Source organism: Actinomycetota bacterium (genome assembly GCA_018333515.1).
Classification (GTDB): domain Bacteria; phylum Actinomycetota; class Aquicultoria; order Aquicultorales; family Aquicultoraceae; genus Aquicultor.
Genome location: JAGXSZ010000022.1, coordinates 115,071 through 165,207 on the forward strand (window position 1 = coordinate 115,071; position 50,137 = coordinate 165,207).

Annotated in this window: 47 protein-coding genes and 1 other RNA gene (1 of these 48 running past the window's edge); 8 read left to right on the forward strand and 40 right to left on the reverse strand. The window is 52.6% G+C overall.

Going from position 1 to position 50,137, the window contains the following annotated elements; all coding sequences use genetic code 11:
• Positions 1-55, reverse strand: partial view of a DUF4013 domain-containing protein gene (locus tag KGZ93_05240; protein ID MBS3909015.1) — the 5' portion only. 569 nt of this gene lie to the left of the window's left edge; only the first 55 of its 624 coding nucleotides appear in the window; its start codon is at positions 53-55; its stop codon lies off the left edge, out of view.
• A 367-nt stretch (positions 56-422) separates the two neighbouring features.
• Between KGZ93_05240 and KGZ93_05245 the strand changes: the two genes are divergently transcribed.
• The gene (locus KGZ93_05245) at positions 423-938 is read left to right on the forward strand and encodes a flavin reductase family protein (GenBank protein ID MBS3909016.1); all 516 of its coding nucleotides are present in this window, start codon (positions 423-425) and stop codon (positions 936-938) included.
• 7 nt (positions 939-945) lie between these two features.
• Here KGZ93_05245 and mltG read toward each other — a convergent pair whose 3' ends face one another.
• The 19 genes from mltG to KGZ93_05340 all read right to left on the reverse strand — a co-directional run bounded on the left by mltG (position 946) and on the right by KGZ93_05340 (position 26,902).
• Positions 946-2,046, reverse strand: coding sequence for an endolytic transglycosylase MltG (gene mltG, locus KGZ93_05250; protein ID MBS3909017.1), 1,101 nt, complete (start codon positions 2,044-2,046; stop codon positions 946-948).
• Positions 1,989-2,435, reverse strand: coding sequence for a Holliday junction resolvase RuvX (gene ruvX / locus KGZ93_05255; GenBank protein MBS3909018.1), 447 nt, complete (start codon positions 2,433-2,435; stop codon positions 1,989-1,991). The genes mltG and ruvX overlap by 58 nt, the downstream gene beginning before the upstream one ends.
• Positions 2,435-5,065 carry an alanine--tRNA ligase gene (alaS, locus tag KGZ93_05260; protein MBS3909019.1) on the reverse strand — a complete coding sequence of 877 codons (2,631 nt, stop codon included), beginning with the start codon at positions 5,063-5,065 and terminating at the stop codon, positions 2,435-2,437. The genes ruvX and alaS overlap by 1 nt, the downstream gene beginning before the upstream one ends.
• A gap of 89 nt (positions 5,066-5,154) precedes the next feature.
• On the reverse strand, positions 5,155-6,255 hold the full coding sequence (locus KGZ93_05265; protein MBS3909020.1) for an AI-2E family transporter: 1,101 nt from the start codon (positions 6,253-6,255) through the stop codon (positions 5,155-5,157).
• A complete protein-coding gene (locus KGZ93_05270; protein ID MBS3909021.1) occupies positions 6,256-7,116 on the reverse strand; it encodes a SigB/SigF/SigG family RNA polymerase sigma factor in 861 nt (286 codons plus the stop codon).
• A gap of 37 nt (positions 7,117-7,153) precedes the next feature.
• Complete coding sequence (locus KGZ93_05275) at positions 7,154-7,531, reverse strand: hypothetical protein (protein MBS3909022.1); 378 nt, start codon at positions 7,529-7,531, stop codon at positions 7,154-7,156.
• Between the two features lie 779 nt (positions 7,532-8,310).
• On the reverse strand, positions 8,311-10,278 hold the full coding sequence (locus KGZ93_05280; protein ID MBS3909023.1) for a thioredoxin fold domain-containing protein: 1,968 nt from the start codon (positions 10,276-10,278) through the stop codon (positions 8,311-8,313).
• A gap of 324 nt (positions 10,279-10,602) precedes the next feature.
• Positions 10,603-12,114: a catalase gene (locus KGZ93_05285; protein MBS3909024.1), complete on the reverse strand. Its 1,512-nt coding sequence runs from the start codon at positions 12,112-12,114 to the stop codon at positions 10,603-10,605.
• 193 nt (positions 12,115-12,307) lie between these two features.
• Entirely contained in the window at positions 12,308-13,180 is an 873-nt protein-coding gene (locus KGZ93_05290; protein ID MBS3909025.1) for a hypothetical protein, read from the reverse strand.
• A gap of 287 nt (positions 13,181-13,467) precedes the next feature.
• Positions 13,468-14,835, reverse strand: coding sequence for a cobalamin-dependent protein (locus KGZ93_05295; protein MBS3909026.1), 1,368 nt, complete (start codon positions 14,833-14,835; stop codon positions 13,468-13,470).
• Positions 14,836-14,963: 128 nt separating this feature from the next.
• Positions 14,964-15,671, reverse strand: a complete 708-nt coding sequence (locus tag KGZ93_05300; protein MBS3909027.1) for a hypothetical protein — start codon at positions 15,669-15,671, stop codon at positions 14,964-14,966.
• A 647-nt stretch (positions 15,672-16,318) separates the two neighbouring features.
• Positions 16,319-17,092 carry a ThiF family adenylyltransferase gene (locus tag KGZ93_05305; protein MBS3909028.1) on the reverse strand — a complete coding sequence of 258 codons (774 nt, stop codon included), beginning with the start codon at positions 17,090-17,092 and terminating at the stop codon, positions 16,319-16,321.
• A gap of 180 nt (positions 17,093-17,272) precedes the next feature.
• Positions 17,273-17,497, reverse strand: coding sequence for a hypothetical protein (locus KGZ93_05310; protein ID MBS3909029.1), 225 nt, complete (start codon positions 17,495-17,497; stop codon positions 17,273-17,275).
• A gap of 574 nt (positions 17,498-18,071) precedes the next feature.
• Complete coding sequence (locus KGZ93_05315; GenBank protein MBS3909030.1) at positions 18,072-20,273, reverse strand: diguanylate cyclase; 2,202 nt, start codon at positions 20,271-20,273, stop codon at positions 18,072-18,074.
• Positions 20,274-20,495: 222 nt separating this feature from the next.
• A non-coding RNA gene (gene ssrS / locus KGZ93_05320) (6S RNA) lies at positions 20,496-20,680 on the reverse strand.
• Positions 20,681-20,734: 54 nt separating this feature from the next.
• Positions 20,735-22,507, reverse strand: a complete 1,773-nt coding sequence (aspS, locus tag KGZ93_05325) for an aspartate--tRNA ligase (protein ID MBS3909031.1) — start codon at positions 22,505-22,507, stop codon at positions 20,735-20,737.
• Positions 22,508-22,583: 76 nt separating this feature from the next.
• Positions 22,584-23,897 carry a histidine--tRNA ligase gene (locus tag KGZ93_05330; GenBank protein ID MBS3909032.1) on the reverse strand — a complete coding sequence of 438 codons (1,314 nt, stop codon included), beginning with the start codon at positions 23,895-23,897 and terminating at the stop codon, positions 22,584-22,586.
• Between the two features lie 57 nt (positions 23,898-23,954).
• Entirely contained in the window at positions 23,955-24,578 is a 624-nt protein-coding gene (locus KGZ93_05335) for an MBL fold metallo-hydrolase (protein MBS3909033.1), read from the reverse strand.
• Positions 24,579-24,658: 80 nt separating this feature from the next.
• Positions 24,659-26,902, reverse strand: a complete 2,244-nt coding sequence (locus KGZ93_05340) for a bifunctional (p)ppGpp synthetase/guanosine-3',5'-bis(diphosphate) 3'-pyrophosphohydrolase (GenBank protein MBS3909034.1) — start codon at positions 26,900-26,902, stop codon at positions 24,659-24,661.
• Positions 26,903-27,125: 223 nt separating this feature from the next.
• On the opposite strand from KGZ93_05340, the gene KGZ93_05345 reads away from it, so the two are divergent.
• The gene (locus KGZ93_05345; protein MBS3909035.1) at positions 27,126-29,105 is read left to right on the forward strand and encodes a cation:proton antiporter; all 1,980 of its coding nucleotides are present in this window, start codon (positions 27,126-27,128) and stop codon (positions 29,103-29,105) included.
• A gap of 119 nt (positions 29,106-29,224) precedes the next feature.
• Here KGZ93_05345 and secF read toward each other — a convergent pair whose 3' ends face one another.
• From secF to KGZ93_05375, 6 genes are all read right to left on the reverse strand, one after another.
• Positions 29,225-30,181, reverse strand: coding sequence for a protein translocase subunit SecF (gene secF, locus KGZ93_05350; GenBank protein ID MBS3909036.1), 957 nt, complete (start codon positions 30,179-30,181; stop codon positions 29,225-29,227).
• On the reverse strand, positions 30,174-31,493 hold the full coding sequence (secD, locus tag KGZ93_05355) for a protein translocase subunit SecD (protein ID MBS3909037.1): 1,320 nt from the start codon (positions 31,491-31,493) through the stop codon (positions 30,174-30,176). The genes secF and secD overlap by 8 nt, the downstream gene beginning before the upstream one ends.
• Before the next feature lie 12 nt (positions 31,494-31,505).
• On the reverse strand, positions 31,506-32,168 hold the full coding sequence (locus tag KGZ93_05360; protein ID MBS3909038.1) for an HD domain-containing protein: 663 nt from the start codon (positions 32,166-32,168) through the stop codon (positions 31,506-31,508).
• Positions 32,169-32,515: 347 nt separating this feature from the next.
• On the reverse strand, positions 32,516-33,622 hold the full coding sequence (gene dprA, locus KGZ93_05365; GenBank protein MBS3909039.1) for a DNA-processing protein DprA: 1,107 nt from the start codon (positions 33,620-33,622) through the stop codon (positions 32,516-32,518).
• A gap of 61 nt (positions 33,623-33,683) precedes the next feature.
• Complete coding sequence (locus KGZ93_05370; GenBank protein MBS3909040.1) at positions 33,684-35,222, reverse strand: YifB family Mg chelatase-like AAA ATPase; 1,539 nt, start codon at positions 35,220-35,222, stop codon at positions 33,684-33,686.
• 195 nt (positions 35,223-35,417) lie between these two features.
• Positions 35,418-36,032, reverse strand: a complete 615-nt coding sequence (locus tag KGZ93_05375) for a sortase (GenBank protein MBS3909041.1) — start codon at positions 36,030-36,032, stop codon at positions 35,418-35,420.
• 222 nt (positions 36,033-36,254) lie between these two features.
• On the opposite strand from KGZ93_05375, the gene KGZ93_05380 reads away from it, so the two are divergent.
• From KGZ93_05380 to KGZ93_05390, 3 genes are all read left to right on the forward strand, one after another.
• Positions 36,255-36,515: a hypothetical protein gene (locus KGZ93_05380; GenBank protein MBS3909042.1), complete on the forward strand. Its 261-nt coding sequence runs from the start codon at positions 36,255-36,257 to the stop codon at positions 36,513-36,515.
• A 339-nt stretch (positions 36,516-36,854) separates the two neighbouring features.
• Complete coding sequence (locus KGZ93_05385; protein ID MBS3909043.1) at positions 36,855-37,280, forward strand: universal stress protein; 426 nt, start codon at positions 36,855-36,857, stop codon at positions 37,278-37,280.
• 151 nt (positions 37,281-37,431) lie between these two features.
• Positions 37,432-37,929 carry a universal stress protein gene (locus tag KGZ93_05390; protein ID MBS3909044.1) on the forward strand — a complete coding sequence of 166 codons (498 nt, stop codon included), beginning with the start codon at positions 37,432-37,434 and terminating at the stop codon, positions 37,927-37,929.
• 153 nt (positions 37,930-38,082) lie between these two features.
• On the opposite strand, the gene KGZ93_05395 is transcribed toward KGZ93_05390, so the two are convergent.
• From KGZ93_05395 to KGZ93_05440, 10 genes are all read right to left on the reverse strand, one after another.
• Entirely contained in the window at positions 38,083-38,430 is a 348-nt protein-coding gene (locus tag KGZ93_05395) for a YraN family protein (protein MBS3909045.1), read from the reverse strand.
• A gap of 102 nt (positions 38,431-38,532) precedes the next feature.
• Positions 38,533-39,240: a MerR family transcriptional regulator gene (locus KGZ93_05400; protein ID MBS3909046.1), complete on the reverse strand. Its 708-nt coding sequence runs from the start codon at positions 39,238-39,240 to the stop codon at positions 38,533-38,535.
• A 107-nt stretch (positions 39,241-39,347) separates the two neighbouring features.
• Positions 39,348-39,800: an FHA domain-containing protein gene (locus KGZ93_05405; protein MBS3909047.1), complete on the reverse strand. Its 453-nt coding sequence runs from the start codon at positions 39,798-39,800 to the stop codon at positions 39,348-39,350.
• 39 nt (positions 39,801-39,839) lie between these two features.
• Positions 39,840-40,082 (reverse strand): hypothetical protein, encoded by a 243-nt coding sequence (locus tag KGZ93_05410; GenBank protein MBS3909048.1) that lies wholly within the window; start codon positions 40,080-40,082, stop codon positions 39,840-39,842.
• Between the two features lie 90 nt (positions 40,083-40,172).
• Positions 40,173-40,475 carry a hypothetical protein gene (locus KGZ93_05415; protein ID MBS3909049.1) on the reverse strand — a complete coding sequence of 101 codons (303 nt, stop codon included), beginning with the start codon at positions 40,473-40,475 and terminating at the stop codon, positions 40,173-40,175.
• A gap of 259 nt (positions 40,476-40,734) precedes the next feature.
• Positions 40,735-41,115 carry a glycine cleavage system protein GcvH gene (gene gcvH / locus KGZ93_05420; protein ID MBS3909050.1) on the reverse strand — a complete coding sequence of 127 codons (381 nt, stop codon included), beginning with the start codon at positions 41,113-41,115 and terminating at the stop codon, positions 40,735-40,737.
• Positions 41,116-41,172: 57 nt separating this feature from the next.
• Positions 41,173-41,499 (reverse strand): TusE/DsrC/DsvC family sulfur relay protein, encoded by a 327-nt coding sequence (locus KGZ93_05425; protein ID MBS3909051.1) that lies wholly within the window; start codon positions 41,497-41,499, stop codon positions 41,173-41,175.
• 292 nt (positions 41,500-41,791) lie between these two features.
• Positions 41,792-42,844 carry a ribosome small subunit-dependent GTPase A gene (rsgA, locus tag KGZ93_05430; protein MBS3909052.1) on the reverse strand — a complete coding sequence of 351 codons (1,053 nt, stop codon included), beginning with the start codon at positions 42,842-42,844 and terminating at the stop codon, positions 41,792-41,794.
• Positions 42,845-42,957: 113 nt separating this feature from the next.
• A complete protein-coding gene (locus KGZ93_05435) occupies positions 42,958-43,509 on the reverse strand; it encodes a hypothetical protein (GenBank protein MBS3909053.1) in 552 nt (183 codons plus the stop codon).
• 37 nt (positions 43,510-43,546) lie between these two features.
• On the reverse strand, positions 43,547-44,686 hold the full coding sequence (locus KGZ93_05440; protein ID MBS3909054.1) for an alcohol dehydrogenase catalytic domain-containing protein: 1,140 nt from the start codon (positions 44,684-44,686) through the stop codon (positions 43,547-43,549).
• Between the two features lie 604 nt (positions 44,687-45,290).
• Between KGZ93_05440 and KGZ93_05445 the strand changes: the two genes are divergently transcribed.
• The 3 genes from KGZ93_05445 (at position 45,291) to KGZ93_05455 (ending at position 46,987) form a co-directional block, all read left to right on the forward strand.
• Positions 45,291-45,485 carry a YHS domain-containing protein gene (locus KGZ93_05445; GenBank protein ID MBS3909055.1) on the forward strand — a complete coding sequence of 65 codons (195 nt, stop codon included), beginning with the start codon at positions 45,291-45,293 and terminating at the stop codon, positions 45,483-45,485.
• Positions 45,486-45,589: 104 nt separating this feature from the next.
• Entirely contained in the window at positions 45,590-45,709 is a 120-nt protein-coding gene (locus KGZ93_05450; protein ID MBS3909056.1) for an FAD-dependent oxidoreductase, read from the forward strand.
• Positions 45,710-45,724: 15 nt separating this feature from the next.
• On the forward strand, positions 45,725-46,987 hold the full coding sequence (locus KGZ93_05455; GenBank protein MBS3909057.1) for an NAD(P)/FAD-dependent oxidoreductase: 1,263 nt from the start codon (positions 45,725-45,727) through the stop codon (positions 46,985-46,987).
• Positions 46,988-47,042: 55 nt separating this feature from the next.
• Here the strand turns inward: KGZ93_05455 and KGZ93_05460 are convergent, their stop codons facing one another.
• From KGZ93_05460 to KGZ93_05475, 4 genes are all read right to left on the reverse strand, one after another.
• On the reverse strand, positions 47,043-49,136 hold the full coding sequence (locus tag KGZ93_05460; protein ID MBS3909058.1) for an amylo-alpha-1,6-glucosidase: 2,094 nt from the start codon (positions 49,134-49,136) through the stop codon (positions 47,043-47,045).
• A 119-nt stretch (positions 49,137-49,255) separates the two neighbouring features.
• A complete protein-coding gene (locus tag KGZ93_05465) occupies positions 49,256-49,666 on the reverse strand; it encodes a PIN domain-containing protein (protein MBS3909059.1) in 411 nt (136 codons plus the stop codon).
• Positions 49,611-49,841 (reverse strand): type II toxin-antitoxin system VapB family antitoxin, encoded by a 231-nt coding sequence (locus KGZ93_05470; GenBank protein ID MBS3909060.1) that lies wholly within the window; start codon positions 49,839-49,841, stop codon positions 49,611-49,613. Before KGZ93_05470 ends, KGZ93_05465 begins: the two co-directional genes overlap by 56 nt.
• 112 nt (positions 49,842-49,953) lie before the next feature.
• On the reverse strand, positions 49,954-50,137 hold a 184-nt coding region (locus tag KGZ93_05475; protein MBS3909061.1), incomplete at its 5' end, for an AAA family ATPase.

The window sequence follows — 50,137 nt, forward strand, 5'->3', positions numbered from 1 at the left end:
TCTTCAGCCAGTTCGGGTCTTGCAAGACGTAAGAAAATGCCTGCGAATAATTCATGAAATACTCCTTTCTCGTCAGGGTCGCGCCTTTCGCTTGAATCGTGCTTCGGTGCCTGCTTTAAATAGGTAGCGCCGGTACTTAGAGCAAGCCTTCTTATTGCGCGACACCCCCCTATATGCCCTAAATTATGGATAATTACACGCCATGCCGCCAAAAACGACGATATCTCATCAAGATATCGCTAAATCATCGCACTATCATATTAACATGCCCTCTTGAGAATGAATTAGCGATTGCTTACGATATTCCTGCCTGGAGCGGGTCAAATATTACATCTTATATATTATTTAAGCGATTCCTCTCCAAGTCGTCTTAATTTCAAGGGATAATGGGGATAGGGAGATTGATCGAAATGGAGCGTGTTATGACCCAAATTTTTTCCGGCCGAAAAGCGATGGGCGCCATCGGGAGCCCGGTCTTTCTCGTTACAGCAGCGCACGAGGGTGAGCGCGGCATCATGACCGCGAACATGGTCGCGGGCATCTCGTTTAAGCCGCCGCTCGTTAGCGTCTCACTCAGCAATCACTCCCAGACCGGCAAACTCGCCGGCGCCAGCCGTGAATTGGCTCTAAATATCATCCCCGCAAGTTTGATGGAGTTGGCCAAGAATGTTGGCCGGAGCAGCGGGTACAAGCTAGACAAGTTCGAAGAGTTCGCTATCGAGACCATCACGGGCGAAACCACTTCTTGCCCGCTGGTAAAAGACGCAGTGACCGCCCTCGAATGCAAAATCGAGAGCGCGACCGATATCGGGTTGCACAGCCTGTATGTCGCGCGGGTCACGGCCTATCACGACCTCAACCCCGGAACCCCGCTCTACCTCTTTCATGGGCGGTATTTCGCCCTCGGCGAGGAGTTGGGCTTCGATACTCGCTCCTGACGGCCGATTATTCCTGGCTTGCTTTATACTGATTCTTCGCGTTCAAAAACTCGTCGTAGGTCTTTGTAAAGACATGCCTACCCGAGTTGTCCGGCGCGAGAACATAATACAGGTATGGGTCGCCGGTGGGATTGAGAGCCGCTTCAATCGACGCGACGCTCGGGTTGCAGATAGGGCCGGGCGGCAAACCTTTGTTTTGGTAGGTGTTATAGGGTGAGTCTATCTTTAAATCATCCAGAGTCAACCGGTCTTTCCAAACCGGCAGCGCATACTGGACCGTAGCATCGATTTGGAGAGGCATCCCCTTTGTTATGCGGTTATAAATTACAGAAGCTACCAACCCCCGCTCATCGTCGACCCTCGTCTCGCGCTCTATCATCGACGCGATGACCAGAATCTCGTATCGCGTTCTGCCGTATGTCTGCGCATTATCCCAGTTGAGGTTAGATGTCATCTCTTCGAACCGGCCCAGCTGGATATTGACAAGCTCTTGCACGGTAATATCTTCCCTGATGTTGAAGGTATCGGGGTAAAGATATCCCTCCAGGCTGCTCGTCGGAGCCCCGCTCTCACGCAGGAACTCATACTCCACCAAGATGAGCCGCTCATTTACGGCTGAGAGATACTCTTCTTTCATTAATTTGGTGCGCGCCGCTACACGATCCGCAATCTGAACAGCGGTCCATCCTTCGGGGATGGTCAACTTTACGTACCTTATAGACGGGCCTTTGATGAGCCGGCCTATTACGACCTCGTTATCCATGCCCGTCTTAAACTCGTATTCGCCGGGTTTGAAATCGCCGCCGACGCCCCGCTGCCTTACTAAAAGCCTAAAGACGAGCGCGTTGTTGACGACCTTCTTATCCTCAAGGAGGTCGGCTATCGCGGTCGCCGTCATACCCTCTCGTATCTCGACGGTGACGGCTTTTTGCGCCGCCTTCCCGCTCTTGTTTCCCGCGCTCAACGAATACGTCGCCGCCAACGCGACGACCGCTATTACGAGTACTAGCGATATTATCGCTATGATTTTCTTAAGTATTCCTGCTTTAGCTACGTGTTTTCCTGTTCCCAGTTTCTTTGAGCCCCCGTTTCCTTTGAGTCTAAATATGCTTGAAGTATGAGTGTGGCCGCGACCTTATCTACTACTTCTTTTCTTTTCTTACGGCTGACATCGGCTTCCGCCAACGCCCGCGACGCCGAAAGTGTCGTCATCCGCTCGTCCCAGGTGCGAACCGGCACCCCCACAAATTCTTTGAGCTTCCCCGCAAAGACCAGGGTCGCCTCGGCCTGCGGTCCGACCTCTCCCCTCAAGGAAAGCGGCAAACCGATTACTACCTCGTCGACACCGTGCTTCTCGCACAGCTCCCGAATGTGCGCCAGGTGGGCGTCGTCCGCCCCCCTTACAACAGTCTCCAGCGGCAACGCCGTTCGCCCCGTAGGGTCGGACATCGCCAGGCCGATTCGCCGTTCCCCGAAATCTACGCCCAAGACGCGCATTATTTCGACAACATTCCCTCTATCTCCTTAAGGCCTTCCGCGAGCGCCTTCTCGATACCCTCCGGGTCTTTCCCGCCGGCCTGGGCGAGGTCCGGCCTTCCGCCGCCCCCTCCGCCTACCAGCGGCGCAATCTTCTTTATCAGATTGCCGGCGCTAAAGCCGCCTTTGACCTTGTCGGGCGTCGCAGCCGCGAGCAGCAGCGCCTTACCATCAACGGCGCTAGCGAGAAGCAGCACCGACGAACCGGCCTTTTCGCGCACCAGGTCGGCGTAGACGCGAAGGCTGTCCATATCCGATGCCTCGACCCTTTCGACGATTACCCTCGTAGCCTCGATTAGTCTGGCCCGCGAGATAATCTCAGTTATCCGCTCTCCCGCCGAGCGCATCTTAGCCGACTCCAACTGCTGGGCTTGCTCTCTAATCGTCTTGACAAGCATGCCGACCTTCTCCGCTACGTTGCCGGGGTCGGTCTTGAGGATGCTCGCGACCTCATAGAGTTCGTTCTCCTCATTGTGAAGGTAACGTAGGGCGGCGCCGTTGGTTACCGCCTCGATACGGCGCGTGTTGGCGCCGACGCTTCCCTCGCTCGTTATCTTAAATAAACCTATCTCGCTCGTGTTGCCGACATGGGTTCCGCCGCAAAGTTCCCGGCTGAAATTACCGACCTCCAGCAAGCGGACAAAATCGCCGTATTCCTTGTCGAAGAGCGCCGTTGCGCCGCTCTCGCGCGCGAAGTCGTACGATGTGACAAACGCCCGCACCGGGTGGTTCTCAAAAATCTTGGCGTTCACCAGTTCTTCTACTTTGCGAAGCTGCTCCCTGGTGATCGCGGAGAAATGCGTCAGGTCGAAGCGGAGCCGTTCCGGCTCGACGAGTGAGCCCGCTTGCTTGACATGCTCCCCCAGCACCAGGCGAAGAGCCCACTGGAGCAAGTGCGTCGCGGTATGGTTTCTCTTTATCGATAGGCGCCGTTCGAGTCCGACCTCGAGCCGGACCGCCTCGTCTATGCTTATCTTTCCCCTGGTCACTTTCCCGACGTGGACAACGACGCCCTCTACGGGTTCCCGCGCATCGGTGATGGTCACTTCGCCCGTACCGGTGTCTATAAACCCTTCGTCGCCGACCTGGCCGCCCTTCTCGGCATAGAACGGCGTTCGGTCAAGGACTATCTCTACTTCGTCGCCTTCGGACGCCTCGGTGACGACCACATTGCGCTTGATTATCGCTTTAATCACAGCCCGCGCCTCGTCGACCTCGTACCCGAGAAACTCGGTCTTGCCGAATTCCTCTTTGACCTCTTCGTAGACTTCGCGGTCGACCGCCTCTTTTTCTCCCGCCCAGGACGCCCTGGCACGCTCCCGCTGCTCTTTCATCAACCGGACAAAGGTCTCCTTGTCGACCGATATGTTATGCTCTTCCGCTATCTCTACCGTCAACTCGAGCGGGAAACCGAAAGTGTCGTAAAGCCTGAAAACAAAATCTCCGCTAAGCGCCGCGTTTGAGCGTTGCGCCGGCTCGATCGCTTGTTCGAGCATGTTTAGCCCCTGCTTCAGCGTCTCCATAAACCGCACTTCTTCATGGCCGGCGATGCGGCGTATGAAAGCGGCGTTATCCGACAGCTCGGGGTAGGCGTTCTTCATCGTCTCCACCACCGTATCGACTACCCGCTCGATAAAGGGAGCCTCTAATCCGAGCAAGCGCGCATGCAAGATTGCCCTTCTAAGAAGCCTTCGCAAGACATAACCGCGCCCCTCGTTCGAGGGCAACACCCCGTCGTTTACCATAAAGGTCAACGCCCTGCCATGGTCGACGATTACCTTGAGAGAGATGTCCGTTTGCGGGGATGCCCCGTAAGCGACACCGGTCAGCTTGACGACCTTGTCGACAATCGCCTTGAGCAGATCGGTCTCGAAATTGGTCTTCGTATTTTGGAGGACTCGCGCGATGCGTTCGAGCCCGGCTCCGGTATCGATATTCTTCTTCGGAAGCGGATGGAGGTTCCCCTCGCCATCCCGGTTATACTCCATGAAGACAAGATTCCATATCTCCAGGTAACGGTCGCAGTCACAACCGACACTGCAGCACCCGTCCGCGCACCCGCAATCCGGGCCGAGGTCATACATAATCTCCGAGCAAGGCCCGCACGGGCCGGTCGCCCCGGCCGACCAGAAATTGTCCTCATCGCCCATCCTGAAAATGCGCTCCTCGGCGAGGCCCATTTCGTCGCGCCATATCATGAAAGCCTCGTCGTCGTCCTGGTAGACTGTGACGTACAAGTTCTCCACCGGCAGCTTCAATTGCTCGGTGACAAATTCCCATCCCCACCTTATGGCTTCCTTCTTGAAGTAGTCCCCGAACGAGAAGTTGCCGAGCATCTCAAAGAAGGTCAGGTGGCGCGCCGTTTTACCGACGTTTTCGATATCGGTCGTGCGCAGGCATTTCTGGACCGTCGCGGCCCGGGTATAGTCGACCTTCTTCTCGTCGAGAAAGACCGGTTTGAACTGGACCATCCCCGCCGCCGTAAGCAGCAGGGTGGGGTCATCGGGGACCAACGACGAACTCGGCAAGACCTTGTGTCCCTTACTCTCGAAAAAGGCTAAAAACTTCTTTCTTATTTCGTCCGACTTCATAATTTATGTCACCCTTCAAAGGCAATGTAACGATTGCGGGATTTTTTCTCCATATCATTATAGGCTATTTAGCGCCGCTTTTGCCAAACTTATGTCTTAGAATCCACCGGACACGCGGCCGACTCCTCGGCGCCCGGTGCGCTGTCGCGTTCCCGGAAGTGGAGGTAGAGCGCTTTGCCGACTGCGGCAATCGGTATGGCAATCAGCATCCCGATGAACCCGAAGAGCGTGCCTCCGGCCAAAATCGCGAAAATTACGACCACCGGATGAAGATTTACCTGCCGGCTCATTATCCTGGGGGATATGACGGTGCTGTCGAACTGCTGGATCGCGATGAGGACGAGAACCGTGATAAGCGCCAGTTGCCAGGAGGTTCCCAGAGCGATGAGCACCGCCGGGGCACCCCCTATGATCGGACCCAAATACGGGAGAATATTGAAGAAACCGATGATGAACCCGAGAAGTATCGCGTAATCGACGCCGATTACCCACAAACCGACACCGGACAAGAGACCGACGATAAGCGCGACCATCGCCTGCCCTTTGAGAAAACCGCCGACGATACAATCGATTTTCCTTATTATCTCCATCCCCTCGGCGCGGTGTCTTTCGGGGATCATCTCGTTTATCGTCGTACGCAAGACGCTGAAGTCTTTGAGAACATAGAATGCGATTATCGGGGCGAGGATAAGGTTGAGCACGCCTCCGAACAGGCTGACTGTAAAAGTCGGCACATATAGCGCCGCACGCCGCGCGAACGATGTTATCGAATCCTGCACGCCGATGATGAAACGAGTCACCCCCGAGCCCTTAAAGTAGTGATGGCTCGCTATAAAATCGTTTATATAGAGGCCGACGTTGGCTATATATTCGGGGATTTTCGAGATAAGGCTATTGCTCTCCCTGTAGAGAATGGGTCCGACATACATGCTCGAAAGCGTGAGCGCGACGAGGATTCCAAGATATGTGAGAAGAAGAGCGATGATTCGGGGCATACCCTTGTCGTCGAGGTAGTTGACGACCGGGCGCAATATATAGACGATTGCCATGGCGTACAAAAACGGCATTATTACCGCACGCAGACTGCTCAATACGTAGAGCGCGACCCCTATCGTGATTATCACGCCGACACATGCCCACGCGACTATTCCCACGCTCTTAACACGTTCAAGCCCGTTTTCGGTTTTCAACTACGCCTCCCGGTCACGCAGCATTTTCTCCCTTAAGACCTCAAGCGTGCGCCTGAGAAGTCTAGAAACGTGCATCTGTGATATACCGAGCTGTTGCGCTATCTCCGTCTGGGTCAAACCGCGAAAGAAACGCAGGTAGAGTATTCTTTGCTCTTGCCTGCTCAATTCCTTGAGCGCGTCAGCCAGGCACGTTCTATCCTCGATGCCGATGAGTTCTTTATCGTCTTCACCAATATACTCTAAAAGCGAAAAACTATCATCGGTATCAGAAGACAAATCCCGGTCGAGAGAGACAAAACTATAGACCTCGCTCGTTTCCATCGCTTCGATTACTTGCTCGGAGGTGACGTTGAGGTGCGCCGCGATTTCGGCTACCGTCGGCGACCTCCTTAAATCTTGGGTCAGCGCGTTTACGGCATGTGTGACCAGAAGATTTAGTTCTTGAAGGCGCCGGGGTACCTTGACCGCCCATCCCTTATCTCTAAAGTAGCGCTTGATCTCCCCTACGATGGTCGGTGTAGCATACGTCGTAAACTCGACCGCCCGTTCCACATCGAACCTGTCGATCGCCTTTATCAGGCCGATAGTACCGACCTGTATCAAATCCTCTACCGGCTCACCCCGGTTTTTGAAACGCCTCGCCAAATACTCGACGAGATTTATATACATCGACACGAGTTCATCCCTGACCTCGGGTGATTTGCTCTTTCCATACTCAATGAACAGCTCTAACGTATGGGTTTTATCCCAGGCTAAAGCTTTATTGTTTTTACGTGTTCTTCTCTCCTGCGGGCTGGCCAAAACTACCGCGCCTCCTCGATAAAATAGACGTATGCGCCGCCTAAGCCGAGCTTTAGCCATCCACGCGAGACCTCTTGGATCGCTTCGCACCCTTAGCCTAAACTACGTACTTAACCATAAGTAAATTTCTCGATCTCTCGTCCACACGCGTCCATTCGACTTTGTCCATGACCGAGTTAAGAATCGAAAACCCGAATTTCTGTAAGAGTTCATCCCCGAGGGCCTCGGCGCTGCCCAGGCCGGGTACGAGTATCTCCAAACGGTCCGGGTGAATATTGAATGCGACGTTGAAGACCTCTTGCACAGGGTCGTCCAACGCGATAACGTACGCTTCGTCGATGGCCATCTTAAGGTCCTCCAGCGAATCGACCGTGAAATTCATGCGGCTTGCGATTCCGGCTACGGCTAACCGTATGAGTCGCGCGTATTCCCTGCGCGCCGGGACATTCATCTCTACCCTGTCGATAATCGTCATCTTCGCTTATCACCTCAAATAATAGAATGCGCCCCGATTTTGAGCGACATTCGCCTTTCATCAAAACCCAGACCGCACTCTAACCTTGGCATGCGGCATTCATGCGTATTCGTTAAGTCATCGCGAACGGCTTAGGTCTGATTGGCTTGCTGACGAGCCGGGCTCGTACGGGTGGTTTAGCGCCCTCTAAAAGGATGAGCGCTTTTAGGCTTACATCAATACTTATATCCACAGCGCCGATAATCTAACACTTTTCCCGGATTTATATGCCCCAGGGATTTAAATTGATCGTAGCTTAAGCCCTTTATAGCTGATAGCGGTCACGCATATTCGATTATCAGGGCTAAAGCCCTGAGCTGCTACGAGCGCGGGGCTACGCGAAATAAATCATGCGTTTCAAAATCCCTGTGCCCGATTGCCGATATGACATTAACGGGCGGCACCAAGCTAACGCACGACGCATGTACCACCTTCGAATGAAATTCTATCATATGCAGGCTTTTCATTCCACAAAACTTATGGCATAAAAACAGAACCGACCCTGTGGACTTTTTAGTCCGCAGCGCCGGTCATTACCCATGTGCCGTAGTCGACAACGTCAACTCAACGACCTCGAAGGCCAACTGTAACGGCACGGCCCGAATTCGCAAAGCCGGAAGTCTACCGGGCAGATGATACATTTTTCCCGGTTTGTCACAAGCGTCGACTGTCTAGACGAAGCGTTTCGCCGCACTATGACAGTTTCATGGTACTGGCTACTGTTTGATACGTGCACGTTGTTATTGCCTGGGAATAGCATTTTTAATCCACTGCTCCAATACTTTAGTATCGATGTAACCGTCGTGCTCGTGAAGCCTCTGCCCGGACGCGCTCATCATAAACAGCGCCGGTGTGACCTGGAACTTATAGGTCGCCAAGAGCCGAGTGATGTCGGCTTCGCCGCTATCTATGTCGACGGCGATAAACTCGATATCGCTCGCGTACCGGTCTTTTATGGCATTTATGTCATCGGCGATCTCCCGCGAAACAGCGCAGTCGTCGCTGAAGAACATCAATAATATCGGCCTGCCCTGGTCGGCAAGCGCCGTGTCCAATCGTTGAACGCTCGATGAACTCGCCAAGCCCCGTAGAATATCCTCTGGAGTCTCTGGTATCTTGCCCTCGCTGATATGCCTAAACAAAGCCTTGGCGACCTCTTCGTATCGTCCATCGACATCCGCGTACGCGGCCTTCTTAATAAGACGCGCGCCCTTAACGGGATTCGCTCGCGCATAGTACATAAGACCGCGCATAAAATCGGATTCTGTGAGTGCCGGCTTGATCTCAATCGCTCTTTCGAATGAATCCGCGGCGCTTGCCTCGTTGCCAAGCTCCAAGTACGCGCAGCCGAGCGAAATCCGGGCATCGGCCGAGAGCGGGTTCAACCTTGTCGCTTTGAGAGCGTGTCTAAGGGCCTCCCAGAACATCGGGTTGAGAGAGTCGAGTTCTTCCCGGTAGTCCTCTGATAATAAGGCGACGGCATCCTGATAGGTCGCTTCGCTTAAGACCGTCGGCCGCTCGAAGGCTACCTCGTCGGTCCAGTCGACATCGGGTCTTGCGACAAATGTAGCCGTGGATTCGACCTCCGAGACGGCCCTGCGCACTATATCGCTCTTCAGCGCGTTCGCTTCCCTCAAGCGTAAGTCGCTCTTGACCCGGTAGGCGTCGGAGGAATTGGTGTTGTAGCTCAACACTTTTTCGATATATAGCGCGGCCTCGCGCGCATCGCGCGCGCCAAGGTACGCTATCGCCATAAGCTCTAAAACACGGACGTTGTTCGGCTCGTTCCGCTCGAGCCGTGTCAACGTTGTAAGCGCCTTGCCATAAGCGCGGTGCTCGACGTTGCGCTCGGCGTCGGCGAGGTCTCGCGCGAAGTCACTGAACCGCGCAAATTCTTCCTCGGTAAAGACCTGATCCGCGGGGGGCGCCGTAATCTGATGGTTCTGATTGAAGCCCGTGTAGTCCATTGTAAAGACGCAGGATACGTTTTGCGCCTTGGTTATCGTCAGCTTGACCTCGGTCTTGACCGGAAGCGAAGTAGCCGGGTCTATCCAGACCAGTGATTCGACTGCGGCGTCTTCGAGTCCGTATTCGGAATCGTTCAAGGTTTTAGACGCGAGCGCCGCGAGCCATTCTTTGCGTTTAAGCCCCAGGCGCACCTGGGTCAGCTTTCGCTCGTCGACGGTGACCCTCGTCAGCTCCTTGGCGTCTTTGTAATCCTCAAGATAGTCGGTGGCCTTTAAGAGCGCGTTGGCGTAGCGCCACCCCGGAAACTCGGTAGCCGCTTCGATGACCTCGTTTTGCGGATACTTTATCCACTTCTCACCCGAATTCGCGTCTTTTAAATAGACCGTATCGCCGATTTGCGTTTTGAGCACCGTTCTCTGCCGCTCGGGTGTTTTTACCGTGACGTCGAAGAAGGCCCGGTCGTCCGGCCCTAACGTGTCGTTCGATTTGGCGTCGATAAAACCGGCGACATCTTCGGGCTTGCCGGACCACTTAGCCGAGCCGGATTCGTCTAAAACGCGAATACCGTCGGCGTAAACGACGAGCGAGAAATTCGCCTCGCCGCTCCGTACGGCTCCCACGGCTTCGCCGATTTCGGCCAGCACTCGAGCCGGACGTTGTATAAACATAAATTGGTAGACTAAGAATGTTGCTACGGTGACGACTAGAGCGATTGCGGTGATGGAAAGAATCTTTTTCACCGATATCTCCTTGTAATTTTGTCGGCTTTCGTTCGTGACTTCCTTTTATATCGGCGAGCATGTGGGATACTTTAGCGCTTAGCGGGGTTTATTCGCGCAGGTAATGGCTGGTAATATATGGTATACGCCCAGTTCCGAGAGTAATTCGAGCGCTTTGGACTTGTGGGCATTAGCGGCTACCAAACAAGGGCGCATACAACCGGTGCCGGCTGTATGCGCCCTCTACGTTTCACCTATTACGCCGCCGGCCCGTTTTGCGGGTCGGCCCGACCATGATGGTCATTCAGTTACGGCTCTCATCAAAACGCTTTTCGATAGAGTGCGTTAGCCGGCAGTCGCTTTCGCCCTCTCTTCGAGCGACATCGCGGCTAACTCTTCCACCTCTTTGGCATCCAAGCCTAATCCTTCGGCCACACGGCTGCCGTATTCCGGGTCGGCCTTGTAGAAGACGGCGCTCTGGCGCAACTGGATACGTTTTTCCGCATTGACCAGGTGCGTCGTGATATTGCCGACCAGGTTCGTCCGGTCTTCGTCGGTCATAACGCGCCTGTAAAGCTCTCCGGCCTGGAAGAAATCGTCGTTGGGATGCGTATATGGGTGACGGTCGGCGGTCCCCTCGACCTCGAACGGCGGCTCGGCCGCGCTCGGCTGCGGTTCCGGCCCGCCGAAGCTGTTGGGGTAGTAATTCGGCGCCCCGCCGCCGTTATCGCTGAAGTTCATAGCCCCGTCCCGCTGGTAATAGTTGACCTTCGTCGCTTTGGGGCTGTTTATCGGCAACAGATGATAGTTCGGCCCGAGTCGATGAAGGTGCGTATCATGATACGCGAACAACCTTCCCTGGAGCATCTTATCGGGAGATGCCGCGATCCCCGGAACGAAGTTGGCTGGTGAAAAAGCCGACTGCTCCACTTCGGCGAAGTAGTTTCGCGGGTTTTTGTCGAGCACCATGCGCCCTATCGTTATCGGAGGAAAGTCCGCGTGAAACCAGACCTTCGTCACATCGAACGGGTCGAAGCGGTACTCCTTCGCCTGCTCCGGCGTCATAATCTGCATCTCCAGCCTCCAAGACGGAAAGTCACCGCGCGCAATCGCATCGAAGAGGTCGCGGGTCGCGTGGTCGGGGTCTTCACCCTTCATTCTGGTGGCGTCGTCGCGGGCGAAGTTCTTGATGTGTTGCTCGGTCTTGAAGTGGTACTTCACCCAATAGTGCTCCCCCTTTTCGTTGTACCACTTATAGGTGTGGCTGCTGTAGCCGTTCATATTTCGATATGTCCGCGGAGTTCCCCGGTCGGAAAAGAGAATCGTTACTTGGTGTATCGACTCGGGCGTAAGCGACAGAAAATCCCAAAACATGTCGGCGTCTTTTAGGTTTGTTTCAGGATTGCGTTTTTGCGTGTGTATGAAGTCGGGAAACTTCAGCGGGTCGCGGATGAAGAATACCGGTGTGTTGTTGCCGGTCATGTCGTAGTTGCCCTCTTCGGTATAGAACTTGAGCGCGAAGCCGCGCGGGTCGCGTTCGGCGTCGGCCGAACCCTTCTCCCCGCCGACTGTGGAGAAACGGATGAAGACATCGGTCTTCTTGCCGACCTCGGAGAGAAATTTCGCCTTAGTATACTTGGTGACGTCCGCGGTCACCTCGAAATATCCGTGCGCGCCCGCCCCTTTGGCGTGGACGACTCGCTCGGGGATGCGCTCCCGGTTGAAGTGCCCCAGTTTTTCGAGCAGGTGGACATCGTGCATAAGCACCGGTCCCGGGCTCCCCGCGGTTCTGCTGTTCTGGTCATCGTCGACAGGCGCGCCAAATCCGGTAGTGTAGACATCTTTGTTTTCCGACATACAAAACCTCCAGTTCATGCCTATGGTTATTTCAAACGAAATCAAACGGCTCCATTAGCGCTACGATTTCTCAATCGCATCCCGAGTGGACTCAACGGAGCTTGGTTTTTGTGGGTAAAGTTAGAGACAAAACCTCTATCTATATATCCATGAGCAAGCGTGCTTAAACCACAAAAGCTTTGGCTGGGATGTGCTAATCAAAGAAAGCGCCTCGCTCATCGTCATCGGTCGATTCGCCGGGGCGTTCCCCTTCCCTGTCCTGCGCCGGCTTTTTGCGCGCGGACGGCCTCTGTGGTTGTGGCCCGTCTTCCGTGACCGGTTGCCCATTGTGCATCTTATACACGGTAAGCATAGCGACCGCGATCGCGGCGAAAACAATGACGGCTATCGCGGCGCTCGTCGTCGTCGATGTCTTTCCCGAAACCCCCGGCTGCTGCTGAGCGGGTAGCTCGGATACCGACGGCACATTGGAACTCCGCTGATACTTAATTTCAAAATTCTGCTTTTGACCTACCGCGAGGATCATCGGGGCTACGGAGATAAACTCGCCGCCTTTGGTCGACTCTGTGGGCGTGCTTGCGGGAGGCGACATTTTGAGATCCGACATCTGTGTGGGAACCCTTAAGTTAAAAGAAACGCGCTGTGCCTCATATCGCTGAATCCATTCAAAATTGAGTTCTCTTGCATTGCCGTCGAACTTCAAGCCCACCCATTGCGCTTCGAGTTGGCCAATGCGGCTCTTGGTCAGCGTAAAGACGACCTCATCGTAGTCGTCCTTAGGATTGGTCTTGTGCATTGCCTGGATATCATCGGAGGCCTCGCCGCCTAAAAGCTCACCGACCCAAAGCACCTTCATGTCTTTTGGAACGGCCATCTTGACTTCGATGGGCAGTGGGGTGTTTTCGGGAAATCGAATCCCCTGCAAAAAGAGGACCTGGTTAGTGTCATACTCGGGCCAAAGTGATAAGTGCAGTTCCTCGGGAACAGGTGCCGCCAAGGCAACCGTAGGGACAGCAGTTAAAACGGCCGTCATCACAATGAGAATCAGCAGAAACTTCTTGTTCACGTACATCCTCCTAAAACCGGACATGCGACCACTTTCGCCGCATTGACGTATGCTTATCGCCTACAGAAAGAACTATTCATTGACGTATGCTTATTGCCTACAGAAAGAGCCATATGAATAAAATATAACACAGCCGATCACTAATTACTATGGGATGTAGTAATAGCGAACCTCGGGCTGCCACGTTTGGCTTGTCTATAGAGCAGCGCATTAAACATGGTTTTGACGAAATGCAATTAGAGTTATCCCGATGCTAGTCTCAGGACGAGTCCGTCCGAGGTCCGAGGTTAATCCATGTAGTCCCTGTGAACATTTCTTACCTGGTTTATGAGACTCGCGTTTCTTTTGAAGTAAGGACGAAGGTTGCGCAGTGGATACTTTCTCAGCAACCTAAGTTTATCTGGAAGTAATACGGTCTTTGTGTAAAGCGCTACAAACTCTTGATAGAACTCATCTACCGGCAATTTTGTGGGTAGCAGAGTATGGATAAAATCGTAATAATCATAGTTCTCAATTACAAGCTGCTCTTTCACTTCCTCATAAAAATCCGTACCAGGCAGAGGAGTCAAGACAGTAAACGTGAAAAGGTTAAGCTTGAGACCAAGGCAGTAGTTTCTGAATTCTCCAAAATCAGCCTTGTCGAAATCCTGTCTAACTATAAAGCATGGGTTGATTTCCACATCCAGAGATTTAAGTACATTTATTGCATCAACGTTTGTCTTTATTGACGCGCCCTTTCGCATAGATTTAAGGTCTTTGTCACGGAAGAATTCTAGGCCCACACACACTCGCTCTAGCCCAATATCTTTCCATGTTTCGATTAAATCCGGATGTTTTGTAATAGTATCGCTTCTTCCGTAAAGACAATAGCGTTTCTTAAGTCCCTCTTTCTTAATAAGGTCGGCCAGTATCATCATTCTGTCTACATCAAGCAGGGATTCATCATCGGCAAAGAAGATACAATCCTCTTCTATTTTACTAAGCTCTTCTACAATACACTCCGGTTTCCTTGTCAGGTACTGACCGTTCGCTATTTTCCATTGCGCACAATATTTGCATCTGAACTTGCACCCTTTTGAGGTTCGAATAGAGGCAAGCGGCCTCAACCATTCAGTGAAATAGCTGCTTCTGTATGCTCTCGTAAGGCTTCTATCAGGGAAAGGAAAGGAGTCTAGGTCATCAAAGCCATCCTTCCTGTTTATAATAATCTTGCCGTCAGCACTATATGCTGTTCCTGGAATTCCTTCAACGTTTTTTCCCTGCTCTAGTCGCGATACCAATTCTCTAAATGCAAAAACGCCTTCACCTATGACGACCATATCTACAGATGGCACCATAAAGTCTTCCGGCAGAATGGTTGCATGATGGCCTCCCACCACTGTAAAGATTTTGTGGTTAAAAGCTTTAATCTTTTTAAAAAGCTCTTTAACAGTATTAACATGGACTGTTAAAGAAGTTATTCCTATAATATCCGGCTGAAAACTGTTAAGAGTTGTGTCAAAATTATCATCGATGCGCATGTCGAGGATTTTGACGTCGTGATCGTCCATAACGCCGGCAGCAACATACCCGAGTTCAATGGGCTCAAAAACTGCAGCTTCTTCACCACCGATAGCTTCAGCGGGTTTCTTGGGTTGAATTAAGAGAATTTTCACAGGAACACTCCTATAATTAACGCTGCGCTAAATGTGATTCGGCATCACAGTTACATCTTATAGAAAAGATGCCCAGGCATGGAAGCGATTAAGACAAACTTTGCTTATAATTCTCGTCAAAATATGATTTAGAGTATCTTCGGCGGGTCGCCCTTCCCTCTGAAATCAAGGCCTTCCAAGAACCACTTATAAACATCGCCTTCGCGCTTCATAAGATTCGCGTAAGCTTGTTCGAGGTCTAATACGGCTGGATATGTTAACGCACCCTTATAGTGCTTGCCTTCGCCGATTATCTTAAAGGGAAAGCCTTGGAATCCTAATGCCCGTAGAAATCTCTTTTCAGCAACAGCATACCAATACCTAACCCTGTTCGAAATGCTCCACTGCCCCATAGCCTTATATAGCCACTGAGCGACAGGATAGCTGTTTCTATGCGGATGCCTAAAACTATCACTCACGAGGAGCGACGATACCTCGGCACTGCTAGCCGATTTCCATGCGGGGATAAAATCCGGATATAGGTCATCCCTAAATTCATTAAATATCTGCAAACCAGCTTTGTCGGATGGCAGAATCAGCCGACTGCAGGCTTGAAGCTCGCCGTCTTCCGTAAAAACACCGAAGGGTATGGAGAATGGGTCATACTTATCATACTCCAGTTTCTTACCCGATTCTGGAGCCTCCGCCCATTGATATTTCTCCACTCGCAACCGATAACGTAGTTCCTGATACCTCAGTACATCAATGGGGTTTTCAGTATTGATCATCCTAACGATGAAGGCTGACTCATTAAACATAAGCGGCCTGCTTGCCCGTCTTTTGGTTTTCTTGATCATAATGTCACTCTTTGTCATTTCACACTCGGATATGTGGCCTATATGTTTTTTCACTTCATAAACTAGAACGACCACATAAAGCCATGACGCTATGAAAACGTCGAAGCTTCTCTTTATGGCTAACCTATGTCTTATTCAGTCATCCCTTCTGGTTCAAACAAGAATTTCTTGTCGACCGAATTGAGTTCAAGTTAAGAATATTTGTTTTATAATCGTACGATGTTCTGGTTCAAAAGCAGCGGTGAATTTCATCGACCAATACGATGCAAAGTTGGATTTATAGTGAGCTGTTCGCATTTTAATATAGTTATTATGACCATAGTATGCGTAAGTCCTGCATGTTGGCGCTTAAAAAACTAGTCTATACTAATTTATCACATATGAATATGCAGATTAATAGTTCTTTGGTATGATTAATAATTTCAACAATCGCAGGACAAAATCATCACATAGCAGAATGCATATATACGCAGTCGAATGTCTGCCAAACAAAGAAAACAGAATCGGGCGAGCGGAAAGAAGGCTCCCTGTGAGATAAATCGGCAGAACTTTTAGCACTAAAACGAATGCCTGCTTGCGCTTATAGGATTTTCTGTCCGGCGTCAATTATTTCAATAAAAAACACTCATCTTTAGCATGCTTGCAGTTTAGAAGAGTTCGAAAAAATCGACGGTCAGGTACGCCGGCACCGCAGGTAATTCCTTTATCTTAAGGATTTTCGATATTACGGCCATGAGCAATAATGATGCGGCAGCCATACAACCAAGACTTATTGCAGGTATGTGAACTTCTTGTTTGACGATTTTATCGACGAGTTGAGCCTCCACATATTGGGGAATTTGTGGACAGAACTTATCGGCAGGCACGACGAAATCCTTTATTTCAGTTTCACTGGCATTTATCGGCAGACCGATATACTCGTGAAAAGTGACGCCATCGGGTTCAAAAACGAAGACTGTGGCACCATATCCCAGAGCTTGGCCAGCCAACACAGTCTTCCCTGCATCTCGTGCAGCACTATGTAAATCAACCGAGTATTGCAACAGATTATACTCTATAGCGTTTATCGCTATATCGACATCGACAAAAGACATGACGTTGTTCTTGGTCACGCCTTCAGACCATGTCTCAATATTTAGCTGCGGGTTAATTTTCAAGAGTTCTACTTCGAAGATCTCCGCTTTATTCTTACCGTATGTTTCAATATTACTTAAGGCTTGCCGGTTTGAATTGCTAGGCTCAAAATGGTCAGGGTCGCTTATGTGCAACGTGCCGATTCCTAACCTTGCAAGCCTCTCAGCAGTTATGCCGCCGACACCGCCGAGACCCGCTATTGCGACGCTCGAGTTTTTCAACTTCATCTGCTGTTCGGCTGTGAACATGCCGATATTTCTGCGAAATAATTCATTGCCCCAATCCATAATTACTCCAATCGTTTACTAGGGGAATCCACTCCATCGAAAATCATAAAGCTTTTGTGTGTAGGCGGTTTCTTGAGTCGAATGTTCTTGTTGTCACCATCAATGCACTCTATGACTTATACTAACATGCCGATTGACCGTTCAATAATAATACAGTAGCTTTCTTAGTGAAAACTGTAGTTAAATATGGGAAATAATTCGCTCCAAGCCGAACAGGATACCACTGTAAACCGACACCCACACCGCCACAAAGAGTACGCTGCTTAGTGTTGCAACAAGATAGTTAAACGGCCGCTTGTAGCCGAGCGCATGTATAAGAAAGGCTGTCGGCAACGCGCCTAAGATGACTGCAGACGTCAGGATGCCTGTTGTTTTGCTAATTCGAATCACCTTTTGCACCGGCATACTAAGACGCTCCTGCCTATATAGCACTGTTTCCCGAAGTCTTTCGACAAAACGAAACTTTGTCTTAGTGTCGAGCGTAAAGATAATCGTATTCGCGAGCAGCGTAATTGTTGCAGCCAGTATTATAAATGACCAAAAGGGGTCTAGCAGTATCACTGAGGCTATAATCAACGCTTCTCCGTGAATAAATCCCAGTATAGCTAGCCCTAAAGTCCCAATGCTCGCGGTTACCGTACTATTTTTAAAACTTTTAATCTCTTGCTTGCCTGCCTATCCTAAATCACACTAAAACTACTTCCAATGCAATGCGGCTTGCGTGATCAGAAAATCGCTTTCCGCATATCGGGCTATCCTATTTCAACATAGAATGCGGCTTGTCTGTGCAACCCAGAGTTATTGGCTTATCCATGGTCTTCCTTAGCCTCACCGAGCCTGACATAGACGCAACGGCATTAAGGTCGACATTATAAGCTTAGAATTTTTGAGTCTATTTTAGGTGCATCTGCGAGTATCGCCATCGGAAGCCTGCAATCGAGAAATTTGTCGGCGTGTTGTGACGGCACATAAAATACGATTAGGAACTCACGGCTTTTGCTACCGCATATTTACTCTCAGAGGCTTGACTCTTTTTGTCTGGAAATAACTGCAGGAATACTTTAGCGATATTGGGGTCGAACTGAGTTCCAGAACATCTAGCGATTTCCGCTAGAGCATCCTCAATAGAGAGCGCTTTCCTGTACGGTCTGTCTGTGGTCATCGCGTCAAATGTATCCGCAACTGCGAGAATTCTTGCTTCTAATGGAATCTCCTCGGCCTTCAGGCCATCTGGATACCCTTGACCATCCCAGCGCTCATGATGGGCTCTGACGATTCCAACCATCTCTGTCAGGCTTGTCGACTGAATTATCTGGGCACTCATAATAGGGTGGCTCTCGATAGTATACATCTCTTCGTCGGTTAATCTACTAGGCTTGTTTAAGATGGAATCCGGTATCCCTATTTTACCTACGTCATGCAACAAGCCGGCCATTCGAATTCTGTTGACAGTATCCTTACCGAGCCTCATATTCCTTGCTAGCCGAGTTGCCAACTTGCTCACACCTATCGAGTGCTGACGGGTATAAGGGTCTCTTGCATCGACTGCTCTCGCTAGACTCGAAACCATATCGACTAAAGCAACCTCTTCAGCTTTTTTCGCCCGCTCTCCCGGACTCAAAGCCTTAACCGTTCTGGCATCATATGCCGTTATCTTGTTTTTTCCATGCAGCTTACACCAATAGAGAGCACCCTCTGCGGTTTGTAACAGTTCTTTTTTGTTTTTGGCAAACTTCGGATAAGTGCTCAAGCCAATCGAAACAGTTATTTCGGCTATATCGAAGTCCGTGCTAAGTTTTTTATAGACCGCTTCTCGAGTAGCTTCCGCTATAATCATGGCCTCGACCCCACTTGTGTTCGGCAATATTACCCCAAATTCATCCCCATTAAGCCTACACGCTTCGTCGTCTTCGCGTGTGTTTGCTAAAATTGTCTTTCCAATCAACGTTAATAACGCATCCCCACGAGCATGCCCATAAGCGTTGTTGATTTTTGAAAACTCGTCTATATCGATGATCAATAGTGATACATTTTGATTCAATCTCTTGGCTTTGGCCACAGCACGGTCGAGCGCTTCATGGAAGTACCTATGGTTGTTGAGGCCGGTTAAGCGGTCTCTCATACTCTTGGCGAAGAGCGCGGCATTATCGAGAGCAAGCTTATGATTGCGATAGACCGCCATAAGAATGATTATGGTAGAAACGGCAAACAATAACGGCAGCCCACCCGCGTAGCCATTTTTAAAATGGAGAAGCCATGCTATCGGAATTGTCATAGTCGCAATGAACGGCAGGATAGTCGTGAATACAGGCTGTGCGCGCCGCGCTTGTTCACTAACAATGTCGCTCTTTTTTTTCATACAGCGCTCTTTCTTCCCAATGAAAGCCCCGGTTACCTCGTCAATCGCCGCAAAGGCAATGAGTATTGCCGTTATTCTAATGATTATCATTGATATTAGATTGGTCTGGTAGCCTAATATGAAAGCCGGGATATCGGCTAAAATGCTCACGCCGAATGCGGCTATTAGGAGCACGGCAAATCCTTCAATATGATTCTCTAAGAGTTTGTGAGACGCGAATACTAGTGCTGCCAGAATCATAAAGTCGAGCGTAGGGTATGCAATAATAAATAAGCGCTCCATGAAGCTCGTGTTCGTTACCTCGTACCATAACCGCAATATTATAAGCTCATAGCCCAACATGAACATTGCCAACAGAGCCAGGGTCGTATTCGCGAAGAATTGCTTTTTTGCACGATCGAATGGTCGTCGTATTCTTGCCATACTCAGTATTACGCCGAACATTATCGGCACATAAGCAACACCGAACAAGTCTGCCAATGAAGGTGAGGGTATCCCCGAATAGCCGGGGGCTAGCATATACGCTTGCATGCAAACGATTCCAGAGAGCCAGAGAAACATACCGATTGACATCAAACGCCACAACTTTTTATAGGAATCGCTGTTTTTTGCGGCCCACAGACAGGCCAAAAGCGTCATTGTAATCGGTATAGAGTAGATAATATTGACGACCGTATCGGTCAGCGGATTCCCGGTAGTAAACGAAAGTCGTGGTGAAACAAGAATAACGTGAGTTGCTAGCGCACCAAGATAAACCAGACCGGCTATACCTGCGATTAACCGTATCTTCTTTCTTGCATCTTGCGTGAACTCTTTAGCCATAATAAATACCTTAGACGCCTAAGACTCGTTTCCGCAGCATAATAGTACAGTGTAGAAGTTATCGGCGTATGGTAGAAATACTTTATATTCGTAAATCAGCGTCTCTCCAAATACAACCGGGCAAAAATATTAAACAGCAACGACTTCGCGGACTATTGTGGAATTGCGGACCAAAACAAAAACACCAGGCCTAAACCCGGTGTTTAATAAGTTATCGTTATTAGGAGCTCCGCCTTGCCGCTTCCCGAAATACATATTGAAGCCCGCGCGCACGCAGGTGGGTGATTGCCTGTCCGCTTTACAAGTCCCTAATCAAGAGGGCGTTTGTGCCGCCGGCAGAGTTAATCTCCCTATGTAATAGTGTTGGCTCAAATATACACTACGTTCCACGTACAAGGCAGAGCCAGATTCTCTATATCTATTTTATCACAGCGCTCGCGCATTGTGTCAATAAATATCGTCTAATTTAGCTTGATGTGCAATTCCCTGAGCTGCGGGTCGGTAACGGTGTCGGGCGCGCCCGTCATGAGGCACGAGCCCGTCTGCGTCTTCGGGAAAGCGATGACCTCTCGAATGGTCTTCTTCTTCATCAGCGTCGCCACCAGCCTATCGAGGCCTATCGCCAGGCCGCCATGGGGCGGCGCGCCGTATTGGAACGCCTCCAGCAAGAACCCGAACTTCTCGCGCGCGTCTTCGATATCTAGTCCGAGCAGGCCGAATATCTTCTCCTGCAACTCCTCGTCGTAGATTCTAAGGCTTCCTCCTCCCACCTCGACGCCGTTGATAATAATATCATAAGCGTAAGAGTGGACCTTTAGCGGCTCGGAATCGAGGAGCGGAATGTGCTCTTTTTTCGGCATCGTAAACGGGTGGTGGTTCGAGCTTAGTCGCCCGTTCGTCTCGTCCCACTCGAAGAGCGGACAATCGACCAGCCACATGAATTTGAAATCATCGGGGTCGATCAAACCGAGTTCGCTGCCTAAGCGCAGCCTGAGCGCCCCGAGGACCGTCGAGGCTTTGACCGGCGTGTCCGCGGCGAACATGCAGAGGTCGCCGGGCTTGGCGTGGAGGCGCGTTAGAATCGATTCGAGCTGCTCTTCGGAGAAGAACTTCGCAATCGGTGAGCGGATGTTCCCCTCGGCCTCGATAGCGACCCAGGCCAAGCCTTTCGCCCCGTGCTCGACCGCGTATTCGGTCAATTCCTCGATTTGGCCGCGTGAATAAGTCGCGCAGCCCGGCGCGCAGATGCCGCGCACCGCCCCGCCGTTCTTGACCGCGTCGGCGAAGACCTTGAAATCGACGCCGCCCGCTATATCGCTGACATCCCGTATCTCCATCCCGAAGCGCAAGTCGGGCTTGTCGCTGCCGTATTTGGCGATGGCCTCGTCGAAGGGCATCCGCATGATGGGCTCGCCGATATCGACGCCGATCAGCGAGAAGACCTCTTTTAGCATGCCCTCGATTAGCGCGATGACGCCTTCGACGTCCATAAACGACATCTCCATATCGATTTGGGTGTGCTCGGGCTGCCTATCGGCGCGCAGATCCTCGTCGCGAAAAGCGCGGGCGAACTGGAAGTAGCGCTCGATACCGGCTACCATGAGCACCTGTTTGAAGAGCTGCGGCGACTGCGGCAACGCGTAGAAATGGTGCGGTTGCATACGGCTCGGCACAAGGAAGTCGCGTGCGCCCTCCGGTGTGCTCTTGGTGAGCATGGGTGTCTCCACCTCGATAAAGCCGTTCTCATCGAGGTAATTGCGGACGGTTTTGACTATGTTGTGGCGCATGATGAGGTTGTCCTGCATCTCCGAGCGGCGCAAATCCACGTAGCGATAGCGTAGGCGCAAGCTTTCATCGCTCGGCGCGTCGCTGTCGATTTCAAACGGAGGCGTCTTCGATTTATTGAGGATTTCGATATTGTCGGCCTCGACCTCAACCTCTCCGGTCGCGAGCCCCGGGTTTATCGTCCCCTCGGGTCTCACCCGCACCTTGCCGTTGACCGACACGACATACTCGCTCCGTACCTTCCGCGCTTCTTCAAACGCGCATGCCATGCTCGGGTCGATGACGACCTGGACAACCCCCGAGCGGTCGCGTATGTCGAGAAATATCAGCCCTCCGTGGTCGCGCCTCGTCTGTGCCCAACCGGCCAGCACGACAGCCGCCCCGACATCGTCTTTCTTAAGAACGCCGCACGCGTGCGTCCTCGTCGCATACTTTGCCAGACTCTCCATTAATATCGCTCCAGTTTAAAGTGACTTACCTTACTCGCGTTCTTGAATATTCGACAACGGCTCGATTGCCGGTGCGTTAATTGGCTGCGCCGACGAGGCCGGTGAGGTGTTCGACCAGTTCGTTTAGTTTTACCTCTACCTGCGCGCCGTCCTCCATATCCTTTACCACAACGGCGCCCGCCTCAAGCTCGCGCGAGCCTAGAAAAACAAAATACCTGACGCCCCGGCGATTTGCCGCCTTGAGCTGGGCTTTGAGGCTTCTGTCCATATAGTCGATATCCGCGCTTATATCGTTTGCCCGGAGTTCATATAGTATGTTGACCGCGGCGTGTTTCGCCGCCGGGTCGGCCACCGCTATAAAGACCTCGGTCGTATTTTCGTCAACATCGAAGGCGCCCTCTTTTTCGACGGCGAGCGCGAGCCGCTCGGTGCCGAGCGCGAAACCGATTCCCGGTGTCGACGGACCGCCGAACTCCTCGACGAGCTTGTTATATCTGCCGCCCCCGCCTATCGCGTTCTGCGCTCCGAGCAGCGGGCTAACGATTTCGAAGGTCGTTTTGGTGTAATAATCTAGGCCGCGCACCAGCTCGGGTTTGATTACGTAGTTGACGCATTGCATCTCAAGATAGTGTTTTACCTCGTCGAAGTGGTTGCGGCAGCTTTCGCAGAGATGGTCGATTAATTTCGGCGCATCCGACATAACTGCTTGGCATGTCTCGTTCTTGCAATCGAAGAGGCGCAACGGGTTGAGGTCGACGCGTTTTACACAGTCGTTGCAGAGACTTTCGCGCTTCGCTTCAGCGTATGCCTTGAGCGTCTCGATATATTGCGGGCGGTCGTTTTCGCAGCCCATGCTATTGATATAGAGTGTCAGCTCTTTCAGCCCTACCGCTTTGAAGTAGTTTACAAGAAGCAGAATCGACTCGGCATCGAGTGCCGGGTCGTCGGAGCCGATAGCTTCGACGCCTATCTGCCAAAACTGGCGAAACCGCCCTGCTTGCGGGCGTTCATAGCGAAACATCGGTCCGGTGTAATAGAGCTTGACCGGCTGCGGGAGCTGGTTCATATTTTGCTCGACATACGACCGTATGACCGGGGCCGTCCCCTCGGGGCGCAGCGTGAGACTCCGTTTGCCCTTGTCCTCGAAGGTATACATCTCTTTTTGAACGATATCGGTCGACGAGCCTATGCCGCGCGTAAAGACTTCGGTATGCTCAAAAATCGGCGTGATTATTGGTTTGTATCCGTACTTCTCGAACAACTCGACCGCTTTGCGCTCAAGATATTGCCATTTTACGGCTACATCGGGAACGATGTCGGTTGTCCCTTTCGGTACTTTAAATTGCAAGCTCTTTGCCTCCTTAAAAGACAATGTCGGGCGCGCGTCCATCCACCTTGTCGATTGGATAATACGAGTCGTTTACGCGCGTCACATTATGCGTGTGCCTCAATCGAAATACGGGTTCTCTCGTTTTTCGGCGCCGACACTCGTCGCCGGGCCGTGTCCGGGATAGACCTTGACTTGGTCGGGATAGATAAAAATCCGCTCCCTCACAGATTTTAACAGTCCTTCATGCGAACCGCCAGGAAAGTCCGTCCTGCCGATTGAGCGCTGAAACAAGAGGTCCCCGGTGAAAAGGTGGTCGTCGACGCGTATGGTGATGCTCCCCGGGCTGTGACCCGGTGTGTGCAACACTTCGGCCTCGTGGTCTCCGAATTTGATGCGTTGACCGTCATCGAGTTCGATCACGGTCGCCGGGTCGACATTTACGACGTCTCCGAAGATATAAGCAAGGCTAAGTTTCGGGTCGGTTATCGCGTCCCGGTCGAGCGCGTGTATTCCAATCCGCGCACCGGTCTCGCGGGCTAGTTCCGCGGCCGCCGCATAGTGGTCCCAGTGGGCATGGGTGAGGATGATATATTTTACGGTCAGGTCCTGCGCGGCAATCGTGTCGAGAATCATCTGGGCGTTGCCGCCGGGGTCTATGACAATCGTCTCTCCTCCCGATTCCGCCGCCACTATATAGCAATTCGCGTCGATATCGCCTACAACAAGTGTCTCAAGATACATTTTGTCTCCCTTATCTATCTTTTGAAGCGCGGCTCTCTCCGCGCCGCCGTTTTTCGCGCCCCGGGCGCAGCCGCCGCAGGCTAGCGCTTCCCGCCGCCCTCATCGCCCGACTTCGCTACGATTTTCTGGCGGCGCGGCGTATTCGGCTCTACACGATAGACCTCATAGACCGCCGGCACCTTTCGCACATTACCGATTATCGTCTGGAGGTGGCTGATGTCGCCAATCTCGAAGACGAACCGCAGAACCGCGATGTGTTCCCTGTTAGTCGTGACCGCCGCCGAAAGAATGTTGACTCCCGCGTCGCCCAAGACCGTGCTGACGTCGCGTAAGAGTTTCGGCCTGTCGAGCGCCTCGATTTCCACCTCTACCTGGAACGCGGATGGCCTGCGCTCATCCCAGGAGACCTCTATCAGCCTATCCGGCGCGGTCTGTTTTAACTGTTTGGCGTTGGAGCAATCGCTTCTGTGAACCGAGACACCCCTGCCCCTGGTCACAAAGCCCATGATGTCGTCGCCGGGTACCGGGTTGCAGCAGTGCGCGACCCGCACGAGGACGTCGTCGAGGCCTTTGACGATGACACCCGAACGGCTTACCCGACGCGGTTTGCGTTTCTGGGTAATTTCGAGTTGAAGCTCTTCAATCCCGTAATCGGCCTCCGCCCTTTCGCCGTCTTTGCTTTTGGCGATTGCGTCGGCAATCCGACCCACGACCTGCTTGGCAGAGGTTTTACCAGCCCCGATGCTCGCGTAGACATCTTCAATCCTCGTGAAGTTGAGTTCTTTGACGACCGCTTCGAGCACCTTAACGGTCATCGGCGATTTCATCCCTGTCTCTATTTTGCGCAGCTCTTTCTGGAGCATATCGCGACCCGCATCTTCGCTCTCCTCGCGGTTCTCTTTGGTGAACCATTGGCGAATCTTGTTCCTGGCGCGCGAGCTTTTTACTATCTTGAGCCAGTCTTTGCTCGGGCCCGAGGTCGTCTTGGAGGTCAAGATTTCGACGAAGTCCCCTGTCTTCAGCTTATATTCGAGCGTGACTATCTGGTTGTTTACTTTAGCCCCGATACACCTATGCCCCACGTCGGTGTGGATGGTGTACGCGAAATCCAGCGGGGTCGAGCCGGCCGGCAGGTTTATGACGTCGCCTTTTGGCGTAAAGACATAGACCTCGTCCTGGAAGAGGTCTATCTTGAGCGACTCCATAAAATCGCGCGGGTCGTTCAGCTCACTTTGCCATTCAAGCATCTGGCGCAACCAGATGAGGCGCTCGTCGAACTTATCCTCTTTTCCGCCTTCTTTATAATGCCAGTGCGCCGCGATTCCGTATTCGGCGGTGCGGTGCATCTGGTAGGTGCGTATCTGTATTTCGAGAGGCTTTCCCATCGGGCCGACGACAGTCGTGTGGAGCGACTGGTACATGTTGAACTTGGGCATCGCCACAAAATCTTTAAAACGCCCCGGCACCGGCTTCCACATCGCGTGGATTATACCGAGCGCGCCGTAGCAGTCTTTTATCGAATCGACGAGTACGCGAACGGCCGAAAGGTCGTAAATCTCGCTGAAATCTCGCCCCTTCTTGACCATCTTCTCGTAGATGCTGTAAAAATGCTTGGGGCGCCCGCTTATCTCCGCTTCGATATGGACGGCTTTGAGTTCGCGGTCGAGCGCCTTTATGACATTTCTAAGGTACTCTTCGCGCTCGGAACGGCGCTCGGCGACCATGTTCTGTATTTTATCGTACATCTTTGTCTCTAACGCCTGAAAAGAGAGGTCTTCGAGTTCCCATTTGAGGGACATGATGCCGAGCCGGTGCGCGAGCGGCGCGTAAATTTCGAGGGTCTCCTCCGCTTTCAGCTGCTGTTTGGGCAAATCCAGGTGGCGGATGGTGCGCATATTATGGAGCCGGTCGGCCAGCTTGATGATGATTACCCTTATGTCTTTGGCCATGGCGATGAACATTTTTCGTAAGTTCTCCGCCTGCTCTTCCTCGCGGCTTCGAAATTCGATTTTGCCGAGCTTGGTGACGCCGTCGATGAGGGCGACGACGTCCTCGCTTACCTCGTCTCGCAGGTCGTCCAGGGAGATGCTCGTATCCTCGACGACATCGTGGAGGAGCGCCGCCAAAATAGTCGTAGTATCCATACCTAAATCGGCGAGGATATCGGCGACCTCGACCGGGTGCGAGACAAAGTCCTCACCCGACTTCCTGTATTGGTCTACATGGAGTTTGCGGGCAAGATTGTATGCCTTGCGTATCGCATCGATATCGGCGCCCGGATTATATCGTTTTACTTTGTTTATGAGACTTCGGATTCTCGCCAAAATATCGCCCCCAGTATACAAGATTTTAGCAGATAACCGGGGCCCTTAATAGACAACGCGCATGATGTTATGAGGGCCTGCCCGCCATACCGGGGCTTATCTTTTTATGCTATTCCCAGGCAAATATGGTAGATTATAAACGTCGGCCCTACGCGTAACCATGATTTATAATCCCGCGTCGCCTTTTGTTTCAATGTTTTAGACCATTTGGAGGATAGCGCTTGTGGAACTAGCATTCTTGCAGGACATCGTCGCTGTATTCGCGCTGGCTATAATTATAATCTTCTTCTGCCATCGGCTTCGCATCCCGACGATAGTCGGCTTTCTGGTCACCGGCATACTCGCCGGCCCCCATGTATTCGGAATCATCAGCGCCGATCATGACGTCGAGAGTCTGGCTGAAATCGGCGTCGTCCTTCTGCTCTTCACTATCGGCTTGGAATTCTCGTTCAAGCATCTGCTCCAAATCAAGAAATCGGTGCTCTTGGGCGGCTCGCTCCAGGTAGTCCTAACGTTCTTGGCCGGTTTCGGGATTGCCGCGCAATTGGGGCGGCCCTTCGGCCAATCGGTCTTCATCGGCTTTCTGCTCTCGCTCAGCAGTACCGCTATCGTTATGAAGCTCATCCAAGAGAGGGCCGAGATAGACAGCCCGCATGGGCGAACCGCGCTCGGAATTCTTATCTTCCAGGATATAATCATCGTGCCGATGATTCTCTTTACACCGCTACTCGCCGGCGCCCAGGATGATGTCTGGGCGTCGCTCTTAATACTTCTGGGTAAGGGTATAGCGATAATCGCGCTGGTTATAGTGAGCGCCCGGTGGCTCGCGCCGTATCTCTTATACCAAATCGCGCGCACCCGCGACCGCGAACTCTTTCTCTTCGGCATCATGGTTCTCGGCCTCGCGGTGGCGTGGCTTACATCGAGCGTGGGGCTTTCGCTCGCTCTCGGAGCGTTCCTGGCGGGCCTTATCATATCCGAATCCGAATATAGCCATCAGGCACTCGGCAACATCCTGCCGTTTAAGGATATCTTTACGAGCTTCTTCTTTATTTCTATCGGCATGCTCCTCGATGCCGAGGTCATCCTCGCTCAACCGCTCTTCATCGCTTTCATCACGTTAGGCGTACTGCTGCTCAAGGCCGTTATCGCAAGCTTTTCGGTCGCGCTATTGGGGCTACCCATAAGAACCGCGATTCTCTCCGGATTCGCGCTCGGCCAGGTCGGCGAGTTCGCGTTTGTGCTGGCGGGTACCGGCACAACCTACGGCTTGCTCGCGGGCGATACCTATCAGCTCTTTCTCGCCGTATCTATCATGACGATGGCGCTGACACCGGTTATGATAGCGGTATCACCGCGTGCAGCGGATTTTGTGGCGGCGCTGCCTATGCCCGATAGAATCAAGTTCGGCTTCAGCCCGACCGTCTACAAAAAAGCCGAGTCCAAGGCGGAACATCTCGTTATTGTCGGCTTCGGTTTTAACGGCAGAAACGTAGCGCGCGCGGCCGCCGCCGCGAATATCCCCTACTACATAATCGAAATGAACGCCGAGGCGGTAAGGGCCGAGCGAAAGCAAGGTGAGCCTATTATTTATGGCGACGCTACACACGAGGCGGTCCTGGAGCAAGTCGATATACAAGACGCGCGCGTCGTAGTCATCGCAATCTCCGACCCGGCGGCTACCAGGCGCATTACCGAGATTGTCCGGCGCCTTAGCCCGAAAGCTTATATTATCGTGAGAACGAGGTATGTGCTCGAACTCGAGCCGCTCCATGAAATCGGCGCCGACGAGGTGATTCCGGAAGAGTTTGAGACCTCGGTCGAGATTTTCACGCGCGTTCTTAAGAAATATCTGGTACCCGCCGACGAGATAGAGGAGTTCGTCGACGATGTTCGCGCCGGCAGTTATGAGATGTTTAGAAGCCTCTCTAAGCGGACGACGTCGTTCTCCGATTTCAAACTCCACCTGCCCGATATTCAGATAAGGACCTTTCGCATAGGCGAAAACTCCATCGTCAATGGGAAGACTCTCGGCGATATCGCGATGAGAAAGAGCTACGGGGTCTCTGTTCTCGCCATCCGCAGAGATGGCGAGATGATATCGAACCCGCATGGAGACACCGATGTTCATGCGGGAGACCTGGTCGTAGTGGTAGGGACGCGCGATAAAATAGTCACGGTCGCTCCGATGCTCAGAGGTTAGCTGTAGGCCTGGTTTTCCGCAATTCACGGAATCGTTAAAGGCCCGCGATGTGCTCGCGGGCCTTCTATTTTAGTATTAGACGGCGTATTTTACGCTTGCGCTTCCAGGGCGTTTCGTACCTACGACGTTGAAGCCCGTGCTATGGCGTCCTTGCCGTATTTGTTTTTCAAGTTGCGGTAATACGGCTCCGCCTCCTTCCAGACGACGAAGATCGGCGCGGCGAAGAATATCGATGAGTACGCACCGACGATTGTCCCCACCATCAGCGCGAACGCGAAATCTTTCAAAGTCTCGCCACCGAAGAGCATGATCGCTACAATCGGCAGAAGCGTCGTCAACGAGGTGTTTACCGACCTCATGAAGACCTGATTGATCGACTTGTTCGCCATCGCCTCATAGGTCGTGCGAACTATGCCGGGGGAGTTCTCCTTGATTCTATGGAAGACGACAATCGTGTCATAGAGCGAGTAGCCCAGGATAGTTATGAGCGCCGCTATCATGTTCGGGTTCACCTCACGCCCGACAAGCGCGTATACTCCGGCCGTTATGATTATGTCGTGGAAGAGCGCGAGAATCGCCGCTACCGACATCTTGAACTCGTAGCGCACCGTGATAAAGACCAAGAGCAGGATTAACGCGGCGACAAACGCGTACACCGCGCGCTCGGTAATTAGCGCTCCCCAACTCGCGTCGACCGTCTTCGTTTGCCGGTCGACAACACCGAATTTCGCGTCGAGCGCCTTGAAAAGCTCGGCCTCCTGCTCGGTCGATAGTTCCGTCGTGCGTAAGAGCATCATCGAACCCTTCGTTGTCGAGGTAAGCGCGCCCGCGTCGGTGCCGACGATGTTCTCTATAGGCTGAATCTTGCTCTCACCCAGTCCCTGCTCTTTAAGTACCGAGCGGATCTCCTCGACCGACGCGGCCTTTTCGAACTTGACATCCGAGGAGCTTCCGCCTTTGAAATCGATACTATAGTTGAACCCTATTACCAGCATTCCGATGAGGCTCAACGCAAGCACTACTCCGGATATCGCAAACCACACATTCTTCTTGCCTAAGATATCGAGATTAAGCATTTTGCCTCACCTTCCCGACTCTGACAAGGAGGTTCGGACTCTTGATCGGCCATATCTGAGCCAGCAAACCAAGCGTCGGCCTCGTAAATAAGAGCATCAAAACGATATCTAGGGCCAAGCCGATGATGAGCGCGAGCGCGAAGCCGCGAATCTGGCTCACACCCACTAAGAAGACCACGAACATTACGAGCATCGTCACCAAATCGGCGTCGAGACTCGTCTTGAAGCCGTGCCAGAACCCGCTGTCCGCCGCCGTCCTAAAGGTCTTTCCTTCGCGCACCTCTTCCTTTATGCGCTCGAAGATGATTATTTTAGAGTCGGCCGCTATGCCCAGGCTTAAGATAAGGCCGGCGATACCGGGGAGCGTTAGCGTCCAACCATAAAACTGCCCCATCGCGGCGACGACTCCCCAGAATAATATCGCGTAGGTCGTAATGCCCAACCACGTAATAAGACCGAGGCCCTGATAGTAGAAGAGCAGATATAACGCGACAAACAAATAGCCCGCGATGCCGGCGATAACACCCGCCCGCAGCGCTTCGGCACCGAGCGTGGCGCCGACCCGGCGATACTCGAGGATTTCGAGGGTCACTGGGATGGAGCCGCTATTTAAGACGATAGCGATCTCTTTCGCCTCATCTATCGAGCCGATACCCTCGATGACGGCTTTTCCGTCCGGGATGGCGCCCCTAATATTGGGAGCCGTGATTATCTGGTCATCGAGGACTATGGCGAGTCGCTTGTCGACATTGTTCGCGGTGATTTGGCCGAACTTCACAGCGCCCTCGTTGTTGAAGGTCATATTGACTATCGGCTGGGCGCCGATTTCCCCACCGAAAGTCGCTTGCGCGCTGCTGATTGTGTCGCCGGTCAATTCTACCGGACCCAGCACGGGCTTGCCTTCAAGCTTCTGCTTGTTCAACTCGGCCATGTCGTTGATTGCGGCATACGCGTCCTGAACGATTGCGAACTCGAGAACGGCGGCTTTTCCAAGAATCTCTTTCGCCCGCTCCGGGTCTTTTACTCCCGGGAGCTGAACGACGATGTTGCGCGCGCCTTCCCGCTGAATCTCGGGTTCGGCGACACCGAGCGCGTTGACGCGCTGGTTGAGTACGAATTCCGCCTGCTCCATCCGTTCTTCCGTTACCTTGACTTCAGGCGAGTCCTTCGCCTCGTAAGTAACTTGCAGGCCGCCCCTCAGGTCAAGGCCGAGTTTAGCCGATTTTTCGATCGGAAATATCATTACGATAGAAAGCCCAATCATGATCAGCACTAGACCGAGGGATAACAGGTGCTTTTGCTTGTCAGTCAATTCCTTTCCCCCCTACAGAAGTTTTACTCCGTTTATAACCAGACCGAACTCGCATCCTAGAAATTCGGCCGCCCTACGGCATATTACCATACGCGATAGGAATATCTCAAAATACTCCATCACCTGGCTGATAGTGGTATCGATATCTATTTCCAGCTCGATCAGCTTGCGGTCGTTATCGACCCGCAAAAACGAGCGCTGAGCGGCGAGGTTGACCCGGTCGTGGATGTCGCGCGTCAACGGGTCCGGTGTGCGAACCCTGCTGCGATGAACATCGGTCTTATCGCCAAGAATAATCGCCGCGCTTATCGTGCTCGTCGCCATTCCATAATCTTCCTCGTGGTTGCCGATAGCGTTCATGACAACCATCATCTCCTCGGGAGACATGCCGAGACGTATCAGTACCGACTGCGCGAGCATCGCGGCCGAGACCGCGTGGAAGCTACGCCCTATCGCGTTCCCGATATCGTGCAAATAACCGGCCATCCCGGCCAGTTCGGCTTCACGGTCCGGGAAATGCAGCCTGCGCAAGACATTCATGGAGATATTGGAGACGAGTTCGGCGTGGCGGAATCCGTGTTCCGTGAAGCCGATGGCTTCCATGTGTTTGTCCGCCTGCGTGATATACGCTTTCACATAAGAGTCTTCTTTGATTTCAGCTAGAGTTACGGGCATCCCCTGCAGCCACCTTCTTCAATTTTGTCATTATATTCATCGTTACACATGCCAACTTCGATCTTACATCATTGCGACATAACATCGCCATTATACTATTTAGCGAGGCCATTGTCAGTGAATTCATGCGTATATTAGCTATAAACCCGTACCCGGCAAACGAGTAAGCTATTTCCGCGCGCTCAGTCGCATGCGGCGGCGGTGTTTTGGCAGGGTTTACGCGTTGACTCGTTCAAAGTAGCGGCCTTTCGCGCGGAGCGTAAAGATATCCGATAGGGCTGCCGCTCAACATCGTCGCCGAATTGTTTATCGTGTTGGCGACAGAGAGCGGTCGCGGCGGGCGAAAACTATTTTATGCGCAGATAGCAACCGTCGATATCGCGCCTGATAAACCCGGATATCTCCAGCGTTAAAAGTAGAACCGAAGCCGTAGCGTTATCGACCGGAATACCGCGCGTGACCTCATCGAAGCGCTTGGGCTCCCAGCCGAGCTGTGTAAGAAAGTCTTTTTCGGGACCGGAGAGCCTTTCGAGGGGTTCACCCCGGTCGAGCGTTATGCCCGTTAAACTCAGCGCATCCAACACATCCTGCGCGGACTCTATCAGGTGCGCCCCTTGCTTGATTAGCGCGTTAGTCCCTTTACTCATCGGGCTCTTACTGTAACCGGGCGCCGCGAAGACATCGCGCCCGTACTCGAGAGCAAAGTCGGCGGTAATAAGGGCGCCGCTTTTCAGGCCCGCCTCGACCACAACGACGCCGTTGCACATGCCTGCGACAATACGGTTTCGCGCCGGAAAATTGCGCGGAAACGGCTCCGTCCCCAGCGGGTATTCTGAGATTAGAGCGGCGCGCTCCCCTATCCGCGCAAAGAGGTTCCGGTTCTCCGGCGGATAGACGAGGTCGAGCCCGCACCCGAGCACCGCCGCCGTAAGCCCGCCCGCCTCGAGCGCGCCGGTATGCGCGGCCGTATCGATGCCGCGCGCCCCGCCGGAGACGACGAGCACGCCGGCGGCGGCTAGCGCCGAAGCCAACTCCATGGCGAAAGCCTTCCCCCGAAGGGTCGCATGCCTCGAGCCGACGATAGCTATCGAGGCATCGCAGGCGGGCAGCGCGCCTTTGATGAAAAACGCCTTCGGGCGCCAAGGCGCATCGAGAAGAAGTCGCGGAAAACCTTCGTCTTCGTCGGTCATGACGGCGATACCTAGAGCACGAAGTTTCTCTAATTCCGCGTCTAAGTCGATAGCCGCGCGCAAAGCGACCGTCTCGGCTACATCTTTATCGGCGAGTCCGAGAGCGCTCAGTGCCATATGGTCGCAATCCCAGAGCGCCCGGGGACCGCCGGCCTTCTTAGCCAAGATATATTGGCGGTTGCGAAAAGCCGGCACCAGCTTTATGCCCAACCAATACTTTTTGTCGCCTCCATCGGGCATGCCGTCATACGTCTCTAATCGCATAAGCCGACCCCCTTGGACGGCGGTAGCGCGACAACGCGCTGATAATACGTGCTGCTTCCCATCATATATACTCTCTGTCCAGCGCGCGATATTGAACCGCTTCGGCGATATGCTCGATTTCAATCCGCTCGCTCACGGAGAGGTCGGCTATGGTGCGCGAGACCTTCAAGACACGCTCGAACGCCCTTCCGCTCAAGCCCAACTTATCGACCGATGTTTCCAGAAAAGAGGTCGCTTCGGAGGTTAAGACGCAAAACTTTTTGACTTCTCTCGCCTTCATGTGCGAATTGGTCACGAGCAACCGTCCGTTGCCGTTTATGGTCTTTAAGCGCTCGCTCTGCGCATTGCGGGCCGAATCGATGCGGCGTTTTATGGTCGAGGAGGCCTCCCCATCGGGCGAGCGCATGAGTTCGTCCTTGCTGAGGCGGGGAACCTCGATGTGAATGTCTATCCTATCGAGAAGCGGCCCCGAGATACGCCCGCGGTACTGCTGAACCCGGTGCGGTCCGCAAATGCATTGCTTCACCCGATCTCCCAGGTGCCCGCACGGGCACGGGTTCATCGCGGCGACTAGCGTAAATCGCGCCGGGTAGGTGAGCGAGCCCGACGCCCGCGAAATCGTCACTTTGCCCTCCTCCAAAGGCTGGCGCAACACCTGGAGGACACCCTTAGCGAACTCGGGGAACTCGTCGAGAAACAAGATGCCGTTGTGCGATAGCGAGACCTCGCCCGGCCTTGGATAACTGCCGCCGCCGATGAGGCCCGCATGGCTTATCGTGTGGTGCGGTTCGCGAAACGGCCGCGTCGTTATCAGCGACTGCTCGGGGCCGAGCATGCCCGCTACCGAATATACTTTGGTCACGTCGATAGCTTCGTCGAGGCTGAGCGAGGGCAAAATCGAGGGCAGGCGTGACGCCAACATCGTCTTACCGGAACCCGGAGGGCCGATAAGAAGGATGTTGTGCCCACCCGCCGCGGCGACCTCTAGCGCCCTCTTTATGTGCTCCTGCCCTTTAACATCCGCAAAATCCGGCTCGAACTCACCCGCATCCGACCTCTCTGCCCGGTAACTCACCGGCTCTATGGGTGCCTTGCCGGCAAAGAAGTCGACGACCTGGTTGAGGTTGGCGACCGGGAGAATATCTATCCCATCGATAATGGAGGCTTCGCGCGCGCTCTGTGCGGGCAACACCACGCCCCGTTTTCCCTGCGCCTTAGCGCAAATAGCCAATAGCAGCGCCCCGTTTATCCGCCTTATCTCGCCGGTAAGCGACAACTCGCCGGCGAGCAAATAATCCCCAAAGCGCTCGGCCGGCACCTGTCCGGTAACGGCAAGTACTCCTAACGCTATCGGAAGGTCGAAGACCGGGCCTTCTTTTCGGATATCCGCCGGGGCCATGTTGACGACGATTCGTTTCAAGGGAAACTCGAACTCGGAGTTTTCGATGCCGCTGCGAACCCGCTCTTTCGACTCCTGGACCGCCGTGTCGGCAAGGCCGACTATGCTTACTCTCGGCAGCCCGAGCGAAGCGTCTACCTCTACCTCAACCGGCACGGCACTCATACCCACGACCGTTGCTGAAAGTACCTTAGCCGGCACGAGTCCCTCCATGTGTTTAGATATCCGCCGCCAATAGTGCGTTTGCGCTATTACGTATAATAGCGTTTGCACGCGCCCAATGCAATGGCTCGCGGCGGAAATTAAAGGGCGTCTCGGAGTAGTGAAGAAAGCGGGTGCGTATCCGATATCCGGGCGGCACCGGTCACGATTTGGGGACGGCTTGTCGCCGCAACACTATTTCGGCAGGGCGACGACCTTTAGACGCTCCGTCTCGGACTCGTAGTTTTCACAAGTCAATAAGGTCAATCGCTCATCGTCGGTAGGAGCGTATAATTCCGGGTCCTCCGCTCCAAAGGTCTCTTTGGTTTTTACAATATACGCGTAAACGCGGCCGCGATATGCGACGAGAACCTCGTCGCCGTCTTCCAACTCGCCGAGAAGGCCAAAGGTGGTCTGAGGCACCCAGTTTGCGGGGTCATAATTGTGCCCGACGATAATGACGTTCTTACCCTCGCCGGGAAACCCGCTCTCCGGGACATGCGCGACGCCTCGCCTCAAGGAATCCTCCGTGACCACAGGCAGCACCGGAGAGTCGACCCTGATTTTCGGTATGACGACCCAGAAATGCCCCTGCTCTAGAACGATCTTGTTTATCGCCGGCGCGGGGCCGACCGCGACATATACTCTTGGGTACAGCAACGTCCCTAGAATCGCTAAGCCGCAAACTAGAAAAATCGCCCCGAGCGCCATGCTGAGACCGCGCTTCCGGGTGTGCGCGGTATCCTTTTTTTTGCCGCCCTTTGTAATGGCCCGAACATCCTTTATGGCCCGAACATCCTTTTTACCCATGCGCATCCTTTAATTGGTACCGGTTCCCGCTCATTACGGCTGTCGTCTTGTTGCGTCGTGCGTTGCGCCGATTGCCCGGCACCGAAAAATTCACCGATATCGTTTAACAAATATATTATACATCGCTTAGGGCACGGTTTTACAGAATATATTGCTCTGCCTAGTCGCGGCCCATGGCTATCGCGCAACGGCTTGATTGTCAAGGCATCGAGAGCGCTAACCGTGGGCACGCATGTAAACCTTGTCATGCATCTCGATCGCCGCGGTTCTTTCGAGGCTGTTGGAGAAATTATCCACATCACTTCCTTCAACGCCAACGTTAGGGATTTGCTCGTAGGAATCGAATATATTCAAATAGACAAAGCGAGCCTGGAAACGCTGATGAGCTTTATACAGGAGCAGGTCGACTTCGAACACAAAGGAGACCCGACCGAAGCCGGAGCCGAAAACGCGGGATTACTCCGCGACGACGAAAGAGACTAGACGGTTATGCGCTCCTTACGCGAAAGGCGTAAAGTTTCCGCTCGCATCTACCGATTAAATAGTTATTGCATCCCTAAGCGACTGAGTAAAGCGTAGAAAAGCCTATGCGGCCACCGACTGGTGGCCCTCAGTCTTTTTAGGAATAGTTTTCAAATCATTTCTCGGTACCTCCGGCCACATTGTTCCTAGGCCCGAACACGCGGATTGTCGCCCAAATGTTGCGCGTTTCGTGCGGGTTTTGATAAGCTGTTTAAAACTCGATTATGCGGAAAGCAAAGGACGATGGGTAGACAAGACAAAGTTCGAGCGCTAAGCGATTTTAGTAAAGTGAATTTCAAGATGAAGCGGTTGTTGTTGGCGACTGACGGCTCGGTCCCCGCCATAATGGCTACTAAGTATGCGATTGCCCTGGCTAAGGTCTTTAACGCGGCCTTAAAAATAATCTTCGTAGACACTAGCGAGGATGAGCACGACTATTCCCGCAACATCGTCATGTTGGAGACCCCCAAGGAAATACGCCAAAGCACGGCGGGTGTCTCCATTGCGAAAATATACGCGGACAAAAACAAGATCAACTACAACATCGAGATAGTAAAGGGCAACGTTCCAAAGACAATTATCAAGGCGGCCGCCGATTATGAGGCGGATCTTATTATTATTGGAAATACCGGCCGCACCGGCTTGAAACGACTCGCTCTCGGCAGCGTGTCGGATGCGGTTGTCAAAGAATCCACTATACCTGTCCTTGTAATAAAGGGCAGTTAGAGCCGGATACGGTAAATGTTGTTCCACTTAAACCTCGTTTTGTGCCGTTTACCGACTTTTACTGTTTTGAGCACAACTTCTGGATTACGCTAATAACGTCAAGCTTTTCACTAAATGGTTGCGAAAAGCGATGCGACTCTAAGGGAGCCAAATGATAGATAATCTTTACAAATCGACGGCGACGTCGAAAGCGTCGGATGTGCAAGAGTTATTTATCGATATAAAAAAGATATTATTGGCGACAGACGGGTCTCAATCATCTATTATGGCAACCGAGCAAGCGATAGCTTGGGCGGGTTTTTTCGGGGCCGCTGTAAGAGCGATTTATGTCGAAAGCGACTACGAAATGCTTGAATCGCCCTACCTCGAAACCGAAAAGCACCTTAAGGGTAAGCCGGGAGTTGGCCGATGCGCGGAACTGCTAGATGCTGTGAAGCGTTACGCGGAGCAAAACAACGTAAGAATAGAGACGCGTGTGCTCCGAGGGCAAGTCGCTAGAACGATAGCCGACTATGCCGAGGTATACGGACCGGACTTGATTGTTATCGGCAACTCGGAAAAATCAGGAATAAAACGGTCACTCGGAAGTGTCGTAGACGCGGTTATGAAAAACACGGATGTACCGGTACTTGTGATATCGGATAACTAGTTGAAAACTAAATAGTTGGGACAATGGGCAGGTGCTCGACTCCCCCAGTAGGCTTCAGGCCTAAAAACTTTTTCCCAAACCTTAATGGCTATTGCTCCCGATAGACCATAAAGGATCCCCTTTTAACACCTGCCCATTTTCTTTTTTTTTGCCCTAAAACGCGTCTTCGATGTGGGTTATTTGAAAGCCTTCTCCTTGCGCCAGCACGGAGATAACATCGAATCTCACGCTCTCGAGTTCGGCCAGACTGCGAGCGGTAGCCAAGTATAGCTCCGCCACGTTCCTGATAATTCTTTGCTTTGATACCGTTACCGCTTCGAAAGGCTCGCCGAACGCCTTGTTTAGCCTGGTCTTGACCTCGCAAAAGACTAGCGTACGACCGGTTACCGCGATAATATCGATCTCACCCAACTTCGAGCGGTGGTTTCTTTTTATGATGCGGTAATCCTTACCTTTAAGATAATGGACCGCGACATCTTCGCCGGCCTTACCTATAGACATGGACCCCTCACTTAGCTTACGCCCGCATTTAAGGTTCTATCGCAAAAAGCCCACGAGCAGTCGATAGACTGCGGTCATGGGCTACCCGAATGCCGATCGGGCCTATTTTACCGCGCTCATATAATCATCGAGTTCTTTCTTGAGCAATAACGATTTCATCTGCGCCGAGAGGTCGCTCAATATCTCTAGAACCTCAGCGATACGCCGGTCGCGATCATCGCTCTTGTGTCGGATCATCGGTAATAATATCTGCTGAAAAAGCGCCGCTTCTTTGTCGGCCAGGGTCGCGTACATGCGCAGGTGCCGCGGCTCGATGCCGTATCTGTTCATCTCTCTGGCGATGGTCATGAGGCGTATATCGGCCGATGTGTAGCTCTTGCCTTCAGAGGTTTTAACCGACTGGATTATCCCGAAATTCTCGAGCATCTTTGCGACATCCGCTGAAATACCAATGCTGTTGATGGCCTTCTCGGCCGAGACGGGCCCCGCGGTTTCGGAACCGATTTCTCCTTCGCTATTCTCACGCGCGATTTGCCTGATATCGGTAGTCACCTGCCCCATATCCATCATATCGAGGTTTTGCCTGATAACGTTGAGGGGCATGTATTTTTCTTTCTGAAGGCGCAGCGCGAGGTCTAGCCGGCGGACATCATCTTTCGAGAACTTTCGATATCCACCCGCCGTGCGCTCCGGCTTGATCAGATTCTCTTCTTCATAGTAACGAATCTTGCTGATCGACAGGTCAGGATAGCGCGGTTTCAGCTGCTGAACTACTTCACCTATCGTTAAATAGTCTCTCTTTGTCGCCATTGCCTGTCCTCCCTCCAAATAATCGCTTGCTTGGGTCACATGATTTTCCATAGGTGCTCTTATACTTGGAGACATCTTATTGTCCGTCCCGTCTCCGTTTGTCTCAACTAATGCTTTCTAGACATGAAGACCAGCCGGAACTTTCCGATTTGGAGTTCGTCGTTTGAATGAAGTACCGTCGGCTCTTCGATGCGCTCGTGGTTGACATACGTTCCGTTCAAGCTTCCGGAATCGCTAACAGTAACGCGGTTACGCTTCATCTTTAACTTCGCGTGGTGCCTCGATATCGTAATGTCGTCCAGAAATATGTCGCTGGCGGGGTCGCGGCCGAGAGTTATCTCTTCCTTCGCCAGGCTGAACTTCTGCCCGACATAGGCGCCTTTCTTGACGACCAAGACCGGCTCGTCCTCTACGGCTAACTCGATTTCCGCCTGGGCCTGCTCTAAATCGGCCCGCGAAAGAGAAACCGTCTTTTCCGCGTCGGATACTAGCAACTCCCCGCATTGGCGGCAGACATTATCGCCGTTTTCGTTTTTGCCGCCGCATTTACCGCACTCCATTTTAACCCACCAAGTTCAATATACGTAGTAATAATCGCCTTACTTAACAGCCTCTTTAAGCTTGTCTTCATAAGCCCGCAAGACTTCCTTGCGTTCCAGGACGTACGCCAAGTGACCGTCGCTTATTCTGCCCTTGATATTCGGGTCTTCCAGTATCTCGCCGAGCTTTCTGCCTTTACGGACCTCGCTCACGATATACTCGGTCAAACGGTCTTCTTGAATATTCGCGCCCGCTTCTTTAAAGAATTGCTCAATTATCTCGGTGATTCTTGATTTTGACACCCGCGTCTCCCCTCACCTCAATCGACTAAGGCCGCATTTATCGCCGGCTTAACCGTGCGACCTCTTTAGCGTCTGCTGGTTGCGCGCATATTAAAACGCGTCTTCGTCAGAGACGTCTACTTTAGAAACACTCGTCAAGCCGCGTGCCAGAATCTCGCTCAGCCTGTCTACATCGGCCTCGGAGATGACTCGTCCGCCCTCTCTGGAACTCTTCATCCTGTCGACGAGTTCCGCCTTGAGGATATCGATTTTTCCATGGAGCACCCGTCGCTTAAACGAAACTCGTTCTTCTTCGCCGCAAAGTTGATCCAGGATTTCCCTGAGTTCTTCGTCTGATTTTTCGGAAATGTCAACTAATACGTTACTCAGGTCTAACTCGTTCTTCTTATCCATGACACATCCCTCTTTGTTTTGTTTGTCCGAGTTTGGCGCGGAACCCAGGCCGCTCCTAGATTCATGCTTCAGCCTGCGTAGACTGCCTAAACGCCCTCTGTTTCGATTGAGCCGCGATTGCTTGGTGGTGATTATTGCGTTTAATAGTGTGAATATTACGGGCTAACCGACGTTCGGCTAATTTACTCTATAATCTAAAGATAAACTTGAGTGTTTAAAAAATCCAGTACTTTGACGAATTATTTTTGTTTTTTTACGCCTACAGCCCCTTTACGTATTCGGCGTACTCGGTTTCGTTCATCAGCGTCTCGAGTTCGGCCGCGTCGCTAAGCTCTACCTTATACATCCAGCCGTCGCCATACGGGTCCCCGTTGATCACCTCCGGCGTATCCGCCGGCTTTCGGTTTATCTCGATTATCTTTCCGCTTACCGGGGCGTAAAGGTCCGATGTCGACTTTACCGATTCTATCTCGCCGATGACATCGCCTGCCGCAATCGCATCGCCGTCATCCGGGATATCGAGATAGACGATATCTCCGAGCGTGTCTTGCGCGTAATCCGATATTCCGACGACGACAGTGCCGTTGGCGACGCGCACCCAACCATGCTCTTTGTGGAATAATAGGCCTTCCGTCGACATCGACCGACTCCTTTCAATCGTTCAACTTCGGTGGACTCTTGGTCATGCAAATGCCAATTACGACATCTTGCCCAGAAGATACGAGATTACCTCTTCGTTCGGACGCGGCAGGCCCGCAATCCTCCAGGCTTTTAATGGGTCGATAAACTCCTCATTTACGCAATCCCGGGCTTGATGGACGTTCTTGCAGACATTACCCAGGATGGGATAAGAGTTGTATTTTTCGTAATATGTGCGCATGAATTTGATGATTTCCATCTTGTCGGGCGTAAGCTCACCTACCCCCTCTTTCTCGGCTAACGCATGGGCGATAGATTCATCCCATCGATGATAGTCGATCAAATACCCTTCTTCGTCAACGTCTACGCCGACGGCCATTCCCATATTTACTCCCTCCGACATCGCATACCTCCAAGTCTGTTATTGCCGACACGACCTGCCCAAATACAGACCGTTCGGCTCTTCCCCAATAGAGCAATCGCTCATCGCGCTGTCCTTATTGATACCCGTTTTCGTGTGGTTTCTACCTGTTATCAACACAAAACTAGTACTCCACCACACATACATCGACTGGTATCCGTCATTCTGAGGGGGTTGAAAACGACCGAACAATCTCAAGCTTTAGAGATTCTTCGTTTCACTCAGAATGACAACCCATAAAACGTGTGATGGAGTACTAGCCGTTCTTGTCCCTTAAGATAGTTCTATAGCTTTTTTCCAATCGCTCTTTTTGCGCCTGGTAATCTTTCTTGTCGGCGAGAAACGCCAGCTCTTGCTGGAGTTTGAGGTAGCTTTCGTAGCGGGTAGCGTCGAGGGTTCCGTCTTCAATGGCTTTTTTTACCGCGCAACCGGGTTCGCTCTCGTGGTTGCAATCGTTAAAACGGCATTCGCCCGCAAAAGCATCTATGTCTTCGAAAGCGTCGCTTAGGCCCTCGTCGGTGCCCCAAAGCTGAATCTCGCGCAGACCCGGCGTATCTATGACCAGGCCGCCGGAGGGCAAAGCGATGAGCCTGCGATATGTCGTCGTGTGCCGGCCCTTGCCGTCGCTCTCGCGTATCTCGGCCACTTTTTGGACCTCTTCCCCGAAGAGGGTGTTGATCAGCGTAGACTTCCCCGTTCCCGAAGAGCCGAGCAACGCCGCGGTGGAGCCCTTTTTGAGGTATGGGTCGAGCGCTTGCAGGCCCTGCTTTTTTATAGCGCTGACGACATGAACCGGTACCCCTATCGCGATACCCTCGACTTCGGCCAGCTTTTCATCGAGGTTGTCGCAGAGGTCGGCCTTGTTGAGAATGAGCACGGGTTTTGCCCCGCTCTCCCAAGCGAGAGTGATATAGCGCTCCATGCGCCTCAGGTTAAAGTCATCGTTGAGGGCGTTTACGAGAAATACGGTATCGATATTGGCGGCTATGACCTGCACGTCTATCATGTTGCCCGCTACCTGGCGCGTAAACTTGCTCCGCCGCTCAAGGATGTCGTGGATGACGGCGCGGTCTTCGCCCGCACGCAGGAGCATCACGACCCAATCGCCGACCGCCGGAAACGCCGCACGCCGCCGGCTGTCGTGGCGCATCTTTCCGGATACGGTCGCCAGCACTTCGCCGTCCTCTGTAAAGACCCTGTATATATGTTTGTGCTCCGCCGAGACCCTGCCCGTTAAATATCCCTGCTCCGCATAGTCGGCAAAGCTCGCTTCAAAGAAAGCGTTCCAACCGAGTGATTCTAAATCCAACTGAACTCCTCTATGATGTAGCTAATAGGCCTTATGTGATGATAGCACCTTTTCACACAGGGGCGGTAACGGCCCGGGGTCGATATAGGTCCCTTTAGTGAGGCGGAAACCGGTTAGAAGAAGACCATCTTGAGCCCGATTAGGATGACAATGATGCCGCCGATGATGTTGAGCGGTAGTTTTACAAAACGTATTCCGTACGCCAAAAGCATCCCGCCCGCCGTCACTCCGACCGGGTCGCAAACCAACACGATCGCGGTTTGCGCGAAGTCTTGTTTGGCGATTCCTTCAGCGGCTATTATCGCGTAAGGTCCGGGAGTGAGGGCGAGTATGAATGCGGTGATGATGACCTCGCGCCTAGACTTGCCATGCACTTCTGCTTCGGCGGCCCTCTTCTCATACGAGCCTCTAAATAGCATTCGAACGCCGGTGATGCAAATAATGATGCCGCCGATAGTGGAGAGCGGTATCTTAGCTAAAGAGGCGCCCGCCGCGACGAGCGCGGTCGATAGGCTCACGCCCGCCAGGACGGCCAGGGCGATGAGGGCGACCGTCCTTCTGTCATTGCGCGCCAGGGCATCCGCGACATAAACATTGTGCGGCGGCCACGCCGCCGACAAGAAGAGAATCGATAGCGCGAGGCCGAAGTATGCGAGCAATATCATCTTTCCCCTCGAGTGCCCGATTAGGTTCTGTCGTGCTTTATATCCGCGCGGCGCCTTCAGAGATACTAAAGACGCTCTTTACTCCGTCTGTGTCATACCCGGCAAACGCCTCTCTACATTCATCCAACGAATAGCGCTTATGGATGACCTTACTCAGGGTCGTCCCGTATTCTTCCTTTAGGTTCCGCAGGTCTTGGAGTGCTCGCGTGAAGTGAATCCGGCTGGAGTTGACGCTCCCAAAAACAATCTGGTTTTCGAGCACGAGCGTTCGGGCCATAAAATCACCGTTCAGACAGACTTCTCGCGAACCGCTTGGAATGCCGATCAACACGCAAACGCCGTTTCTCGCCAGCCCTGTCGTCAGGTTCAGGGCGAGTTCTGTTACCCCACTCGTTTCGATGATGATATCCGGATTGCCGGTTTCATTTATCACATCCGCCGCGCTTCTATCCTTGGCGTTTACATATTGCGCTCCTAATTCTTTAACAAGCCGCACCTTGAGTGAGTCCTCCGGGGCTATCTCGGCGACAAACGTCTGTACGCCACTCAAACGAAGTACCGCAGTCGACAGAAATCCCAGCGAGCCCGCTCCTATGACCAGTCCTACCTTGCAATTGCCCCAAGCTTTGGACTCGATATTGTGGTCGGGATAATCGCACGACCAAAATGCGCGTGACCGGAAGTGTTTGATTTCATCTACCGCCTTCTCGGCGATACTTAAAGGCTCGGCGAGTACGGCATACGCTTCGATGCCTTCGGGAACACGCACTATGTAGACCTCGTCGTCAACAAAGTATTCAGTAAAATAACCGTTGGCGCCTTTGATTCCGCGCTCGGTGTATAAACCGGTTTGACACATATCGCTCCGATTATGCAGACAGGGGGCGCACAGGCCGCAACCCCTCCGTACCGTCGAAACGACTATATCACCGATAGCAACAGACGTTACCTCTCTGCCGATATCCTCGACGATGCCGATAACTTCGTGACCGACTATCATCGTATCCTCGCCCCGAGGCATGTTGAACTTGTTGCGAGCAACGGTTTCGAGGTCCGTTCCATCGATACCGGCTTCGATTACCCTGACAAGCACTTGCCGTGACGATGTAACGGCGGGTTTCGACACATCGAATAGTTGAATGCCGTCTTTGCCCCGGATTAAACCTATAGCCTTCATTTAAAGCTCCTTTATGACGTTTGCTCAGGCTCGAAGCGACTCCAGATCTTCGTGTCGAGTATCCGATTGATGCATATTACGGCCGACAAAGAGCAACCATCAGGTCCTTGTTAAAACTTATAATTAACATACCCTTCTAGTACTCCATCACAGATACATCGACTAGTATCCGTCATTCTGAGGGAGTTGAAAACGACCGAACAATCTCAAGCTTTAGAGATTCTTCGTTTCACTCAGAATGACGACTCATAAAACGTGTGATGGAGTACTAGGCCGTTCAACACAGAATCCGAGTTTAGACTCCAGCGCTTGCGGGTAACTGTGCTGTAATTGCTGTAATTGCCGTAATTAATCACAAGATCAACATACCCATCGGACGGCATTTTCAGCCCTAAGGAGGCGCTATGACGTTTGAAATAGTCGGGCTTCGGCGGGCATCCCTTCGGGCCGGACGAAGCGCTTAAGAAAGAGAGAAGGTAAATCCGGCTGAGCCTCCTGCTTAGCCTTAAACCTTAAAGGTGTCGGTCTGCCTGCGCCCTTTAGATAAATCAGCAATTTGTTATTTAAGTGTAACAAGAAATTAAGATACGAGGAGGTGTGCAACATGGCAAAGTGTATCGCATGCGCGGCAAACGGTTTTGATATCGATGTTGATGAGAAACAAGCGCAACAAGACCACATGACCGTTGAGTATCAGGGCAGGACTTATTACTTCGAGAGCGCGGAACATATGAACATGTTCAAAGAAGATCCGGACCGCTACATTCAGATGGCGCGAGAAAAAGGGTTTGCGGCATAGGCTGTCTCGGTTGCGGCCCGCAAAAGGGATACTCTCGGGTCCGATGGAGATTATCCCTTTTAGTTTATTTGCCGGCTTTCAATTGAAATACAAGGATGGTCACTATGGACTACAATCTTTTGGTTATCGGTTCCGGGAGCGCCGGCTCCGCCGCCGCGATGCGCGCGCGCTCCTTCGGGGCCAAGGTCGCGTTGGTCGAAAAAGCGAAGCTAGGCGGTACCTGACCGAATTACGGATGTTTGCCGAGCAAGTCTTTGCTGGCATCGGCCGCGGCATTTCGCTCCCTAAAAAGAGCCGCTGAGTTCGGCCTCAAAGCCGAGAATATCGGCTTCGACTTCTCAAAGGTCATCGACAGAAAAGACTGGGTTGTCTCGCAGATCAGCGGGCCCGGGTTGCGGCGATACTTTGAGAGCCAGGGAGTCCAGGTTCTTGAGGGCTCTGCCCGTTTCAGCTCTCTCAACGAAATTGACATCAACGGACAAAAGGTTACCTTCGAGAAAGCCGTCGTCGCGTCGGGTTCGGCACCGTTTGTGCCGCCCATAGAGGGTCTCGATACTGTCGATTATATGACGAGCAACGAAGCAATCAACCTGCGGGAATTGCCTTCGTCGATAATCATCATCGGCGGCTCGTCGGTCGGGCTCGAATTCGCAACGATATATCGCTCGTTCGGGTCTGAGGTGACCATTGTCGAAGCGCTGCCGCGTATCGCCTTTAAAGAGGACGCGGAGGTATCTTTGGCGCTTTCGAAATATCTTGCGGAGCAGGGTATCGCGATATACACAAACGTAAGGATAAAGAGCGTCTTTTCCGAGGATTCCACAAAATCATTGGTCATCGATACTGCCGATGGCGAAGCGAAATTGAGCGCGGGCAAGCTTCTGGTCGCTACCGGCAGGCATGCGCTCACGGCCGGCCTCGGTTTGGAGAGCATAGGAATCGATGTCGTTAAAGGCGGCATTGACGTAAACGAGTACCTTCAAACAAGCGTCCCGCACATATATGCTGCCGGTGATGTCGTGCCGTTCTTCCAGCTCGCACAGGCGGCCGCATACGAGGGCGACCTGGCGGGCTACAACGCCTTCGCCAAAGAGAAGAAGGCGCTGGATTTACGGGTGATGCCGAGGGCAACCTGGAGTTACCCCGAGGTAGCCGGCGTCGGAATCACCGAAGAAGAAGCAAAGGAGAGCAATCTCTCCTATATCGTCCAGAAGTTTCCGTTTGCCGGACTCGCCAGGGCGCTGGCCGACGGCGAGCGCAAGGGTTTTATTAAGGTGATAGCCGATGCGGATTCCGAGGAAGTACTGGGGTGCCACATAATCGGCAGCCACGCCGACGAGATGATACACCAAGCCGCTCAAGCGATGCAGACAAGGGCGCGTATCGGTGAGCTTGCGAAGACGATACACTGCGAGCTTACGATGTCGGAGGGTTTCGGCGATGCCTTCATCGACCTTGACGATGCGCTCAATGAATACAGGGCGAAAAGAAAGACCGCCTAGAAAGACAGACAGCGCGGCGACCGACATGGGTCGCCGCGCTGTCATCGACCATACCCTACTGCTTTTCCAGACGGATTTTAAACGAACCCGGATTCTCCAGGATGTTGATGTTTGGCTCGCCCCGCTCCATGAGCACCTCAAAGCTCAACCGGGTTCCGCCGACGCGAACACCGGCTAGAAATACCCGGTAAATATCGGCGGGAAGTCTCGGGTTGAGGGTAAGAACCTTCTCCTCAGCGTTTGCGTCCATACCGAGCATAGCCGTGAGCATGAGCATCGGCGCGCCGGCGGCCCAAGCCTGCGGACTGCCGGCTGCGGGATAGTCGATAGGTACCCGCGAGCTGCTGCGCTCGAATCCGCAGAAAAGCTCCGGCAGCCGCTGGAACGAGAAGTACTGGCCGGCATCGAGGACTGCGTCGATGACGCGGAGCGCTTCGGCGTGATATCCGTAAGCGATGAGCCCTTTCATGATGAACGCGTTGTCATGGGGCCAAATGCTGCCGTTGTGGTAACTCATGGCATTATAAGCCGCCATCTTCGAACTCATCGTGCGAATCCCCCAGCCTGAGAACATGTCGGGCTCGAATAGGCGCTCGCGGACGATGTCGGCCTTATCGCGGTCGACGATGCCCGTCCACAGGAGTTGCCCGGCGTTCGAAGTTATCGAGTCGACATGCACTTTGTCTTTATCGAGCGCCTCGGCAAAGAAGCCCGGCTCGTCCATCCAAAAATCCTTATTGAAAGAGGTTTTAAGCGCAAGCGCGCTCGCTCGCAGTCTCTTAGCCTCGGCCGTCTCGTCTAACACGTCCATAAGCTCGGCCGCGGCCAATTTGGCCATATAAGCATATCCTTGCACCTCGCATAGCGCTATCGGCGCTTCGGCGAACCTGCCGTCGGCGAATCGCACCGAATCCCACGAATCTTTCCAGCCCTGGTTTTCGAGGCCGGTCCCTTGTGACCGGACGTATTCGACATAGCCGTCATTGTCCTTGTCGCCGTACGCTTCTATCCACTCTGTCGCCCTGATGAGATTGCCTTTGAGTTCCTCGACAATCCCCTTGTCGGCGGTCCACTTATAGAGTTCATTGAGGAGGATTATATAGAGCATGGTGCCGTCCACGGAACCGTAGTAGACGCTGTGGTCGGTGTCGCCCGCCGGCGTCACGCCGCTCCATCGTATCTCATGAAGTATCTTCCCCGGCTCTTCTTCGATTAGTGGATTGACCTCCGCGCCCTGATATATCGCCAGGCTTCTCAAGACCCCATACGCCAGGTCCGGCAAGTACGGCAGCGTTTGATACGCCGCGATGATGCCGTCCCGGCCAAAACACGTAGCGTACCAGGGAATTCCAGCCGCCGGAACGATGCCTACTTTATTCATGCGCGGCCCTTTGAGCCGGAGCGCCGCCATATCGAATATGCTCTGGTCGTAGGCGTGCTGAAGGGCATCGTAATCGGAGAATAGCTTTGGCGCATGTCTAATCCAATCCACCCGATATTCCGGGGCGGGGCCGGCGACCGATTCGAACGAACCACAACCGCGCTTTGGTTTTGCCGGCTCCCCGGCAAGGAGCGTCATGAAATCGATGCAAAGCCGACGGCTCTGTTGCGGCTCTAGCGCTACGCTTAGAGAGGCCGTTTTGTAGTCGAAATCGGGCTTCTCGCTAAAGATAATTCGCGTTTCGAAGTAACCATTACGCGTGTCATGGATAAAGCTTAGACTTGCCTCCTCCCGGTCCGACATAACCACATACGCCTTCTCGTCCGGCTTCTTGCCCGACTTAACTTCGAAGATGTGGGCAAAATCCGCGGCAAAGTCAAAGAGCAGCTTCAAACTAACGGGCTCCATGCCGTAGTTTACGATAACGATTTCTTCGTGTAGGCCGTCGCCGATAAAACGCTTTCGGGCGATGCTTACGGTATTTGGTTCAATATGGTCTAACTTGGGAAGTTGCAGGTAGTGAACTGCGGAATAGTAGTCGACTTGCCTGCCGGTCATCACGAGCGGCTTGTGACCGTTTATCGACAAGTCATAGTAATTCAAGAAGCGATAATCCTCGTGATAGAGGCCGTCTTCGCTGTCGGCCACGATGTTCCCCAGCTCGTCGGAGATGAGAAACGACATTCCTTCGCTGATTGTGACATTCATAGACACCTCGCTATAGCTGCCGGGTCTTAAATGAACCAGTTATAGTCTTTAATGCCCACGTTTTCGATGATTAAACGGTGAGAGCTTGCGGGTGTGCGATGAGGTATGTCTGAGGTGCGTTAGCTATCGGCACTTATTAGTTGTAACGGCAAAAAGTTGGCGATTGCCTTAAAAGCTTCGTCTAAACTTAGAAGTGGCAGGTCATGCTTTATACAAACTGCGGCAATCAGGGCGTCGATTGTTCCGATCTGAATTCCCTGTTTCTTGCAAGTATTCCTCAGTCTAGCCGCTTCGATAAAATCATTTTCATAGAGATCTATTATTGGAAAGGCGGCTAAATGATCAATAAGCTGATTGAACAGTTTTATGCTGGTCACTCCTGAGAGAATCTCTTGCAGAATAATTCCAATAACGAAAACCTGCTCACCGCTCTCGATGTATTCCGTAAGAAGTTTTACCGCCTGAGACTCAACATCATGCTTGCGTCTTAATGCAAGCGACCATACAGACGTATCTACGAGAACCCTCATCGAGAATTTCTTTCTTATAATCGTGATTATCTTCGTAATCTACCTTGCCGAATAATGAGACAATCTCTTTCTGCTTTCTGCGCTGGATATACTCGACTAACGCTTCGTTCACCGTATCTTTCTTAGTCTTCTTCCCGCCAAGCTTCTGAGCTTCTTCTAACAATGTCTGATCGATTGCAAGATTGTGTTACGGGCCACGCTTTTTGTCCGTCCTCCGGCCAGAATCTTTGCCGTCGTTCGGCGTAATGATTCGATTCAATAGACCCATCCAAAATCTCCTTCGCCCTTCAATCAGCCTCCATCTCTGCCACCGCCCGCTTGACGCTCGACTCGTCGATGATGCCTTTTTTCTCCAGGAATCCGGCGATGAGAGCTTGAACGCTCAAGTTGTTGATTCGCCTCGGAATACCGGCGGACGACGAGTGAATAAGAGAGATGGCGTCGTCGGAGAATACGGGGTCGGAGCGTCCG

Excerpts from the sequence above, each read along its gene's own strand:
- KGZ93_05245 (MBS3909016.1), top strand. The coding sequence starts at position 423 with ATGACCCAAATTTTTTCCGGCCGAAAAGCGATGGGCGCCATCGGGAGC.
- KGZ93_05305 (MBS3909028.1), bottom strand. The coding sequence starts at position 17,092 with ATGGATTGGGGCAATGAATTATTTCGCAGAAATATCGGCATGTTCACA.
- KGZ93_05400 (MBS3909046.1), bottom strand. The coding sequence starts at position 39,240 with ATGGCGACAAAGAGAGACTATTTAACGATAGGTGAAGTAGTTCAGCAG.
- KGZ93_05395 (MBS3909045.1), bottom strand. The coding sequence starts at position 38,430 with ATGTCTATAGGTAAGGCCGGCGAAGATGTCGCGGTCCATTATCTTAAA.
- KGZ93_05465 (MBS3909059.1), bottom strand. The coding sequence starts at position 49,666 with ATGAGGGTTCTCGTAGATACGTCTGTATGGTCGCTTGCATTAAGACGC.
- KGZ93_05335 (MBS3909033.1), bottom strand. The coding sequence starts at position 24,578 with ATGTATCTTGAGACACTTGTTGTAGGCGATATCGACGCGAATTGCTAT.
- KGZ93_05360 (MBS3909038.1), bottom strand. The coding sequence starts at position 32,168 with ATGCCCGTAACTCTAGCTGAAATCAAAGAAGACTCTTATGTGAAAGCG.
- aspS (MBS3909031.1), bottom strand. The coding sequence starts at position 22,507 with ATGGAGAGTCTGGCAAAGTATGCGACGAGGACGCACGCGTGCGGCGTT.
- KGZ93_05415 (MBS3909049.1), bottom strand. The coding sequence starts at position 40,475 with ATGGATAAGAAGAACGAGTTAGACCTGAGTAACGTATTAGTTGACATT.
- KGZ93_05270 (MBS3909021.1), bottom strand. The coding sequence starts at position 7,116 with ATGGCTAAAGCTCGGCTTAGGCGGCGCATACGTCTATTTTATCGAGGA.
- KGZ93_05390 (MBS3909044.1), top strand. The coding sequence starts at position 37,432 with ATGATAGATAATCTTTACAAATCGACGGCGACGTCGAAAGCGTCGGAT.
- KGZ93_05275 (MBS3909022.1), bottom strand. The coding sequence starts at position 7,531 with ATGACGATTATCGACAGGGTAGAGATGAATGTCCCGGCGCGCAGGGAA.
- KGZ93_05315 (MBS3909030.1), bottom strand. The coding sequence starts at position 20,273 with ATGGCTAAAGAGTTCACGCAAGATGCAAGAAAGAAGATACGGTTAATC.
- KGZ93_05440 (MBS3909054.1), bottom strand. The coding sequence starts at position 44,686 with ATGAAGGCTATAGGTTTAATCCGGGGCAAAGACGGCATTCAACTATTC.
- KGZ93_05435 (MBS3909053.1), bottom strand. The coding sequence starts at position 43,509 with ATGATATTGCTCGCATACTTCGGCCTCGCGCTATCGATTCTCTTCTTG.
- KGZ93_05385 (MBS3909043.1), top strand. The coding sequence starts at position 36,855 with ATGAAGCGGTTGTTGTTGGCGACTGACGGCTCGGTCCCCGCCATAATG.
- KGZ93_05425 (MBS3909051.1), bottom strand. The coding sequence starts at position 41,499 with ATGGGAATGGCCGTCGGCGTAGACGTTGACGAAGAAGGGTATTTGATC.
- KGZ93_05405 (MBS3909047.1), bottom strand. The coding sequence starts at position 39,800 with ATGGAGTGCGGTAAATGCGGCGGCAAAAACGAAAACGGCGATAATGTC.
- KGZ93_05445 (MBS3909055.1), top strand. The coding sequence starts at position 45,291 with ATGGCAAAGTGTATCGCATGCGCGGCAAACGGTTTTGATATCGATGTT.
- KGZ93_05450 (MBS3909056.1), top strand. The coding sequence starts at position 45,590 with ATGGACTACAATCTTTTGGTTATCGGTTCCGGGAGCGCCGGCTCCGCC.
- KGZ93_05460 (MBS3909058.1), bottom strand. The coding sequence starts at position 49,136 with ATGAATGTCACAATCAGCGAAGGAATGTCGTTTCTCATCTCCGACGAG.
- alaS (MBS3909019.1), bottom strand. The coding sequence starts at position 5,065 with ATGAAGTCGGACGAAATAAGAAAGAAGTTTTTAGCCTTTTTCGAGAGT.
- KGZ93_05375 (MBS3909041.1), bottom strand. The coding sequence starts at position 36,032 with ATGGGTAAAAAGGATGTTCGGGCCATAAAGGATGTTCGGGCCATTACA.
- KGZ93_05285 (MBS3909024.1), bottom strand. The coding sequence starts at position 12,114 with ATGTCGGAAAACAAAGATGTCTACACTACCGGATTTGGCGCGCCTGTC.
- secF (MBS3909036.1), bottom strand. The coding sequence starts at position 30,181 with ATGCTTAATCTCGATATCTTAGGCAAGAAGAATGTGTGGTTTGCGATA.
- dprA (MBS3909039.1), bottom strand. The coding sequence starts at position 33,622 with ATGCGATTAGAGACGTATGACGGCATGCCCGATGGAGGCGACAAAAAG.
- KGZ93_05300 (MBS3909027.1), bottom strand. The coding sequence starts at position 15,671 with ATGATCAAGAAAACCAAAAGACGGGCAAGCAGGCCGCTTATGTTTAAT.
- gcvH (MBS3909050.1), bottom strand. The coding sequence starts at position 41,115 with ATGTCGACGGAAGGCCTATTATTCCACAAAGAGCATGGTTGGGTGCGC.
- KGZ93_05330 (MBS3909032.1), bottom strand. The coding sequence starts at position 23,897 with ATGGACGCGCGCCCGACATTGTCTTTTAAGGAGGCAAAGAGCTTGCAA.
- KGZ93_05310 (MBS3909029.1), bottom strand. The coding sequence starts at position 17,497 with ATGCCGGTGCAAAAGGTGATTCGAATTAGCAAAACAACAGGCATCCTG.
- ruvX (MBS3909018.1), bottom strand. The coding sequence starts at position 2,435 with ATGCGCGTCTTGGGCGTAGATTTCGGGGAACGGCGAATCGGCCTGGCG.